Genomic DNA, 41,193 nt, shown 5'->3' on the forward strand with positions numbered 1-41,193 from the left:
CGGTCCTGAAATATCTTTTCGAGCGCGTGTTTGCGATCACCGACGAGGCGTGGCGGATCCTGTCGCTGCGCTGGGGCCTGCTGTTCGTGGCGCTCGCGGTGCTGAATGAAATTTTCCGGCTCGGCTATTCGGAAGATGTCTGGGCCTATTTCAAGCTGATCTCCACGATCTTCATCCTGCTTTTCGGCTGCTACCAGTTCACGCTGTCGGCGAAGATGCGCATTCCGGGCGAATCGAACCGGCTCGGCCTGCGGGTCTGAGCGGCCCCGTTCAAGCTCATTGCGGCCCTGTCCTGTCGGCTCGCGGTTCGGTCTTCGAAATCGCGGCAACGAAGTTCACATAGGCACGCCTTGAATGATCTGTGCCCGTGCTCGGCGGCCGGATCGGTCGCTTCGCGGCCCGTCAGGCCTCAAACCAGTCGGACCAGGCAGGCCAGTTGTCGATGAGACCGGCGGTGATGGCGTAGCCCGATCCGTCGCAATGCATCCGGTCGCCCTTTGTCAGGCTCTGCATATAATCTTCGTTCGCAAGGAGCGGTGTCTGGATGTCGAGATAGGGCACGCCGAGTTTCTCAGACAAAGCGATGTAGCGACGATTAAGGGCGATGGCCGTCTTCTGGGAAAAATCAATTTCCATCCCCTCGCTCGGATGCATGGGGGAACAGGCGACATTGGCCGGCGGGATGCCAACCCAAAGGGTGGGATAGAGGCCGGCGCAATCGCTGACGATGGCCTCAGCGTTGGCGAGCGAGGCCTCTTCCTCGACACGCCGTCCCGCACCGGTGATGACCGCGACATCGTTGATGCCGAACTGCAGGACGACCCGATTGTCGGCGCCGTCCGGAAAGCGCGCCTTGCACTCCTGCTTCCAGCGGCCGCGGATTTCATCGGTGGTCGCCCCACGGATGCCGAGGTCGTAGAAGGTCAGGCGGACCTCCCGCGTGAACCGGCGCTCGCACAATCGGCCGATCCAGCCAAGACAGCCTTCATCCCCGGATCCGTTGATATAGCTGTCGCCCATGAAGCAGATGCGCAGATCCCGCATGATGTCCCCCGAATCGGTGCTTTCCCATCCGGTTCACTCTGGCGGTCACCATCCGGGCTGTCCACAGTCCACAAGCGCGGAGGCGACCGTGACGGTCGTGCAGGCAACGGCGTAGGAGCCGTTCAACCGGTCAGGAGTTCCTTGAGATGGGATTTCCATTCGGTAACCATTTCGTCCAGTTCGGCGCGGTCCGGCTGCATGAAAAGCTGAAGGGACATGCCGCGGAAGAGACTGACCGTCAGTTTCAGCTGCAGTTCGATGTCCCGCTCACCCAGACCGCAATCGGCAAAAAAACGGCTCCATATCTCGGCAAGCGCTTCATCGTACTGTTTTCGTGCCTGTTTGACCCGCTTCATCAGACCGGGGTCGGTCCGCGCCGCGGTCAGATAATCGAGGGTGACGGAAAATGAGCGCAGCGAGAAGCGTGACCAGAGTTGATCGATAAATTCCTCGACCGTCAGCTGGCTCTTCGTATAGCCGCCGGCCGCCTCCCTCAACTTGCCCACCTCCTCCTCCAGGAGCACCTCATAGGCCGCACACAGCAGATCTTCCCTCGACGGGTAGTGATGCAGCATCGCTCCGCGGGAAATGCCGGCCCGCTCCGTGATGTCCACGGTCGAGGTATTCTGAAGCCCCCTCTCATAGATGCAGTCGATCGCCGCCCGCAAAACACGTTCGCGCGTCCGCGCGGAACGGATCGCGTTTTTGTTTCGTCTCACCAATGTGTCGCTCATGGGGATCCTTTTGTGATGATCTCGAGCCGGGCGAAGGGCTGGTCAACGCGCATGGACTATTTATGATTCTCTCTGCTTTCTGACCAGCAGGAGGTCGGTTATCCACACCGGTGGACACACGCACAGGATCGATTTATTTCCAAAACAGTCATGACTGCTTATTTTTATCACAGAAGACATTTATGACAAAAAACGTAAACCACCTGACGCCCGCGACCGGACGCAACAGAGTGGGAAAAACTGGGAGCATATCTATGAAGAACCTGACCAAAATGGCGCTGGCGTCTGTCGTGGCACTGTCCCTCATGGGTGTCGCCAAGGCGCAGGATGCAGCCGAAATCGGCGTTTTACTGCCATTGAGCGGCCCTAACGCATCAAACGGGGCAAAGACACTGGCAGGCGCCAATGCCGCACTTGCAGAAATCAATGATCTTGGCGGCGTACTCGGCGGCAAGGAACTCAAGCTCATTATCGAGGATACGGAATCGAAGCCGCAGCCTGCTGTCGAAGCCGTCAGGAAACTGATCGACGTCAACAAGGTGCCGCTGGTCCTGGGCGACATCTCGTCATCGGTCACGATCCCGACGGGCAAATACACCGTCAGCAAGGGCATGAACCAGATCACCATCGCCGCAACCGCGCAGGCGCAGCGCGAGATCGGTGACGGCCTCTTCACCATGCTGGCGACAAATGATGTGCTCGGCGTCAAAATGGCTGAATTCGTCGTGGAAGACGTGGAACCCAAATCGGTCGCCCTGGTCTATATGAACGACCCATTCGGCGTCGGCATGGCGCGCGCTATCGAGGGCGGGCTGAAGGATCTCGGCGTTGAGATCGCCGCGGATCTTGCGCTCGAGCCGGCAAAAACCGACTATCGCGCGGAGCTGCAGCGTCTGGTCAGGGCCAAGCCCGATGCCGTCATCGCGGTTGCGTTCGGCGACACAGCCCGGGTGATCCTCAAGCAGAGTTTTGAACTGGGTGTCCTGGAGCGCGTGAAGGGCTCCTGGTACCAGACCTATGTCAGCGCCGGAACGTCGAAGTGCATTCCTGAAATCTGCGAAGGCATAAAGGGGCTGGACATCGCCGCCGAACCCGGTACCCGTTATGACAGCATCATCGAGCAGATCGCCGCAACAACCGGCAAGGATATCGAACTCGACTGGTTCACGTCCGTCGGCTACGATTCGGTCTGGGTGGCCGCGCTCGCGCTCAATTTTGCCAACTCCATGGAACCGCAAGCCATTCAGAAGGCCATTCCCAAGGCCATGGAAGTCTACCGCGGCGTCACCAAGTCCGACTTTTCGGTCGACGATGACGGTATTCAGGTGAGCCAGCGTTACGGGCGCCGGATTTACAAGGACGGTTCCCTTACCGACTACGTTCCCGAGTAGAGCAACGGCTCTTCTCGAACCTGGAATAACTCCTCCCGTCTCGCCCGGCCGCAGTGGCCGGGCGATCAGACGGGGCTGCTGCGGGCACCTGCGATGCTGGAACAAATCCTTATCAACACGCTGATTCGTGGTTCCGAGATCGCCTCGCTGGCGATCGGCGTGACAATGCTGTTCTCACTGCTGCGTTTTGCCAATTTCATGCATGGGGAACTGGCGGCACTGGGGGCCTATTTCACCTATGTCTTTGTCGCCGTGTTCGGTTTCAATATCTGGGTGGCGGCCGCCCTCGGTGCGGGGCTCGGCGGACTTGTCGCCCTTGGCGGCGATGTCGCGGTGTTCAGCCGCATCCGAATGTCGCCGGGCGTGGTGCTGCTCATTGCGTCGCTTGGCCTGTCGATCCTCTACCGCGCGGTTATCTCGGGCGTGTGGGGCGTTGAGGGCCTCACCTATTCCGACGAGGTAGAGCGCCTCTATTTCATCGGCGAGGCGGTGATCACCCAAACCCAGATCATCATCGTGTGCGTCTCGTTCACCGCGATGGCTTTCTTCTATTTCCTCCTGAACCATACGCAACTCGGCCGCGCCATGCGTGCCATGTCGGATAATATGGACCTGGCCAAGGCGCGCGGGATCTCGGTCGAAAGAACGATCAGATGGATCTGGTTCATTGTCGGCAGCTATGCGGCGCTCGGCGGCACGCTGATCGCGATGGATACCCAGCTGACGCCCGAAATGGGCCTGCACATCATCTTGATCGTGTTCGCCGCAACGATCCTCGGCGGTATCGGCAATGTTTACGGCGCGGTGATCGGCTCATTCATCATCGCATTTCTGGAAAATGCGTCCCTGACCATCGATTGGGGGTTCGTGCTCAGACCGTTCGGTCTTGACGGTTCCCTCTATCTGCCGAGCGGCTACAAATTCGCCGTCTCGTTCGTGGCTCTCATCATCATTTTGATCATCATGCCGAAGGGCATCATGAAGGGCTCGGAAGGGGACTGACGCCATGCTCGAACTTTCGCTGTTTCTCGGCACGATTATCGGCATCTACGCCATCATGGCGCTGGCGCTGAACCTGCAATACGGTTTTTCCGGCCTGCTCAATTTCGGCCTTGTCGCCTTTTTCGCCATCGGCGCCTACGCATCGGCGCTTCTATCCCTCGCTGGCGTCCCGGTCTTCGTTTCCATTCTCCTGGCGGTCATTGTCTCAACGATTGCCGGCGCCCTGATCGCCCTGCCGACAATGAACCTTTCGGTCCATTACTGGGCGATCGTGACCATCTCCATCGCCGAGCTCGTCCGGGTCGTCATCCAGAACGAGGAATGGGCCACCGGCGGTACGTTCGGGCTGGGCGACATTCCGCAGCCGCTGGGAGGTCTTGTTCCCGCGGACTGGTATTCGACATTCTTCTTCGCCCTGACGATGGTGACCCTTGTCCTTTGCTACCTTATTTGCCGGGCGTTGATCACGTCCCCTTACGGTCGGGTCATCAAGGTCATCCGCGAGGACGAGGATTATGCGGAATCGCTCGGCAAGGACGTGCCGTCCCTGAAACTTCGCACCATGGCCGTCGGCGCGGCGCTGACGGGCCTTGCCGGCGCTCTCTACGCCCACTTCACCACCTATCTCAATCCGGCGGCCTTTGAACCGATCGTCACATTCATCATCTGGGCGGCGGTCATCATGGGCGGAAAGGGAAATCTGAAGGGCGGCATACTCGGGGCGCTGGTCATCGTGCTGCTTTACAACAGCACCCGTTTCGTCGGCGACTATGTCGAGCTGTCCGCCCAGACCATTGCCAGCATCAGACTGGGTCTCATAGGCATCCTGATCACGGCTATTGTCGTTGTCCGGCCGAACGGGATCATGCCCGAACAGAAGAAAGTGTTCTGAGAATGGTCGACCGGCATGTCCTCGAAGTTTCCGACCTGTCCAAATCCTTCAGCGGCGTGAAGGCGCTGCAGGATGTGAACCTGACCGTGAACGAAGGCCAGATCGTCGGACTTATCGGGCCGAACGGCTCCGGCAAGTCCACCGCCCTCAACTGCATCGCCGGGTCGATCAAACCCGACCGGGGAACGGTCAGGTTCAAAGACCGGGACATTACCGGCCACTCCCCTTCCAGCATTGCCAATCTCGGCATGATGCGCACATTCCAGATCACCAAGATCGCCCGCCGCATGACGTTGCTGGAAAACATGTTCCTGGGCGCGCAGACGGCGCGCGAGGAAAGCCTGACCTCGGCATTGTTCAGAAGCGGGGCCTTTGCGCAACGCGAACCCGCACTTTTGGAACGGGCGCGCGATTTGCTGGCAACCGTGAATCTGTCCCATCTTGAAAACGACTATGCACAGGTCCTGTCCGGCGGGCAGCAGCGCCTGCTGACGATCGCACTGGTCCTGATCCGCAATCCCGATGTCATCCTGCTCGACGAGCCGGCGGCAGGCGTCCACCCCGAACTGGTGGAGCAGTTCGTCGGCATGATCGGGACCATCCGCAAGGAAAGAGGAAAGTCCTTTCTCATCATCGAACACAATATGCATTTCATCAGCAGTGTCTGCGACGAGGTGGTGGTGCTTGATGCCGGCATGAATCTGGTGACCGGCACGCCGGACATGATTCACAACGATCCGAAGGTTCTGGAGGTCTATCTTGGCAAACGTCAGCAAAGTGCTTGATGTCCTGGACCTTGAATCCGGGTACGGTTCGCTTGAGATCCTGCATGGCGTCAATCTTCATGTCGGCGAGCAGGAGATCGTCTCGGTTATCGGACCCAACGGCTGCGGCAAATCAACGGTCCTTCGCTCGATTATGGGACTGACGGACTGGTCGCGGGGCAAGATAATCCTTGCCTCGCAGGATATGACCGGCATGGAGACCAGCCAGATCGTGTCGGCCGGGATCGGATATGTGCCCCAGCTCGCCAATGTTTTTTCGGCCATGACGGTGACCGAAAACCTGCAGTTGGGCGGCTATCTGCTCAGTGCAAAAGAGCGCGATGAGCAGATTGAAAGCATGATCGACCTGTTCCCCAAGTTCAAGGAGCGCAAGAACCAGGCCGCGGGCACCATGAGCGGTGGCGAGCGCCAGACCCTGGCACTTGCGATGGCTCTGATGACCTCTCCAAAACTCGTTCTTCTGGATGAGCCTTCGGCCGGGCTTTCACCGATCGCCACCAGCGAAATGTATGAGAACATCGTCGGTCTGCCGGAACGCATCGATACGTCAGTGCTGATCGTCGAACAGGATGTGCACGGGGTTCTGGAGATATCCGCCAGAACCTATGTCATGAGCATGGGGAGCAATGATTTCGACGCGCCTTCCGACACGATCTGGGAGGATGAGCGCGTTCGGCTCGCCTATCTCGGCAACATCGAAGATGACTGAACCGGGCTATCCGGAGCCGGATGGAAAGCGACGGCGTGCAAAATGGAGGAGAACGTGACGGACATTCCCTATCTGTCGGAACGGGAGGTTGCCGAGTATCTCGATTATCCCTCGCTCATCGCCCTGATGGCGAAGGCCATGGTCGAGGCGTCCGGGGGCCGGGTGATACAGCCGCTTCGTCAGATGCTTCCGGTGGAGGAAAATCAGCGCTACCTCGCCATCATGCCGGTTGCCGCTTCCGACGGCATGGGCGCCAAGCTGGTGGCGTTCTATCCCAAGAATGCAGGCACGCAATTTCACACCCATATGGGTGTGATCGCACTCTTCGATACCGACACCGGACAGCCGCTGGCGTTCATGGATGGCCGACTGATAACCGAAATGCGGACGGCGGCCAATTCTGCGGCCCTAACGAAACTCGTTGCTCCGGAAGACAGCAAATCGCTCGCCATCATCGGCGCCGGCGTTCAGGGGCGGGCCCATGTGGCGGCGCTCTCCACGGTGTATGATTTTGAGGAAATCACCGTGTGGAGCCGGACCGAGGACAACGCACGCGCCTTCGCCGGGGCTCATGGCGCGCGCCATGTTCCGACAATCGAGGCGGCTGTGCGGGATGCCGATATCATCGTGTGTTCCACCAATTCCCGGGAACCTCTGCTGGAAGGCAGATGGCTCAAGGAGGGATGCCACGTCAATTCCGTCGGCTCCCCAAGGCATGATTGGCGGGAACTGGACGATGCCGTGATGGCGAACACGGTCATTGTCGATTGCCGCAAGTCCGTCCTGGAGGAAGCCGGCGATGTTATTCATTCCGGCGCGACGATCCACGCCGAGGCCGGCGAAGTGATCAGCGGCAAAACCCACATCGACCGGAACAAAACCACGGTGTTCAAATCCGTGGGCATTGCCGTGCAGGACATAGCGGCCGCACGCATGGTCTATGAGCGTTACAGGGCGAATTGTCAGAATTGATGGGGCGGATCATGAACCGATCGACACACACCGGCGATCCGTCGGGCACAACGGAATTGCCGTCGCTCCTGGCGCCGATATGGCGCCACGCGGCGGAAAGGCCCGGCCAACGCGCCCTGGTCGATGACAGCAAGGCGCTCACCTATGCCGAGCTGAAGCGCGCCATCGAAATTCAGATCGGGCAATTCAAAGCCGACGGGATTTCAGCGGGCGATGCCGTGCTCGTCCTGTTCGACGTACGTGTTGAATCGGTTATTGCCTACTGGGCGCTACACGCAATCGGCGCGGTTATTGTCGTAGGGGATCCGACCGGAACAGCGGCGGACATCGAACACTATGTCAAGGTCAGCGGTGCCGTGCACCTCCTGGCCAGCCCGCGCGTATCGGATCCTGATCTTCCACCTGAGGGTGTCGCGCAATTCCGCCTCTCATCGCCGGCCGCCGATGCGGTTCATGTCTGGAAATCTGTTTCTGAAGACGCTTCGTCTCCGCCGAGCGCCACCGTCACTCACAGAGCTGAAACGGGCATGATCCTTTTCAGCTCCGGCACGACCAGCCGGCCAAAGGCCATTGTCCACAGCCGTGAGGCGATGCTGGCGCTGCACGAGACGCTTTTGAAAACCTGGAGGCTTTCAGACCAGGACGTGGTGCTGGGCTCCCTGCCCTTTTTCACGATCTACGGCCTTATCTTCAGCGCGGGTTCCGCAGTCTATGCAGGCTCCACTCTGGTCCTGATCGAACGATTCACTCCCGAACGCGCACTTCAGGCGATCGACCGACACAAGATCACGACGGCGGCGTTCGTTCCAGCCATGATCGTCATGATGTTGAACTTTGCGGAAAAGGACCGGTACGATTGCTCGTCATTGCGGATGGTGTACTCCGCCTCGGCGCCGATTTCCGAGGCGGTCATAGACCGGTTTAACGACTTTGCGGGCACCACCGTCATCTGCAATTACGGCATGACGGAAATACCCGGAGCAGCGGTCGAGCGCGCCGGGGAGCCGCACCGAAGCGGCTCGGCCGGCAGGGTCAGTCCCGACTTCGAGATCACCATCCGCGGAGCGGATGGCGAAGTGCTTCCAATCGGTGAAACCGGTGAGATCGCCATGCGCGGTCCGACCCAGATGCTGGAATATCTGGGAGACCCGTCAAAAACCGCCAAGCGGGTCCGCGATGGCTGGATCTACTCCGAGGACAAGGGCAAGATGGATGCGGACGGCTATGTCCATGTGTCCGGCCGCACCTCCGAATTGATCATTCGCGGCGGATTGAACATATCACCGCTGGAGGTCGAGAATGCCCTTTCGAGGCACGCCGACGTCGGCGATGTCGCTGTCGCCGGCCCTGAGGATTCCGTCCTGGGGCAAATCATCAGCGCCTTTATCGTGCCGCGGGAGACACTTCCGTCGGAGCGGTTCGAGGACATTCTGACACAGCATTGCCGTCAGCACCTCGCGCCGCCGAAGATTCCTGCCGAGTTTTTTCTGATCAGCGAGATACCGCGAAACGCCGCCGGCAAAATCAACAGAAAAGCCCTGCTGGCGCTGCGCGATACGATGCTCGCTGGAACCTAGGAAGGAGCAGTTATGGAAGGCAAGATCACCTGCAGCGAACCCGGTGACGGCATAGGCCTGATCACGATCGACCGGCCGCAAAAACGCAACGCCCTTTCCGCCGCCATGGTCGAACAGCTGATTGCCGGATTTATCGATTTCGAACGGGACGACGCTATCGCCGTCATCATTGTCACCGGGGCCGGAGACAAGGCCTTTTGCGCAGGTCATGACATAAGGGACATTCCGGACGGCGATCTCGGCCACCTCTATGAGGAGGAGCATATGAAGGCGTTCCTGTTGCCCCGGGAGTGCCCCAAACCGGTCATCGCGGCCGTCAACGGTTCAGCCTATGCCGGAGGCTTCTGTCTCGCACTTGCCAGCGATCTGCGGCTTGCCACGCCACAGGCAAGTTTCGCAGTCCCCGGCGGGCGGCTCGGCGTCGTGCCGATCGCCGGGCAGTCGTCCCGGCTGCCGCGCATCGTTCCACCGGCCATCGCCAACGAGATGATCATGACCGGCCGGCCGCTGACCGCCGACCGTGCGGAACATTTCGGATTTGTGAATGCGGTGGTTTCGCGGGAGCGGCTCGTCGATGTGTCCATCGCAATGGCACAGGACATCGCCGCCATGTCCCGGTTCTCGGTCAAATCCTACAAGCGCATCGCACAACAGTCGCTGTTCCAGGGCGTCGAAGCCTCGGATGCCATGGAATACTGGCTGGCAATGGCAGCCGGCCACGGCGAGGACATAAAAGAAGGCCTCGCCGCCTTCACGGAAAAGCGAAACCCGGTCTTTGGCTCGGCGAGGAAAGGCAAATGAGCCTGCTGACGCCGGAGATGCTGGAGTGGGTCGGCCGTTCGTTCGAATTCACGAGCGATCCGATTTCACTGAGCGATGCACGCAGCTTCATCGCGGCTTCAGGTGACGACAATCCGCTCTATAGCCTGCCGAACACGGGCGGGGAGGCAGATCCGGACATTCCAGTGCCTCCGATGCTCTATTATGCGGTCACCCGACCCTTCGCGCCCTCAAAGGACTTTGCAGAAGACGGCACCGTAGAGGAGCTGAGGCCGCTGATCGGCAAAGGCCAGACCATGGGCGGCGGCGTCGAGATGGAGTGGCTCGAACCGCTCACACTCGGTGACCGGCTGCACGGTACCCGAACACTTGCCTCCCTTACGGAAAAGAAGGGACGCAGGAGGGACTTTGTCGTTGCCGAGTGGGTCACGGAATATCGTGACGCAAAGGACAGCCTGAAGGTACGCGAACGCTATGAGCAAATATTATTCTGACGATCCGCTGTGCTTTGCGAGCGCCGAGCCCGGCGATCGGCTTGCCTTGCTTGTCAAGCAGCCGAACGAGGTCGATGTCGTACGGTTTTGCGCCGCCATCCGGAATTTCCACCGCTATCACTACGACCGTGAGTTCACCAAAGGTCAGGGTATCGAGGATATCATCGTACCCGGATTCCTCATGGGAAACTGGTGCCTGGAAGCCGTCACCCGTTCATTTGAGCCCGCGACGGAAATCACCGGGTTAAAATTCAGAAATACGGCAACGGCTCCGATCTGCGAGGACTACGAGATCCTCGGCGAGATCGCCGATGTGGACGAATCGGGACCACGGACCATCCGGTGCAGCCTTGCGGTCAAGCGGCGGACCACCGGGGACACGGTGACCACCGCAACCGTCTCGGTCCGGCAATCCACACAATCGAATTCCGCATCAGCCGAAGCGGTCTAAACAATTGCCTCAAAGAGCGCGCGGGTGTTTTCCTTCGTCATCTCGACGGGGTTGCCGCCGGTGCACGGGTCGCGGAGCGCCGCTTCGGTGAGGGCATCGAGATCGGGATTCTTGACGCCCAGGTCCGTCAGCCTTTCGGGAATGGCGAAGGACGCGTTGAAGCGATCGACAAAATCGCAAAAGCCGTCAAAGCCGCCATCGATGCCGAGATAGGCGGCTGCCCGATCAAAGGCGCCGCGAATGGCGCTGGCGTTGAATTTCAGGACCGCGGGCATGCATACGGCGTTGGTTGTGCCATGATGCGTGTGATACAGCGCGCCGATCGGATGGCTGAGCGCATGGATGGCGCCAAGACCCTTCTGGAAGGCCGTTGCCCCCATCGCCGCCGCGCTCATCATCTGGGCGCGCGCCTCGAGATCGCTGCCGTCTTCGTAAGCGCGCGGCAGATAGTCCTTCACAAGACGCATGCCTTCGAGCGCGATGCCCTGGCTCATCGGATGATAGTGCGGCGAGGAATAGGCCTCGACACAATGGGCAAAGGCATCAAGCCCGGTTCCCGCCGTGATGAATTTCGGCATGCCGACGGTCAGTTCAGGATCGGCAATGACGACGCCGGGCAGCATCTTCGGATGGAAGATGATCTTCTTTTCATGGCTCTGCGAATTGGTGATGATGCCGGCACGGCCGACTTCCGAACCGGTTCCCGCCGTGGTCGGGACGGCGACGATCGGCGCGATGGCATCGGCATCGGCCCGTGTCCACCAGTCGCCGATATCCTCGAAATCCCATATCGGACGGGTCTGCCCGGCCATGAAGGCGACGACCTTGGCAAGATCGAGCCCGGACCCGCCGCCGAAGGCAATCACGCCGTCGAAGCCGCCGTCGCGGAAGAACCGGACACCCTCCTCGACATTGCCGTCCGTCGGATTGGGATCGACATCGGCAAAGATGGCCGAGCCGAGCCCGGCCTCCCCCATCAGAGCCAGCGTGCGTTTTGTGATGTCCATATCCGCAAGCCCGCGATCGGTCACCAGCAGCGGTTTCTTCAGCCCGGCGGCCGCGCAGGCTTCGCCGATCTCGGCGATGCGCCCGGCACCGAAGCGGACAGAGGTCGGATAGGTCCAGTTTGCGGTGAGCGTCATGGGTCGATCTTCTTCAAATGGTAGGATTTGGGCCGCGTCAGATTGTGAAAGCCGATGACGGACAGACCGCCGCCGCGGCCGGTGTCCTTGCAGCCGGTCCAGCACAGGGCCGGGTCGAGATAATCGCACCGGTTCATAAACACCGTGCCGGTTTCGAGCCGGCGGCCGATGTCCAGCGCCTTTTGCGTATCGTTTGTCCACAGCGAACAGGTCAGGCCGAACGGACTGTCATTCATCAGCCGAACCGCCTCGTCATCATCCTTGACCGGCATGATGCCGACGGCGGGGCCGAAGGTCTCGTCGCGCATGATGCGCATGGAATGGTCGACATCGGTCAGGATCTGCGGGGTCAGATAGGTGCCGCCATCATCCTGCTCCATCTTTGCAATATGCGCGACCGCGCCTGCGGCAACGGCTTCGTCTATCTGCGCCCTGACCTCATCGGCAAAGCGCAGATTGGCCATCGGGCCGATGGTCGTGTCCTTCTCCAGCGGGTTGCCGAGCCGATAGGTTTGAACCAGCGCCACCGCCTTTTCAACGAAGGCCTCATAACGGCTTTCATGAACATAGATGCGCTCGATCCCGCAGCAGCACTGGCCGGAATTGAACATTGCGCCGTCGATCAGTGTGTCCACAGCGGCGTCCAGATCCGCATCGGCGCGCACATAGCCGGGATCCTTGCCGCCGAGCTCCGTGGAGACGATCGTGAACGTTCCCGCAGCCGCCCGCTCCATCGCCTTGCCGCCACCGACCGATCCGGTGAAATTGACGAAGCCGAAACTACCCTCGGCGATCAGCATCGACGTCGTGTCGTGATCAAGGGCGACATTGGTGAAGACGCCTTCCGGCGCGCCGGCGGCCTTGAAGGCGTCGGCAAGATGCTCCCCGACCAGAATGGTCTGCGAGGCATGTTTGAGAACCACCGTATTACCGGCGATCAGCGCCGGGGCGACGGTGTTGATCGCCGTCATATAGGGATAGTTCCAGGGGGCGACGACCAGCACCGTCCCGTGCGGCTCGCGTTCGATCTTGCGCAGGAAAGCGTCCGAATCCTCGACGATGATCGGGGCGAGCGCTTCTTCGGCGATGGACGCCATGTAATGGGCGCGTTCCTCGAAACCGCCGAATTCGCCGCCATAGCGTATCGGCCGCCCCATCTGATGGGCGAGCTCGTCAACCATGCGGTCGGTCGTCTCGCCGATAAAGGCGACGGCCTTCATCACGCAGCCAATGCGCTCGGCCATCGGGCGAGACACCCAGTCGGCCTGCGCCGCCTTCGCCTTCTCGACAACGGAACGCGCTTCGCCCGGCGTCAACGGCGTTCGCTCGGCATAAAGGGTGCCGTCAATCGGGGAGATGCATCGGATCGTTTTCGACATTTCGGTCAGGCCTTTTCAAAGCCGCGGGCGATTTCCCAATCAGTGACGATGCGGTCGAACTCCTCCTGCTCCCATTCGGCGCAGCGCGTGTAGTGGTCGACCACATAATCGCCCATGGCATCACGCAGCATTTTGGAATTGCGCAGGCTTTGCGTCGCGGTGCGCAGCGTATTCGGGATATCCGGCACGGTCTCGTTGTCATACATGTCGCCGGCGGCGGCCGGCGCGAGGTCGAGCTTTTCCTCCAGGCCCTTCAGACCCGCGGCGATCAGCGCCGCCTGTGCCAGATAGGGGTTCATGTCCGAGCCCGGAATCCGGCACTCGACGCGCACCGCCGACGTGTCGGCGCCGCACAGGCGAAAGCCTGCGGTGCGATTGTCGACGGACCAGGCGGTTTTGGTCGGCGCGAATGTGCCCTTGGCGAAGCGCTTGTAGGAGTTGACATAGGGCGCGAAGAAAAAGGTGCAGTCGGACGCATAGGCAATGAGACCGGCGAGGAAGTGTTTCATCGTCGCCGACATACCATGTTCGCCATCCGCATCATGAAATACGTTCCGGCCGTCGGCCCAGAGAGACATGTGCACGTGGCTGGCGCTGCCGACCCGGTCGTGATGCCATTTCGGCAGAAAGGTTGCCGAATGGCCCTGCTGCCAGGCGATCTCCTTTGTGGCGTGTTTGGCAATGGTGTGGTGATCGGCGCAGGCGAGCGCGTTTGAATAGCGGATATTCAGTTCTTCCTGCCCTGCCTCGGCCTCGCCTTTTGAGTTTTCAACTGGAATACCCGCCGCCGCCAGATGGTTGCGCAGCGGGCGCATCACATGTTCTTCCTTGGTCGTCTGGAGGATGTGGTAGTCCTCGTTATAGCCGCTGATCGGCGTCAGATCGCGGTAGCCCTCGCGGCGCAACTCATCGAGCGGCTTCTCGAACAGGAAGAATTCAAGTTCGGTCGCCATCATCGGCGTCAGGCCGGCCTCTTCGGCGCGCTTGACCTGTTCCTTCAGGATCTGCCTTGGTGCATGCGGCACCGGCTCATATGTGTGATGGTCGAGAATATCGCATAACACCATTGCGGTGCCTTCCAGCCACGGCATCAGCCGCAGGGTCGAAAGGTCCGGCTTCATTACATAGTCGCCATAGCCTTCGCGCCAGCTTGCGGCGGCGTAGCCGTCGGGCGTCGCCATTTCGAGGTCCGTCGCCAGCAGGTAGTTGCAGCAATGGGTTTCCTCAAATCCGCTTTCCAGGAAGCTGGAGATGTGGAAGCGCTTGCCCATCAGCCGGCCCTGCATGTCCACCAGGCACACCAGCACGGTGTCGATGGCGCCGCTTGCCGCCAGTTCTTTCAAGTCTTCAAAGCTCAATGGGCCTGACATGGGTCGGTCTTTCTCAATTCTTCAAACATGGCGACGGGGCACATGCGCGCCCCGCCTGTTTTTCAACCTTACCGCAGATCAGGTGTAACGATAGGGGCGCCCGGCCTTCTGCATGTCGGCATTATACTGGCGGAAGATCTCGACGATCCTGGCCTTGGTCGGCGATTCAGCCGCGATCTCATCCCAGAAGGTCACGGCGGCGGCCTCGACCTGCGCCCATTCAGCATCCGGAATGGATGTCAGCTTCATCTTCGTGCCGTTGACACGCAGATTGGCTTCGCCGCCCCAGTACCACCACTGACGGTAATAGTGGCTCTGTTCCATGCACACCATCAGCATTGCCTGCAGGTCGTCCGGCAGTTCGTTCCAGCGTTCCATATTGGCAAAGAAATGCCCGATCCACGCGCCGGAGATGTTGTTGGTCAGGAAGTAATCGGTCACATCGGCCCAGCCCACCGTGTAGTCCTCGGTGATGCCCGACCAGGCGATGCCGTCGAGCTCGCCGGTCTGAACCGCGACCTCGATGTCTTCCCAGGGCAGCGTCACCGGGATGACGCCGAACTGCGACAGGAAGCGGCCGGCGGTCGGGAAGGTGAAGACCCTCTTGCCCTTCAGGTCGGCCAGTGAATTGATCGGGTCCTTGGTGGCGAAGTGGCACGGATCCCAGGCGCCGGCGGAGATGTGCTTGACGCCGACCTTGGCATATTCGCCTTCCCAGATCTCCTTCAGGCCGTACTGGTTGAAGAGAACCGGCACATCGAGCGAATAGCGGCATCCGAACGGGAAGTAGCCGCCGAAAACGGTGACCTCGGTGGGCGACGCCATGGAATCGTCGTCCGACTGCACGGCGTCGATGGTGCCGCGCTGCATGGCCTGGAACAGCTCGCCGGTGGGGACCAGCTGGTCGGCGAAGAACAGCTCGATCTGCATTCTTTCGCCGGCAATCTTGTTGAATGTGTCGATGGCGGGCTTCACGACATGTTCGGCGAGCGCCGCGCCGGCGTAAGTCTGCATGCGCCACTTGATGGTGGACTGGGCGATCGCCGGCGTCGCCAGGGCGGCGGCCGGCGCGGCGATGGCAGCGCCCTTGATAAAGTTGCGTCTTGTGGTCATCGGTTGTGCTCCTTGCTACTTCACTTGGTTTACTTGCTGCGCTCTTGGCGGCGCCTAGTTTCCGTACACCGTTTGCGGCAGCCACAGCGCGATCTGCGGGAAGACCATGACGGTCACCAGCGCCAGCACCATGACGGCGACAAACGGAATGATGGATCGGTAGATATCGCGCAGGCTGATCTCCGGCGGAGACATGGCGCGCATGAGAAAGAGATTGTAGCCGAAAGGCGGCGTCATATAGGCGATCTGCGTGGTGATGGTGTAGAGCACGCCATACCAGATGAGATCGAATTCGAGCGCGCCGACCAGCGGAATATAAAGCGGGGCGACGATCACCAGCATCGCGGTATCGTCGAGAAACGTGCCCATCAGGATGAAGCTGAGCTGCATCAGGATGAGGATCATCCAGGGCGACAGGCCGAGCCTTTCGGTAAACAGGCTCTCGATGGCCTTGACCGCGCCGAGGCCGTCAAACACGGCGCCAAAGGCCAGCGCCGCCAGAATGATCCACATGAACATGCAGGTGATGCCGAGCGTCTTGCGCACGGATGTCTCGAAGACCTCCCAGGTCATCCGGCGCTTGAGGACAGCGGCGACAAAGGCCGTGATCGCGCCGATGGCCGAACTTTCGACCAGCGATGTCCAGCCGTTCACAAACGGGATCATCATCGCGAGGAAAACGCCGAGCGGGAGCAGGCCGGCGAGCAGCAGCGCATATTTCTCGCGCATCGGCAGGTCGCGCTCTTGTTTCGACAGCACCGGCCCGAGTTCCGGATTGATGCGGCAGCGGACGGCGATATAGACAATGAACATCGCCGCCATCATCAGGCCGGGGATCACACCGGCCAGCCACAGCTGGCCGACGGGCTGGCGCGCGATCATCGCATAAAGCACCAGAACCACGGAAGGCGGGACCAGAATGCCGAGCGAGCTGCCGGCCTGAACCACGCCGGTCACCATGCGCTTGTCGTAGCCGCGGCGCAGAAGCTCCGGCAGGGCGATCGTCGCGCCGATGGCCATCCCGGCGACGGAAAGCCCGTTCATGGCGGAGATCAGCACCATCAGGCCGATGGTTCCGATCGCCAGGCCGCCGCGCAACCCGCCCATCCAGACATGGAACATGCGGTAAAGATCGTCCGCGATCCGGCTCTCGGAGAGAATGTAGCCCATGAAAACGAACATCGGCACGGTGAGCAGCGGATACCAGCGCATCAGCTTGATGCTCTGCGAGAAGGCGATGTCGAAACCGCCGCGCTCTCCCCAAAGGGCAAGAGCCGCAATGACGGCGACAAATCCGATCGCACCGAATACGCGCTGGCCGCTGAACAAAAGCAGCATCATGGCGGCGAACATCACGAGGGCGATCGTCTCATAGGACATGATCAGATCTCCTCACCGCGAAGACGCAATATGTCCTTGCACAATTCCGACATCGCCTGCAGAAGCATGAGAGCGATGCCGAGGCACATCAGCGTCTTGATCGGCCAGAGATAGGGACGCCAGATGGTGCGGCTGCGCTCCAGCGTGCCGATCTCCCCGTCTCCGAGCATGAGATCGGCAAAAAAGCCGAGCGGCTCCGATCCGAAATATCCGAGCGAATAGGCGGTCGAACTGATGCCACCCCAAAGCAGCACCGCAAGATAGACCATGAGGCAGAAGACCGTCAGGGCATCGGTCATCGCTTTGCGCCTGACCGACCAGTTTTCGTAGAAAAGATCCATGCGCACATGGGAGCCCATCTGGATCGCATAGGGGCCGCCCAGGAAGAAATAGGCGATCATGCAGAACTGCGCGACTTCCAGGGTCCACAGCGAGGGCTGGCTTGAAGCCTTGCTGATCGTCGACCAGAGCAGCACCGCCATCATGACGAAGATGACGTACATCGCCACCCGCCCCAGGCGGCGGTTGACGGCATCGACCGCCGCTATGAAACCGCGCAGAGCCCTCACCTCGCAGCGCTCCCCGGTTCGGCTTTGTCGAGCTTTTCAAGTGCACGGTTCAGCCAGGACGACAATGTCTCGGCCATGGCCGCGCAGTCCTGCGGCGTCGCGATCAGATCGTTACGGATTTCGATCATTGCATTCGGCAGACGGTGAGGCAGAGCGTGGCGCCTCAATGTGTGCGTCACACCGTCCCCCGGCCCGTAGGGCTGATTGCGCTGAACGTTGTAACCGCCGGAGACGCTCAGCAGGACATCCGCAAAACGCGTGTCGACATCGTGCAGAATGCCGATCTCCACGGATCTGGGCTTGCCCTTGAAGACCGGCGTGAAGCTGTGGATGGTGACGAGGACCGGCATGCCGGGCCGAGCGTTCAGTGTCTCCTCAACCAGTCGCTCAAAAGGCCGGTAATAGGTTTCGATGCGCCGGGCGCGTTGCGCGCCGTCGAGGTCGCGATTGCCCGGGATATCGTAAATCTCGCTGCGCTGCGGCATGGCGCCGGGTGCGTCGGGCGGCCTGTTGCAATCATAGATGAGGCGCGAGACCCCGCTGTGGACGAGCGGCGCGTCAAGAAGCGCGGAAAGACGTTCTGCGGTCTCCAGGGCGCCCGGATCCCATGCGATATGACTTGAAAGAGCCTCAGAGGTCAGCCCCAGCCCGCCGAACTCGGCCGGGACGTACCGGCTGGCATGTTCGCACACGAGCACAACGGGATGATCGCCGGTGGCATTCATGACCCGGGCCACCGGCCGATCGGTCTCCTTGACGGCAAGCTGAACCAATACGCTCTCCTGTTCTGAAGAACTTTCTTCATTGGCTGAGCGTCTGTCAATCAGTTTTCGTTAAATTATCTTCAAAACAGATGAAACTGTACAAATTTTGACTTGCAGCAGAAAATCCTTTTACTCTTGAGAGGATGAGCAGGAGGAACACGGGCCGGTGGATACCATGACTATTGCGGAAAAGCTGCGGGACCGCACCGGGCAACTGACACGATCCGAGCGTCAGCTCAGCGATATCATCCTGCAGAACTATCCGGTATCGGGATTGGGAACCATCACATCGCTGGCGGAGGCGGCCGATGTCTCGACACCGACCGTGGCGCGGCTTGTTCAGAAACTCGGCTTTTCCGGCTTTCCCGATTTCCAGCGGTCCTTGCGCGCGGAACTCGATGAAACGATTTCAAGCCCGCTGACGAAGCGCGAGCGATGGGTGGACGATGCGCCGGATGCCCATATCCTCAACCGGTTCACCAAGGCGGTGATCGACAATATCGGCCAGTCGATGGCCAAGGTCGATCCGGCGGATTTCGACAGGGCCTGTTCGCTTCTGAGCGACGACGCGCGCAAGGTGTTCGTCGTCGGCGGGCGCATCACCCGGACCCTTGCGGACTATTTCTTCCTGCATCTGCAGGTCATCCGCGACAAGGTCGTCCACATCCCCTCCAACTCGAATGCCTGGCCGCACTATCTGCTCGACTTCGAAGCCGGCGACGTGGTGGTGATCTTCGACGTCAGGCGCTATGAGAACAGCACGCTGAAACTGGCGGAAATGGCGGCCGAGCGCGGTGTCGAGATCGTTCTGTTCTCCGACCAGTGGGGCTCGCCGATCGCCCGGCATGCGAGCGTGTGCTTCACCAACCACATCGCGGCACCGTCGGCCTGGGATTCCAACATCGCGACCATGCTGATCTCCGAGATCGTGATTGCCGAGGTGCAGGAGCGCAAATGGGACACGGCCCGGCCGCGCATGGAAGCGCTTGAGGAAATGTTCGACCGGACCCGTTTTTTCCGCAAGTTCTGAGGTAGCCTCAAACGGCAATCATCATTATGTCTGGCCAAAGGACAGGCGCCGGAAATCAACAGATGGTCGAACTGCTTATTGTCTATCACTCGAAGACCGGCGGCAGCCGCCAGATGGCCGAAGCTGCCGCGGAGGCCGCGCGTGAAGAGGCGCCGACGGTTCTGAAGACCGCGGATCAGGCGGGACCCGACGATCTTTTGCGGGCCGACGGCTACATCTTCTGCGCACCGGAAAACCTTGCCGCCATCGCCGGGATCATGAAGGATTTTTACGACCGCTCCTACTATCCGGTGCTCGGGCGCATCGAGGGCCGGCCCTACGCGCAAATGATCTGCGCGGGCTCCGACGGCGAGAACGCGGCGCGCCAGACCGCGCGCATCGCGACGGGCTGGCGGCTGAAGGAAACCCAGCCGCCGCTGATCGTGTGCACACATGCACAGACGCCGGAGGAAATCCTTGCGGAAAAGACGATCCCGGAAGATCAGCTCGCCCTTTGCCGCGATCTCGGCAAGGGTTTTGCCGCGGGCCTCAGCATGGGTATCTTCTAGTCATCTCCGTTTTGAAGGCAGCACATCACTCTTGGCAGGACAGAGACAATGCCGGATTATACGCTCTATTACTGGCCGATCGCCCCGGCGCGAAGGAAAACCGACCCGGAAGCCCTGATGCGAGGAGCTTGGATCAGGTCAGGTCCTCGACCTTGGCCGACGGCGCATTTTTCTTGACCGACGCGATCCCGTTGTCGCGCGACGACGAACTCTCATAGGACTCGCTTGTCCCGATCACCTGGCCGTTGGATGCCTTGAGGTTGAAGCGGTATTTGCCGCTCTTCGTCTCCGTGCGGTCAAACCGCGAATCTTCGGCTGAATTCCTGCGGACGGATTCGATGCCGTTATCGGCGCTCGCACGCTGCTTGTAACCCTCACTCGCCAGGATGATCTGGCCGTTCCCCGCTTTCAGACGAAACCGGAACTCGCCAGCCTTGTCCTTGTAGAGTTCGAATTTGCCCGCCATGGTCCACTGTCTCCTTTTCGGACGCCTCGGATTCGCAAATCTAGCCAAGCGTTGTGTATGGCGCAATTACAAACCGATATTATTCGGCAGGAAAACTCCCAGAAGAGCAGTTTTACCGCCTATAAGCCAGTTTCGCCGGCCCTCTTTCAAGTACAGCGTACTATAACGATAAATATCCGCCGTATTTATAGTGTGAGCGGCGCTGGATTTGCTCATTGTCAAGCGCGTCCCAACGGGCCTTTCGGCGGCGCAAACGGGAACCGCTGATGCGGTTCACTGCAGAACAATCCGGCACAACAGTTTCAGGCCATCATGTTTCGCCGTGCTGTCCGCGCCGAACAAACGATTGCATCGTGTATACGAGGATGGCCATGCCGGTTGCGCCCAGGGCGGCGATAAGCAGCATCAGGATCACGTCAACGGGCCCGCCGATGTCGCGAAACCCCGAATGAGTGATGTACTGCACAAAGAGCACGGCGAGGATCGCGCCGACGGGCATGGACAGCTGGGCAAGCAGAAACTTGCGCCAGCTGATCGCCCTGTCGCGGATCAGAACATAGATATAGGCAAGGGTGATCAGTACGGCGGCGGCGACAAGCACCCAGAAAAGACCGCGTCCGAACATCTCCTCAAAGACGGCGATCAGGGTTCCAAAAGTCATTTCCTTCATGATGTCGGTCTCCTCAGGCGCGGCCGCGCAACATGGCGTTGTAGGTCGCCTTGAGCGCGATCTCTTTCATCAGCCAGCTGATCCACAGCTCCTCAAGCGGAGCTATAACGCCGGGAAAGGACGGCACCAGATTGTTTCCGTAGTCAAACTCTATCAGCATGGCGCGACCAACGCGGGTTATCAGCGGGCAAGAGGTGTAGCCGTTGTAAACCGCCGTGCCCTCGCCGCCGCCAATGGCGGCCACCAGGTGGTCCTCAACCACGGGCACCTGCCACTTGACGCTTGCCGCGGTCTTTCCCTTGGGAACGCCGGCCACGTCGCCGACGGCGAAGATCTCGGGATAGCGGCGATGGCGCATGGTATCGGCATCGGTTTCGACCCATCCCTGGTCGGTCCATTTGTCGGCCCAGCTCAGCCCGGAGTTCCTGACGACATCGGGCGCCCGCTGCGGCGGGATGACATGAATGTAATCATAGTCCATTTCCGTATCGCCCTCGGGCGTCTGGAACACGGCACGCTTGGCGCCCGGATCGATTGCTTTCAGCACATGCGAATAGACCGGTGAAACACCGCGATCCTCAAAAAGCATGCGTATCTTCTCGGCGACAACGGGCACGCCGAAAAGGCTGTTGTTATTGGCCATGTAGCGGATATCGGTCTTGCCGGCATTGCCGGCGCTCCGCGCGATATCGTCAATCAGGAATGTGTGTTTCAGCGGCGCTCCGGCGCATTTCATCTTGGTCGCCGGCCGGGTAAAGAGGCCGATGCCACCGGTCTCGGCATAGGTCTGCGCAGCCTGCCATGTCTTTGCCGCGTATTCCGGGCCGGCATAAAGCGCGCCTATCCCCCCCGTGCCCACGAGATCGAGCGAGAAACCCTCAATGGCATCGTGATCGAGAACCAGGCCGGTGGCGACGACGAGATAGTCGTAATCCAGCCTTGTGCCGCCTTCGGTCGTCACGCTTTTGGCCTCGGGATCGATCTGCGCTGCCCGCTCCTCAATCCATGTCGCGTCGGAGGGCAGCCATTGCTTCGTTCGCGAAACCACATATCCGGGTGGTTTGAGACCAGCGGCGACAAGAGAAAGGCCCGGCTGATAGAGATGATCCTTGCGCGCATCGACCAGCGTGATGCGCGCGCCGTCCAGGCGTTCGGACAACCGGTTGGCAAGCGCCGTCCCGGCCGCACCCGCGCCAAGAATGACAATATTGGCCGACGTCTTGACGGCCTGCGCCCTTGCGGCGGAACCACCCGCCTGCGAGGCGATAAGGCCGCCGCCGGTCAACGCCAGAAAATGCCTGCGGTCCAGGTTCATTGTCTCCTCCATGCATATGGCCGAGCCGCAGTCGGCCCGACCGATCCTCCCCGACCTCAGCCGGATAATCAATCAATGAGCCATTTTGCCCCCTTTGCGGCATGATTGAATTGATCCGGATCAATGGAATGTACGAGTGCGCGCCCGCCAGCACCGGCCGCTGCGTTGCCCTATGCCGTGTCCTTGTCGCCGTGACGCTTGCGGATGCTGCGCACGAGCCGCCAGATGACGAATATGATGACCGGGACCGAGAGCCCGGTGGCAAGTGTGGGGCTGATCGGCAGGCCTGCTTCGCTGGCCGCCTTGGCGAGATAGCCGAACAGGCCGACGACATAGTAGGAGACCGCCGCGACGGACAGGCCCTCAACCGTTTGCTGCAATCGCAGTTGCAGCTTGGCGCGGCGGTTCATCGACTGCAGCAGCTCGGAGTTCTGGCGTTCGAGCTGCAGATCGACCCAGCTCCTGAGCAGCGCCGTGGCGCGGGCCAGCTTGCGCGACAGGTTTGCCTGGCGCTCCTCGATCGAGCGGCAGGTGCGCATCGCCGGTGCCAGGCGGCGCTGCAGGAAGGCGCCCCATGTCTCATAGCCGGCAATCGGCTGTTCATTGAGCGAGGCGATACGCTCGGCGACGATGCCGTCATAGGCGCGGCTCGCACCGAAACGGTAAAGGCTCGAGGCGGCGCCGGCCTCGAGTTCGGCGGCAAGCGCGGTGATCTCGCCGAGCATGGCGTCGCTCGCCGTCTCGACCTCCTTGCGCATGCGCTGGGTGACCATCGTCAGACCGTCCTCGATCCGGCGCATCTGCGGCGACAGGCTGTTGGCGAGCGGCAGCGCGAGCATGGCGAGCGTGCGGTAGGTCTCGATCTCGATGAGCCGCTGGGCAAGCGCGCCGACGCGCGCCGGCGCAAGATCGCGGTCAAGCAGCAGGATGCGGGTCAGCCCGTCCTTGTCCTGGCGGAAATCGGTCACGGCGGCGGCGGCGCCATTTTCCACTTCGGAGAAACAAAGGCTCGCCGGATCGAAACTCTTCAGGGCCTTTTCAGCGTCGTCGGTCCATTTGCGCACCTCCAGCCGCACGCCGGAGATAAGGCTGCCCGGCGGGCTGAAACCATCGCCGAAGGGGTGATCCGTGACCTCACCGCCAAATTGCTTCGGCACCGGCCCCTCGTAGAAATATGTGGAAAATTCCGTATGACGCTCCCAGCGCAGGGATCCGGTTCCCCAGCTCAGGACATAATGGCGCGCATCGGCCTGCGGCGCTGCAACGCCCCTTGCCCGGGCAAGGGCGGCAAGCACCGCACTGTCCACCGAGGCCCCGCCGTCGGTCATGAAGGCAAGCTGCAGTATGAGACGCGGCGACCCGATGAGCGGATAGGGCCTGGCATGGACTTCCCCCAGCGCCAGCGGCCGATCCCTCGCTATCGGAAACCCGAAGCTTCCGTTGGCCATAACCGTCCCTCCAGAACAAAAGCCGGAATTTAGTATCGATCGGGTCTCGCAGACAAGGCCACCTCGGCCATTTCAATGCATCCAGGGCCGTGGCGCATCGGCGCGGGCGTGTTTTGCGGAAAGTGGACATGTTTGTTGACCAGTTTCGCGCCGTCTTGCTAGCATCGGCCCGTCCGGCCGGAGGCCACAAGAGATGCGATAATGGATGAGATTTTTGCCCCTGTCGCGCACGGGCGTACTGCCGACGAGGTTGCACAGCAGGTCGAATCGCTGATTCTCGACGGCGTCCTGCGCGTCGGCGACCGCTTGCCGGGCGAGCGCGAGCTGTCGCGCCAGCTTGATGTATCGCGCCCGATCCTGCGCGAGGCGCTCAAGACGCTGGAGCAGCGCGGCCTGCTGAACAGCCGGCATGGCGGCGGAACCTTCATCGCGGATGTCATTGGCGAGATATTCAGCCAGCCGGTGATGCAGCTCATCGCCCGTCACCGCCGCGCGACCTTCGACTATCTGGAGTACCGCAGGGGGGTGGAAGGCATCGCCGCGGCCTTTGCCGCGCAGCGGGCCACAAAGGCCGACAAGGACCTTCTTGCCGGGATCGTCAAGGCGATGAAGGACGCGCACCGCGAGGCGGATCTCGACCGCGAGGCCGAACTGGACGTTGAGTTTCACAGCGCCATCGGCGAGGCGGCGCACAATATCATCCTGCTGCACACGCTGCGGTCCTGTTACCGGCTCTTGAGCAACGGCGTCTTCTTCAACCGCGCCGCGATCTATCAATATTCCGGCTCAAGCGACCGGCTGCTTGAACAACACATTGCCATTTTCGACGCTATTGTGGCCGGCGATGCGGACGGTGCGAAAGCGGCGGCCGAACGGCATATGGAGTTTGTCGCACAGACGCTGCAGGAGGCCGAACGCGCCAATGACTGGGCGCGGGTCGCCAGTCTGCGGCTGCAGCAACGGGCAAGGGGCGGCCAGAAGGATGACAGCAAACGCAAAGCCGGCAAAAGGCGCTCATAACGGACGTCATGTTCTCGTCGTTGAGCACGAGGCGGCGGGCACGGCCGATAACGGCCTGAGGCACCTGGCCCTGCGCGATGTGGCGGTGCGGCTCGTGCGCCCGTATCTCGGCGAAAAGCTGCCGATGCTGGACGAACGCATTGCCGGCGTCATCCTCAAGGGCGGGCCGCAATTCGTCACGGATCTCGACCGGTTTCCCTATCTGCGCGACGAAATGGCGTTTGCCGACACCGTCATGAAGCGCGGCATGCCGCTATTGGGCATCTGCCTCGGCGCGCAAATGATCGCCCATCATCTGGGCGCTGCCGTGGGCTTCCATCCGCAGGGCCATGTCGCCTTCGGCTACTATCCGCTGGAAGCCACACAAGCCGGAAAGGACGTCTTTCCGGACGGGTTGATGACGCTTGCAGGCAACGCGCAGGGTTTTGCCTGCCCGCGCGATGCGACACTGCTCGCCAAGGGACCCCTTTTTGCCAACCAGGCGTTTCGCCATGGCGACACGACCGTCGCATTCCAGTTCCATCCGGAGGTCAATCGCCCAATCCTCGATCAGTGGCAGCGCGAGTTGGCGGACAATGTCGGCAAGCCCGGAACCCACAGCTTCGAGGAACAGGACGCCGGCTTTAAGGCACATAACGGCACGCTCGCCAAATGGTACGGTCAATTTCTGGATCGCTTTTTCAAACTGGATGTGGCTTAGTGGCGTCCCGATTTTGCAAAGACCTGGAGACCTGCCTTGCCCGTTTCCACCGAAACACTGCTGACATTTTCCATCGCGACAATGATCCTCCTGGTGATCCCGGGACCGACGATCATCATGGTGATATCGCAGGCGCTGGCCCATGGCCGACGCGTCGCGCTCGCCAGCGTCCTGGGCGTGGGGCTCGGCGATCTCGCCGCCGCGTCGCTGTCGATCATCGGCGTCGGCACCATCCTCGCCGCTTCCGCGACCGTCTTCACGGTGATCAAATGGGCGGGCGCCGTTTATCTTATCTATATCGGCATCAAGATGTGGATCACGCCGGTCTCGGCGCCGGAGATCGACATGTCGCCGGGCAAGGGCGGGCGCCGCTCGGCGTTCCGCGACGCGTTTCTGGTCACGCTGCTCAACCCCAAGGGCATTGTGTTCTTCATGGCCTTCGTGCCGCAATTCATAACCCACAAGGCGCCCTTCGCCCCGCAGGCCGCGCTTTTTGTCGCCGTCTTCGTCGCGCTCGGCATCTTCAATGCCTGGGCCTATGCGATGCTTGCCAGCGGCGCGCGCCAGTTTATCAGGCGTCCGGCCGTCTTGCGCGCGGCAACGCGCACGGGCGCCGGCTTCCTGATCGGCGCCGGCCTGTTTTCCGCCCTGGCGCGGCGCGGAGCCTGACCGGCACCATGCCGCTGCAGAACCGCGTGACGCCCCTTGGCCGGATTGTCGCCGACGCGGCGCGCGGAACGGTGATGGGCAATCGCGGCGGACGCCTTCACGACGCCGGGACCAAAACGCTGACCGGACGCCGCTGGGCCAGCAGGCGGTGGATCGTCTGCGTGACCGATTTTCGCGGACGGCAACGCACCGTGATGTCGGCGACAAGCTATACGGAACTGTTCTTTCTCGACGAGGTGACGGCGCTGGCCGCCGGGCACCGGCCCTGTTTCGAATGCCGCAACCGCGATGCCAAATCCTTTGCCGCCGCCTTTGCGGCCGGCCGCAACACCGCATCAATAGCGGCCGACGACATGGACAGGCACCTGCACCGCGAGCGCTGCGTCAGCGGCGCCGGGCGGGTAGCGATGGAGCCGGGCGATGCCGAATTGCTGCCGGTCGGCGCGATGATCGAGGCGGGCAACACGCTGATGGCGGTAACGCCTGCCGGCTGGCAGGTCTGGAGCATGGGCGGCTACCGCAAACCGGCATCGCAGGAGAGCACACACGCTTTGAAGGCCGGCCCCGTCAGGCTTTTGACGCCCGCCTCGACGGTGGCGGCGCTGCGTGAGGGCTACAGGCCGCAATTTCATCCTTCCGCCGCCGCTTGAGTTTCCATCCGGGTTGAGGCACAGAGCAGCCATGCGCGCGAACTACAAGATGCAACGGCTCTTCGTTGAAGCGGACCTTTCATCCGGAACGGCCGTCGCAGTGGACAAGGATCAGTTCAACTATCTGGCAAACGTCCTGCGCATGGCTGAGGGAGGCCGGATCCTCGTCTTCAACGGGCGCGACGGGGAATGGTCGGCGCGCCTGCGGTTTGACGGCAGGAAGAAGATCGCGCTCGAAATCGAAGACGCCGTGCGGCCTCAGCCGGAGCCACCCGATCTGGTCTATCTGTTCGCCCCGCTCAAACAGGCGCGGCTCGACTATCTGGTGCAAAAGGCCGTGGAGATGGGCGCCGGCGTGCTGCAGCCGGTGTTGACCCACCACACGCAATCGGGACGCATCAACCTTCGCCGGCTGGAACGCAATGTCATCGAGGCGTCGGAACAGTGCGGCGTTCTTTCGCTGGCGCAATGCCGCGAGCCGGCGCGGCTCGAGCGGCTGCTTGAAGGCTGGCCCGACGAGCGGCGGCTGATTTACTGTGACGAGGCGGCGGACACCCACAACCCGATCGAGGCGCTTCGCGCGCTCCCCAAGAGTTCTCTCGCGGTGCTGATCGGGCCGGAGGGCGGATTTTCCGAGGATGAACGGACGCTGCTTCGCTCCTGCGATTTCGTGACGGCAATCCCCCTCGGCCCGCGCATCCTTCGCGCCGACACCGCAGCGGTCGCCGCACTCGCGTTGATCCAGGCAACCATCGGCGACTGGTAAACAATATGCATACATCAACTATTTCTGAACGCAGCGATCAACGATTTTTGCTTGCAAGCGGCGGCAAACCAGTCCAAGCAGCCCCGAGTGCCGGCCAAAACGGCGCAGCGCAGTCCATCAAGCCGCAGCCGGGCCCATGCCCGCGCGGCCGAATTAAAGAGAAAAGTGCGATATGGCTCGCGATACGACCGACCAGACGCCCGTCACGACAACGGATGAGTTGGTCTCCTATCTGGCGGAGGGCTGCAAGCCGAAAGACAAATTCCGCATCGGCACCGAGCACGAGAAATTCGCGTTTTTCCTGAATGACAATTCGCCGGTTCCCTACGAGGGCACGCGATCCATCTCGGCTTTGCTGACCGGCATGCGCGACGTGCTCGGCTGGGAGCCGATCCTCGACGAGGGCAAGATCATCGGCCTTGTCGAGCCGACCGGCAACGGGGCGATTTCGCTGGAGCCGGGCGGCCAGTTCGAGCTTTCCGGCGCACCGCTTGAAAACATCCACCAGACCTGCCGGGAATCCAACGCGCATCTGGCGCAACTGCGCGAGATCGCCGAACCGCTGGGCATCGGCTTCCTGGGGCTCGGCGGCAGCCCGCTGTGGACACGCGAACAGACGCCGCGCATGCCGAAATCGCGCTACGACATCATGACGCGCTATATGCCGAAGGTCGGCAGTCAGGGCATCGACATGATGTACCGGACCTGCACGATCCAGGTTAATCTCGATTTTTCCAGCGAAACCGATATGCGCCGCAAAATGCAGGTCTCCATGCGCCTGCAGCCGCTGGCGACGGCGCTTTTTGCCCTCTCACCCTTCACCGAGGGCAAACCGAACGGACTGCTTTCCTGGCGCTCCAACATCTGGCGCGATACGGACAAGGACCGCACCGGTATTCTTCCCTTCGTGTTCGCCGAGGACTTCGGCTTCGCCGACTATGTCGAATGGGCGCTCGACGTGCCGATGTACTTCATATTGCGCGAGGGGCGTTATCACGACTGCACCCATGTCACGTTCCGGCAGTTCATGAATGGCGCGCTACAGGGCGAAGTGCCGGACGGCCATCCCACAATGGGCGATTGGACCAACCACCTGTCGACCCTTTTTCCGGAAGTGCGGCTAAAACGTTTCCTGGAGATGCGCGGCGCCGATGGCGGCCCGTGGCGCAAGATCTGCGCGCTGCCGGCCTTCTGGGTCGGCCTGCTTTATGACGACCGGGCGCTCGATGCAGCGGAAGACCTGACAAAAGGCTGGGGCGCGGATGATGTCCAGGCGCTGCGCGACAGTGTTCCGCGATCAGGGTTCGACGCGGACATCGCCGGCACAAGCCTTCATGAGGTCTTGCGCGAGGTGCTGGCGATCGCCCGAGCCGGCCTGCAGTCGCGCGGCAGGCTGAGCGAGGACGACAATGACGAGGCCCACTTCCTGGCGCCGCTCGAAGAGGCGGTTGCCCGCGGAAAAACCGGCGCCGGGGAATTGCTGGAGCTCTATCACGAGCGCTGGGGCGGCTCCGTCGAACCGGTTTTCAAGGATTTTGCCTATTAGAGCAGATCTCATCGAAATCTGAATTGGCGAGCGCGATCTCCTTGAACCGCGCGACCAGCTTGAGATTGTGCTTCTCCGCGGGCAGGACAAGACAATCCTCATAGGTCTCGTCCATCTCGTCGATGGGAATGCCGACAAAGCGCGGCGACGGGAACAGGCTGTTTTCCAGCAGGATGCCGATACCGATCCCGTGCAGGACGGCCTCCTTGGCGATGGCGAATGTCGCCATGCGGATGGTACGCGAAAAGCGCAAGCCAAGGGTATCGAGCTTCCTGTCGACAACCCGTTTGGTCAACGATCCGTCCTCAGGCAGAATGACCGCTTCCCCGCACAGATCGACAAGGGATACGGATCGACGCGACGCCAGCCTGTGGTCGCGGTGCATGAACGCCAGATACCGCGTTGTCTGAAGGCGTTCGACAAACAGGCTCTCATCGCGCGGCGGATCGGTGTAAATGGCGAGATCCACATCGCGGCTGCGCACCGCATTGGTGTTCACCGTCCAACTCGTCAGGTTGAAATCGACAATGACCTGTGGATAAAGATCGGAAAACGCGGCGATGATCGGCATGGCCGGGCGTGGCGCCGTGGCGGTGATCTTCAGATAGCCCGAAGCCAGCTTCTGGTAGCTTTGCACCTTTTCCTGGATGACCTGCTCAAGCGTCGTCCAGCGGTCGGCGACGTCGTAAAGCTCGCGCCCGATCGGTGTGAGTTCCAACCGGTCGCGCCGCCTTACAAAGAGCTGTGACTGCATCATTTTTTCGAGTTTGGCGACGTGCTGCGTGACGGAGGACTGGGTCACGCCAAGCTGCGATGCGGCGCGCGAAAAACTCCGGCAGCGCGCCACATGGGCAAAGGCCGCGATCTGGTAGGGGCTTGGTTTCAAGATGGTGCACCGGTGGCTGAGAGCGCGCTCGGACGATTGTGACACTATGGTGCAGGCTACCCTTAACATTAGTGTGACTAATATGACGTCATATGTACTTTAATCGCGCTGTCTAAGTGTGGCTCGACCTGCAACCGGGACCAGAGCGACAGTGGCGACAATCACACTTTCAAAGATCAACAAATCCTTCGGCGAAACCCGGGTCCTCGACGCGGTCAATCTCGATATCCACGCCGGCGAATTCCTGACCCTCGTGGGGCCGTCCGGATGCGGGAAATCCACGCTGCTGCGCATCTTGGCGGGCCTTGAAGCACCCGATCGGGGCGAGGTGAAGATTGACGGAAGGACCGTCAATGCCGTCAGGGCCGCGGACCGGAACCTTGCCATGGTGTTTCAGTCCTACGCGCTCTATCCGCATCTGACCGTCGCCGAGAACATGCTGACACCGCTGCGCATGCGCGATCTGTCCCCGCGCGAACGGTTGCCCCTGGTCGGGCCGCTGCTGGCGCGGGCGAAGCACCGGTCCATGCGGGCAATGGTCCGGGAAACCGCCGAGATCCTGAAGATCGAGGGCCTTTTGAATCGCAAGCCGGGCCAGCTTTCCGGCGGGCAGCGCCAGCGGGTCGCGCTGGGGCGGGCGATGGTGCGCAAACCGGCGGCCTTCCTCATGGACGAGCCGCTGTCCAATCTCGACGCCGCCCTGCGCGTCCATATGCGCGCCGAACTTGCGGAACTGCATCGCGACCTCGGCACCACCTTCATCTACGTGACCCATGACCAAGCGGAGGCACTGACAATGTCCTCGAGGATGGCGGTGATGATGGACGGACACATCCTACAGCTCGACCGACCCGACAAGATTTACGACGATCCGGCGGATATAAGGGTCGCGCGCTTCATCGGCTCGCCGAAAATCAACGTCCTTGCGGGCAAGGTCGACGCGCAAGGGCGCGTCAGCGTCCGCGGCACCCCGCTTTCGGCCGCCGTTTCCCCCAGTTACCGCGGACCGATCAGGATCGGCCTGAGGCCGGAAAGCCTGCGCATCGTCCAGGGGTCCCAGGCAGCGGCCATCGAGGGAACCGTCGTCCACCGCGAAAATCTCGGATCGGATATCTTTCTTCACCTTGCCGCCGGAGACGACAGCGAACGGCTTATCGTCCGCGCCACGCCGCAGGAGGCGGCGGGCGTTACGATCGGCGATCAGGTCCTCGTCGAACACCAGCGCGGCGAAGCGCTTCTTTTTGGTGCCGACGGGAAGCGCATCAAGAGGACCCGTGCGCCCGAAGAGACCACCGGTCAGGCCAGGGCTGTGGCATAATGGTGCGATCGCGATCCCATATCTGGTTTGTAGCACCGGCGGTGACGCTGATGGTCGTCATCCTGCTGCTGCCGATCGGCATTGCAGCGGTCCTCAGCTTTACCGACTACAGCCTCGGCAATGACGGCGCGGAATTCGTCGGATGGAAGAATTACGAGCGCATCTTCACCCGCTCGACCTACGAGAAGATGTTCATCGCGACATTCACCTATGTCGGTGTGGTGGTGCCGCTCTCCGTCGGCCTCGGTTTGGGCGCAGCGCTGCTGATCAATTCGCTGAAACGGTTCGGCGACCTTTACAAGACGATTTACTTCCTGCCCGTCATGGCCGCGCTTCTCGCCATGGCGATCGTCTGGGAATTCGCGCTGCATCCGACCATCGGCATCGTCAACAAGTCGCTGACGCTTGGCTGCGGGACGTTCCTGGAAAACTGGGCCTGGTACGCGCAGGGCTGCGAGAGGACATTTCCGCTCTGGCTGACCGACCGCGACTACGCCATCTGGGCCGTCGCCTTTATCGGCGTGTGGCAGGGCTTCGGTTTCAACATGGTGCTTTATCTGGCGGGTCTGACCTCGGTGCCGCGTGAACTCTATCACGCGGCCGAGATGGACGGCGCGCGCTCCGCCTGGGACCGTTTCCGGCTCGTCACATGGCCGATGCTCGGTCCGACGACGGTGTTCGTGGTGACGATCACCTGCATCCGCTCCTTCCAGGTTTTCGACACCGTCGAGGCCTTCTATCCGCAGGGCGGCGGGCCGTCGAAATCGGTCTATGTGATGATGTTCGCGATCTACGAAAAGGCCATCCAGCAGAACCTGATGGGCATTGGCGCGGCGATCACCGTGATCTTCCTCGGATTTGTCATGCTGCTCACGATGGCGCAGCGCTGGCTGGTTGAAAGAAGGGTGCATTACACATGAGCGAGGCAGCTCTTGACGCAACCGAACGCCCGGCCCTGAGCGGCGGCACGACGACGTTGCAATGGTCCGGCACCGAGGCGCTGAAACATGCGGTGCTGATCGTCGGCGCCATCATCGTGCTTTTGCCGTTCTATGTGATGCTCAGCTATTCGTTCAAATCGCCGTCGGAAATCATGACCAACAGCGGCGGCCTCATCGGCCAGCAGGAGCCGTTCCGCGACGATTACTGCGTCAAGCTCGGCAATGCCGAGGAAGACTGCATGGTCACGCCCATCGTCTACAATTACACAACGGCCTTCGCCAAGGCGCCGCTGCTGCGCTATCTCTTCAACGGCGCCATCGTGACGGCATCGATCTTCTTCATCCAGGTGCTGATCGCCCTTCCCTGCGCCTATGCCCTTGCCAAGCTGAAGTGGTGGGGCCGGGAATTCGTCTTCAGCCTGGTGCTCTTCTGCCTGCTGATCCCCGTCCACGCCATCGCGCTGCCGCTCTACATCATGCTGTCGAAGCTCGGCCTGACAAACAGCTATGCGGCCCTGATCATCCCCTGGACCATATCCGTCTTCGGCATATTCCTGATGCGCCAGTTCTTCATGACCGTGCCGGACGACCTGATCGATGCGGCACGCATGGACGGCATGAGCGAGTTCGCGATTATCTGGAAGGTCATGCTGCCGACCGCCGTTCCCGCGCTGCTCGCCTTTGCGATCTTCTCGGTCGTCGCCCACTGGAACGACTATTTCTGGCCGCGCATCGTGATCACCGGCAATCGCGACCTGTTCACGCCGCCGCTCGGCCTGCGGGAATTCAAGGGCGATGCGGACGGAGACAATTTCGGGCCGATGATGGCCACGGCGACAGTCATCGTCATGCCGCTCATCGTCGCCTTTCTCATCGCACAGCGCCGCTTCATTGAAGGGATCACCCTCTCGGGCATGAAATAGCGCAGCGAAAAACGATGGGGCCGCCCGAGCGAGCGGGCGGCCCTGTCACCGATATCCCGTCAGGGATGAACCCGCTGCCCGGACGGTTTGGGAACACGCACCGGGACGCAAGTGAAGGTAACGACAGGAAGATATCCATGAAAACGACACTGACCGCAATGGGGGCCGCCTTGCTGTTGTCCACAGCAGCGCTGGCCGACGACAAGGTGACCATCGAGTTCGCCTACCCCTACAGTCACCTGTTCGACGTGACCTATGAGAAGATCCTGCCGAAGTTCTACGCGCAACATCCCGACATCGAAGTGAAGATGCGGGCGACCTATGAATCCTATGAGGACGGCACCAACACGATCCTGCGCGAGGCCGTCGCCGGGAACCTGCCTGATGTCACCATGCAGGGCCTCAACCGCCAGGCGATCCTTGTCGAAAAGGGCATCGCGAAATCGCTTGAGCCCTTCATCGCCAAGGAAGCCGATTTTGCCAAGGACGGTTATCACAAGGCCATGCTCGATCTCGGCACGTTCGACAGCTCCGTCTACGGCCTGCCGTTTTCCGTGTCGCTGCCGGTCGGTTATTACAATATGGAAGTGATGGGCAAGGCCGGGATCACGGATGTCGGCCAACTGCCCAAAACCTGGGATGAGGTCGTCGAGGTCTGCGGCAAGCTCAGGCAAGCCGGCGTCAAGAACCCGATGTTCTGGGGCTGGAACATCACCGGCAACTGGTTCCTCCAGGCCCTGATGTGGTCGCAGGACAAGCCCACCATCGAGGGCACGGATTTCACGCTGGACGAGCCGGAAGGCCTGACCGCGCTCAACGCGATGAACGACCTGTTCGACGGCTGCGAGATGCAGAACCTTGAATGGAAGGCGGCTCTCGCATCCTTCTCGTCGGGCGAAATCGGCATGATGTTCTGGTCGACGTCGGCGGTCGGCGCGGTCGAGCGGTCGATGGGCGATTTCACGCTGATGACCAACGAGTATCCGGGCCTTGTCGACGGCGGACCCAAGGGGCTTCCCGCCGGCGGCAATGCGGCCATGCTGGTCTCCGCATCGGACGATCCGAAGGTGCTGGACGCGGCCTGGAAATGGCTGAAGTTCATCACCTCCGGGGAAGGCGCGGCGGACGTCGCCCGCACCACGGGTTACATGCCGCCGAACCAGGCCGCCAATGAAATCATCCTGAAGGATTTCTACGACCAGAATCCGGCCAAGGCGACGGCGGTCCGGCAGCTGCCGCTGCTGCGCGAATGGCAGGCCTATCCGGGCGACAATGGCCTTGCGGCGACGCAGGTGATCTACGACGCCCTCGAAGGCATCGTGACCGGCGAGCATGACGATATGGAAGAATTGCAGCAGGAGCTGACGGAAGAGGTCCAGGATCTCCTGCCCTCAAGTTCCTGAACAGGCTTCCCGGGGCGCGGAGACCCCTCCGCGCCCTTTTTGCATCCTGAATGTGCCGGCGGAGACATTTCATGAAATTCATCCACATGACCGATATCCACCTGACCGTACCGGGAAACACGATCGCCGGACGCGATCCGAACGCCAATTTCGAACGGGCAATCGAAGATGTCTGCTCGGTTCACGGCGACGCCGAGGCGCTGATCATAACCGGCGACCTTTCGGACTGGGGCGACCAGGATGACTACCGGCGTCTGAAATCGCGCATCGATGCGCTGCCGTTCCCGGTCCAGCTGTGCATCGGAAATCACGACGACCGCGAACAGTTCCTGTCGGTCTTTCCCGAGCGCGCGGATGATGACGGCTTTGTTCAGGGCGTATTCGATCTCGGCAACCACACCGGCATATGCCTCGATACCAAGGTGCCGGCTACCCATGCGGGCGAATTGTGCAATACGCGGCTTGCCTGGCTTTCCGGACAGCTGGAACTGGCAAACCGCCCGGTGTTCCTTTTCATGCACCACAATCCGGTTGCGACCGGTCAGGGACCGATCGATTCGATCATGCTGCGCAATCCCGATCTCCTCGGCAATCTGATCGCCGGGCACAGGGACAAGATCCGACACATATTTTTCGGCCATTGCCATCTGCCGCTGAGCGGTTCGTTCGAGGGCGTGCCGTTCAGCGCGCCACGCGGAACCAATCACGCCGGCATTTTCAACTTCGCCGAACCGGACCTGCTGTCCGGGTCCGATCTGCCACAGGCCTACGCCGTCGTTTTCGTGCGCGAAAACTCGGTCATGGTCGATATGATCGAATATGGTTATGACGGTCCGGTACACGTCGAAAACTCACCGGAATACGGTTCCTGGGACCGCGCAACCATGGTGCGCTAGCCGATCGATGGACAAGCCCTGTTAGCGGCCCGCATTGCCTGACCAGAGCAAATCTGATTCTATGCGCAAAGCGCCCTACCGCGCTGACCACGGAGGATCAGAGCATGCTGCCGCTCTATGACATGATGATGCGGGCCCAGAACGGCGAAGCCATGCGCGCTTTTGCCGGACAATTCGGGATGAGCGAGGAGCAGGTCAACCGGGCCATGGAAGCGCTGATGCCGGCCTTTGCGACGGGTCTGAAGCGAAGCACGGCAAGCCCGCAAGGCATCGGGGAGTTCATGCAGGCCCTAACGATGGGTCACTACGCCGACTATTTCAACAACCTCGCCGCCGCCTTCACGCCGCAGGGTATCGAGGAGGGCAACGCCATGCTCGGCCGGATCTTCGGGTCGAAGGATGTCAGCCGGGCCATCGCGAACCAGGCGGCCATGGCGACGGGCATTGCCCAGGAAGTCTATAAACAGATGATGCCGGCCGTCGCCTCCATACTCATGGGCGGTCTCTTCAACCAGGCGGCGACGGCTTCAAAATCCGGCAGTGGCAATCCGGCTGCCGACATGTTCGGTCAGATGATGGCGCAGGCGGCCGAACAGCAAAAACAGGCGGCCGAATTCACCGGTCAACTGGGCAAGATGATGGAGGAGACGTTCGGCGGCGGCGGAAAATCGCGCAGCAAGTCACAGGCGATCAATCCGTTCACCGACATGATGGAAACCATGATGAAGGCCGGCTTTCCGGGTCTGACGGAACAGGCAGAGCCCGAGAAGACCGAGACACCCTATGCCAGGATGATCAGCGACATGTTCGACGCCGGCATCAAGGTACAGAAAGAGTACCAGAAGAATGTCGATGCGGTCTTCGACAGCTACATGAAAAACCTGAACGGGAAAAGCTGATCGGCAGCGGCTGGAGCGGGCCGGATTCAAAAGCCCGACGACTGCCGAAGCAGCCGTCGGGAAAGGAGCGGGCACAGGGCATATGGCCCGCTGGGGAAGCAGTGTCGATAACGCGCCTGGGAGAAGCGCGCCTGGATCATCCTGCCCGGCCTGGGGGGAGACCTGCCGGGTAAATCAGAACCGGATGGGACACCGACACTGCAAGCTGTCAAAGCAGGGTAAGCCGCGATCGGCGGCGCAGCGCCGCGCGCGTGAGGTCCGTCGAATGGTCGCCGAACGGACCGCCCCTGAGGGCAAAGCGCACATCGTCCCGCGAAAGTCCGATGTCATCGAGCATATGATCGTTGAAATCGTTCAGGCCCATCACCTGCCGGCGATTGCGGTAGCGCACGAAAAGAGAGACGATCGCTTCACGTAGGGCTGTCCAAGCGGAACCGCGCTTGCCGGGTGCCTGGATATCGAGGCTTTTATGGATACTGGTCATTACATCTCTCCTTTCCGAATCCACTCCCTCCATGGGAATTGCGGACTCCATTGATTGCGGCATGAATCGTCGTCAGCGGGTTGGAATTGAAATTTCGGAAACATGCCGCCGCCGCGACTCGTCAGTGCGGCGAGGTGGATAATTTCAAAGCTTGACTAATTAATCCAGTGAATGTTTCTAATGGTAATAATCATTTTTTTTGATGGGAAATTTCATGGCCGCACCACTTGATATCGACCAGCTCAAAACCTTCATCGCGATTGTCGATATGGGCAGTTTCACCCGTGCCGCGCAGGAGGTGAACAAGACCCAGTCGGCGGTTTCCATGCAGATGCGGCGGCTGGAGGAACGGGTCGGCAAAACGCTGTTCGAGAAGGACGGACGTATCAACCGGCTGACCGGCGAGGGCGAACGTCTGCTTGCCTATGCGCGGCGGCTGGTGCGCCTCAACAATGAAACGCTGGCCGCATTCGACGAGGAGGCGCTGGCGGGGACGATCCGGCTGGGAACGCCGGACGACTACGCTGACCGCTACATGCCCGACATCATCGCGCGCTTTGCCAAGACCAATCCGAATGTCGAGCTGACGATCACCTGCGAACCGTCGAAGGACCTTGTCGAGAAAGTGCACCGCAACGAGCTGGACATTGCGCTCGTCACCCACAATCCGAAGGTGCGCAATTCGGTGATCGTGCGGTCCGAACCGCTCTTGTGGGTGACGTCCATGGCGCATTCGGTGCATGCCGAGACGCCGGTCCCGCTGGCGGTCGGACGGCGCCGCTGCGACTGGCGGCAACTCGGCTGCGCGGCGCTCGATTCCGTCGGGCGCGAATACAGCGTCCTTTTTACCAGCTGGTCATCGACCGTCGTGGCCTCGGCCGTGCTCGCCGGTCTCGCCGTGTCGCTGCTGCCGGAATCGGCATTGCGGCCGGGCATGCGTATCCTGACACCGTCGGACGGCTTTCCGGCGCTGCCGCCGGCGGAGATCGGCATGATCCGGCGGCCGGGCGTCGCAACGGTGCTGATGGACGCGATCACCGACCACATCGCCGCAAGTCTCGACAACATGACGCCCGCCGAAGACGGCGCAAACGGCCGCGTTTCGCAGCGCAAGGCCAATGGCCGGCAAAAGAACGCACTCGCATCATTCAGCTGGTAGGCAGCCTTGACCGGACGGCCGGAAACGGGCGCTATAGAACCCATGGCTCAACATTCTTCCGGCGATTCGCAAAGCAACCTCGCCGAATATACCGTCAGCGAGATATCCGGCTCGATCAAGCGGACCGTCGAGGACGCATTCGGCCATGTCCGCATTCGCGGCGAGGTGTCCGGCTATCGCGGCCCGCATTCCTCCGGGCACGCCTATTTTTCCCTGAAGGACGACCGCGCGCGGATCGAGGCGGTCATCTGGCGCGGGGTCTTCTCGAAGCTGAAATTCAAGCCCGAGGAAGGCATGGAGATGATCGCCACCGGCAAGGTGACGACCTATCCGGGCTCCTCCAAATACCAGATCGTCATCGAATCGATGGAGCCGGCCGGCGCCGGCGCGCTGATGGCCCTTCTGGAAGAGCGGCGCAAGAAGCTGGCGGCGGAAGGCCTTTTCGACGAGGCGCGCAAGCAATCGCTGCCGCACATGCCGCGCGTCATCGGTGTCGTCACCTCACCGACGGGAGCAGTGATCCGCGACATCCTGCACCGCATCACCGACCGGTTTCCGGTTCATGTGATTGTCTGGCCGGTACGGGTACAGGGCGAGACCAGCGGCGGCGAGGTGGCCGCCGCCATCAGCGGCTTCAACGGATTTGAACCGGACGGGGCGATCCCCAGACCCGACGTGCTGATTGTCGCGCGCGGCGGCGGAAGCCTTGAGGATCTGTGGGGTTTCAACGACGAGGCCGTTGTGCGGGCAGTGGCGCAAAGCGATATACCGCTCATCTCGGCCGTCGGCCACGAGACCGACTGGACGCTGATCGATCATGCGGCCGATGTCCGGGCGCCGACGCCGACCGGGGCGGCGGAGATGGCCGTGCCGGTCAGGGCCGAGCTGGAAGCCGGGCTCGCGACGCTCGCGGCACGCCTGTCCGGGGCCGTATCGCGCTCGCTCGACGGCAACCGGCAGTCCGTCAGGGCGCTGGCACGCGCCCTGCCCTCGATCGACATGCTGCTGGCGCTGCCGAGGCGCCGGTTTGATGAAGCGGCAAGCAGGCTGGGGCGCGCCCTGGAACTGAATACGGCGGGCAAGCGGCAGGCTTTCGAGCGCCGTGCCGCGCAATTGACGCCCGCGACCCTGCAGCGCCAGGTTCTGGAGAAGAAGCAGCGGCTCATCGAGCTTGGAACACGCAACGAGCGGCAGCTGGAACGCCGGATCGAGCGGTCCGCTTCGAGGCTGTCGAATGCCGCCGCGCGGCTGACGCTGCGCCCGGCCGCCGACAGGGCCGCGCGGGGCCGCGAACGGGTTGAGGCGCTCGGCCGACGGGCGGGCGAAATTGTCTCGCTGCTCTATGAAAGACAGGAGCGGAAGCTGCAGGAAGCAGCCCGCCTTTTGAACTCCCTGTCCTATCGCAATGTCCTGAAGCGCGGTTACGCCGTCATTCGCGATTCCAGGGACCTTGCGGTGGAAAGCGCCGCGGCGCTCTCGCCGGGAGACCCCATATCGCTTGAATTCGCGGATGGCCGGCTGAGCGCCGTGACCGGCGAGCCCGACGCCGAGACGGCGCGAGCAAAGCCGAAGCCCAAAAAGAGCGTCAAAGCCGCCAAGGGCAGTAAGGATCAGGGCAGTCTTTTTTAACCGGATGCCGGCATCCGCCCCGCAAAGAGCAACGCAGGAATGGAAGCGTCATGTCCATAAAACAAACCTATGTTGTCCGCACGTCACAGATCGCGCCGGAGACGGCCACCTGACGATCAATGGCGATGTGACCGTTGTCGGACCCGGAGACTTTGCCGGCTTTCCGACCGACGGCGCCATGCATTTCGTCGACGATGCGGATGTTACGGCGGTCAGGCCCGAAGGCTTCGCGGCCAGAAAGGGCGACGGGCAGCCGTAGCGCAAATCGGGGGAGCAAATCCGGGCTACTCGGCCAGGCGCTGTGTGACTTCCGCGTCGATGATATCGGCAATCAGCGTCCAGTTCCGGTTGTAATTGTGTCCGCCGGGCACGGTTGCCACGGCGTAGCCGCCGGAAAGAGCGCAGGCCATGTCCGTTTCCCTTTCGCCGGTCAGGCACAGGACCTTTTGCGACGGCAGGGTTTCAATGGCCGCCGCCACATCGTAGCTGCCGCGTATTATGCCGACCATGCCAAGCAGCGAGCTCTCAAACTCGGTCTTCAGAAAAGGGCTCAGAAGCGCGATCAGGACGGTCCGGTCGCGCGCCTCAGCGCTCATGACCGGCCAGGCGAAAGGCACGGTGTCCGCGCCAAAGGAATAGCCGGCGATGATGACGTTTTCGGTCTGCCAGCGGGTCGAGAAATGCCGCAGCAGCCGCTCGGTGTCCATGGCCATCGTTTCCGGTGCCTGCTCGTACCAGAAGTAGCGCAGCGAACTGACGCCCACCACGCCGTAATCACGCTGCGCCAGAGCATCCGCCATGCCTTGCATGGTCGCGCTCCAGCCGCCGTCGCCGGACCACAGAACCACCGTCGCCCTCGCCTTGCCCGAGGCGGGCTCGGTAATATGGGCCGGCAAATCATCGATACCGGTTTGCGCCAGGCAAACGGAAACCGGGACAAACGCCAAAAGGACGGTCGCCAGCGCCCTCACCGCTTGATGGCCTTGAGGCGGCCGCCGGAAATCAGCGCCGTCACATCGAAGAGGACGCGGGGCACGGCCAGCCCGCCCGGGCAGGCAAGGTAATTCGGACCCCAGACCGGACCGAACTTTTCCTTGAAGGAGCGCAGGCCCTCGAAATGGTAAAATTCCTCGCCGTGCTGGTAGATCATGGTTCCGATCCGGTTCCAGGAGGTGGCGAGCGGGTGGTCGGCGAGACCGGCGAGCGGCGCAGCGCCCAGATCGAACCAGTGGAAGCCCTCCTCCTTGGCATTGACCAGCAGTTCGGCAAAGAGGAAATC

44 protein-coding genes and 2 pseudogenes are annotated in these 41,193 nt (G+C 61.4%); 28 read left to right on the top strand and 18 right to left on the bottom strand.

What is annotated here, in order from left to right:
* A partial coding sequence (locus AC5E6N_RS03295) for a septation protein IspZ (RefSeq protein WP_491746479.1) occupies positions 1 to 260 on the top strand: 260 nt, incomplete at its 5' end.
* A 142-nt stretch (positions 261 to 402) separates the two neighbouring features.
* Here AC5E6N_RS03295 and AC5E6N_RS03300 read toward each other — a convergent pair.
* Both AC5E6N_RS03300 and AC5E6N_RS03305 read right to left on the bottom strand, forming a co-directional pair.
* Positions 403 to 1,044: a GDSL-type esterase/lipase family protein gene (locus tag AC5E6N_RS03300; RefSeq protein WP_491746480.1), complete on the bottom strand. Its 642-nt coding sequence runs from the start codon at positions 1,042 to 1,044 to the stop codon at positions 403 to 405.
* A 122-nt stretch (positions 1,045 to 1,166) separates the two neighbouring features.
* Positions 1,167 to 1,778, bottom strand: a complete 612-nt coding sequence (locus tag AC5E6N_RS03305; protein ID WP_491746481.1) for a TetR/AcrR family transcriptional regulator — start codon at positions 1,776 to 1,778, stop codon at positions 1,167 to 1,169.
* 254 nt (positions 1,779 to 2,032) lie between these two features.
* On the opposite strand from AC5E6N_RS03305, the gene AC5E6N_RS03310 reads away from it, so the two are divergent.
* The 10 genes from AC5E6N_RS03310 (at position 2,033) to AC5E6N_RS03355 (ending at position 10,831) form a co-directional block, all read left to right on the top strand.
* Positions 2,033 to 3,169 carry an ABC transporter substrate-binding protein gene (locus AC5E6N_RS03310; protein ID WP_491746482.1) on the top strand — a complete coding sequence of 379 codons (1,137 nt, stop codon included), beginning with the start codon at positions 2,033 to 2,035 and terminating at the stop codon, positions 3,167 to 3,169.
* A 93-nt stretch (positions 3,170 to 3,262) separates the two neighbouring features.
* Positions 3,263 to 4,171, top strand: a complete 909-nt coding sequence (locus AC5E6N_RS03315) for a branched-chain amino acid ABC transporter permease (RefSeq protein ID WP_491746483.1) — start codon at positions 3,263 to 3,265, stop codon at positions 4,169 to 4,171.
* 4 nt (positions 4,172 to 4,175) lie between these two features.
* Positions 4,176 to 5,063 carry a branched-chain amino acid ABC transporter permease gene (locus AC5E6N_RS03320; protein WP_491746484.1) on the top strand — a complete coding sequence of 296 codons (888 nt, stop codon included), beginning with the start codon at positions 4,176 to 4,178 and terminating at the stop codon, positions 5,061 to 5,063.
* A gap of 2 nt (positions 5,064 to 5,065) precedes the next feature.
* Positions 5,066 to 5,848, top strand: a complete 783-nt coding sequence (locus AC5E6N_RS03325; protein ID WP_491746485.1) for an ABC transporter ATP-binding protein — start codon at positions 5,066 to 5,068, stop codon at positions 5,846 to 5,848.
* Complete coding sequence (locus AC5E6N_RS03330; RefSeq protein ID WP_491746486.1) at positions 5,823 to 6,557, top strand: ABC transporter ATP-binding protein; 735 nt, start codon at positions 5,823 to 5,825, stop codon at positions 6,555 to 6,557. Before AC5E6N_RS03325 ends, AC5E6N_RS03330 begins: the two co-directional genes overlap by 26 nt.
* A 42-nt stretch (positions 6,558 to 6,599) precedes the next feature.
* Positions 6,600 to 7,529, top strand: a complete 930-nt coding sequence (locus AC5E6N_RS03335; protein ID WP_491746487.1) for an ornithine cyclodeaminase family protein — start codon at positions 6,600 to 6,602, stop codon at positions 7,527 to 7,529.
* A gap of 11 nt (positions 7,530 to 7,540) precedes the next feature.
* A complete protein-coding gene (locus AC5E6N_RS03340; protein ID WP_491746488.1) occupies positions 7,541 to 9,106 on the top strand; it encodes a class I adenylate-forming enzyme family protein in 1,566 nt (521 codons plus the stop codon).
* 12 nt (positions 9,107 to 9,118) lie between these two features.
* Positions 9,119 to 9,907 carry an enoyl-CoA hydratase/isomerase family protein gene (locus AC5E6N_RS03345; RefSeq protein WP_491746489.1) on the top strand — a complete coding sequence of 263 codons (789 nt, stop codon included), beginning with the start codon at positions 9,119 to 9,121 and terminating at the stop codon, positions 9,905 to 9,907.
* Positions 9,904 to 10,380, top strand: coding sequence for an FAS1-like dehydratase domain-containing protein (locus AC5E6N_RS03350; protein ID WP_491746490.1), 477 nt, complete (start codon positions 9,904 to 9,906; stop codon positions 10,378 to 10,380). The genes AC5E6N_RS03345 and AC5E6N_RS03350 overlap by 4 nt, the downstream gene beginning before the upstream one ends.
* Positions 10,361 to 10,831: a hotdog family protein gene (locus AC5E6N_RS03355; protein WP_491746491.1), complete on the top strand. Its 471-nt coding sequence runs from the start codon at positions 10,361 to 10,363 to the stop codon at positions 10,829 to 10,831. The genes AC5E6N_RS03350 and AC5E6N_RS03355 overlap by 20 nt, the downstream gene beginning before the upstream one ends.
* Here AC5E6N_RS03355 and AC5E6N_RS03360 read toward each other — a convergent pair.
* The 7 genes from AC5E6N_RS03360 to AC5E6N_RS03390 all read right to left on the bottom strand — a co-directional run bounded on the left by AC5E6N_RS03360 (position 10,828) and on the right by AC5E6N_RS03390 (position 18,509).
* Entirely contained in the window at positions 10,828 to 11,973 is a 1,146-nt protein-coding gene (locus AC5E6N_RS03360) for an iron-containing alcohol dehydrogenase (RefSeq protein WP_491746492.1), read from the bottom strand. The two genes, AC5E6N_RS03355 and AC5E6N_RS03360, sit on opposite strands and share 4 nt — an antisense overlap.
* Positions 11,970 to 13,352: an aldehyde dehydrogenase family protein gene (locus AC5E6N_RS03365; RefSeq protein ID WP_491746493.1), complete on the bottom strand. Its 1,383-nt coding sequence runs from the start codon at positions 13,350 to 13,352 to the stop codon at positions 11,970 to 11,972. The genes AC5E6N_RS03360 and AC5E6N_RS03365 overlap by 4 nt, the downstream gene beginning before the upstream one ends.
* Positions 13,353 to 13,357: 5 nt before the next feature.
* Entirely contained in the window at positions 13,358 to 14,722 is a 1,365-nt protein-coding gene (locus AC5E6N_RS03370) for a glutamine synthetase family protein (RefSeq protein ID WP_491746494.1), read from the bottom strand.
* A 78-nt stretch (positions 14,723 to 14,800) separates the two neighbouring features.
* Positions 14,801 to 15,835 (bottom strand): TRAP transporter substrate-binding protein, encoded by a 1,035-nt coding sequence (locus tag AC5E6N_RS03375; protein WP_491691486.1) that lies wholly within the window; start codon positions 15,833 to 15,835, stop codon positions 14,801 to 14,803.
* Between the two features lie 54 nt (positions 15,836 to 15,889).
* Positions 15,890 to 17,215 (bottom strand): TRAP transporter large permease, encoded by a 1,326-nt coding sequence (locus AC5E6N_RS03380; RefSeq protein WP_491746495.1) that lies wholly within the window; start codon positions 17,213 to 17,215, stop codon positions 15,890 to 15,892.
* Positions 17,216 to 17,217: 2 nt separating this feature from the next.
* Positions 17,218 to 17,784 (bottom strand): TRAP transporter small permease subunit, encoded by a 567-nt coding sequence (locus AC5E6N_RS03385; protein ID WP_491746496.1) that lies wholly within the window; start codon positions 17,782 to 17,784, stop codon positions 17,218 to 17,220.
* Positions 17,781 to 18,509 carry an N-formylglutamate amidohydrolase gene (locus AC5E6N_RS03390; RefSeq protein WP_491746522.1) on the bottom strand — a complete coding sequence of 243 codons (729 nt, stop codon included), beginning with the start codon at positions 18,507 to 18,509 and terminating at the stop codon, positions 17,781 to 17,783. Before AC5E6N_RS03390 ends, AC5E6N_RS03385 begins: the two co-directional genes overlap by 4 nt.
* A gap of 214 nt (positions 18,510 to 18,723) precedes the next feature.
* On the opposite strand from AC5E6N_RS03390, the gene AC5E6N_RS03395 reads away from it, so the two are divergent.
* Together AC5E6N_RS03395 and AC5E6N_RS03400 are read left to right on the top strand one after the other, a co-directional pair.
* Positions 18,724 to 19,578, top strand: coding sequence for a MurR/RpiR family transcriptional regulator (locus AC5E6N_RS03395; RefSeq protein WP_491746497.1), 855 nt, complete (start codon positions 18,724 to 18,726; stop codon positions 19,576 to 19,578).
* 62 nt (positions 19,579 to 19,640) lie between these two features.
* The gene (locus AC5E6N_RS03400) at positions 19,641 to 20,126 is read left to right on the top strand and encodes a flavodoxin family protein (RefSeq protein ID WP_491746498.1); all 486 of its coding nucleotides are present in this window, start codon (positions 19,641 to 19,643) and stop codon (positions 20,124 to 20,126) included.
* A gap of 133 nt (positions 20,127 to 20,259) precedes the next feature.
* Here AC5E6N_RS03400 and AC5E6N_RS03405 read toward each other — a convergent pair.
* The 5 genes and pseudogenes from AC5E6N_RS03405 to AC5E6N_RS03425 form a co-directional block, all read right to left on the bottom strand.
* Positions 20,260 to 20,397, bottom strand: a pseudogene (locus tag AC5E6N_RS03405) (YegP family protein); the annotation flags it as partial.
* 6 nt (positions 20,398 to 20,403) lie between these two features.
* Positions 20,404 to 20,592: pseudogene (locus tag AC5E6N_RS03410) on the bottom strand (YegP family protein); the annotation flags it as partial.
* A 310-nt stretch (positions 20,593 to 20,902) separates the two neighbouring features.
* Positions 20,903 to 21,262: a DUF5368 domain-containing protein gene (locus tag AC5E6N_RS03415; protein ID WP_491746499.1), complete on the bottom strand. Its 360-nt coding sequence runs from the start codon at positions 21,260 to 21,262 to the stop codon at positions 20,903 to 20,905.
* 13 nt (positions 21,263 to 21,275) lie between these two features.
* Positions 21,276 to 22,577: an NAD(P)/FAD-dependent oxidoreductase gene (locus AC5E6N_RS03420; RefSeq protein WP_491746500.1), complete on the bottom strand. Its 1,302-nt coding sequence runs from the start codon at positions 22,575 to 22,577 to the stop codon at positions 21,276 to 21,278.
* Positions 22,578 to 22,747: 170 nt separating this feature from the next.
* Positions 22,748 to 24,025, bottom strand: coding sequence for a DUF3422 family protein (locus AC5E6N_RS03425; RefSeq protein WP_491746501.1), 1,278 nt, complete (start codon positions 24,023 to 24,025; stop codon positions 22,748 to 22,750).
* 201 nt (positions 24,026 to 24,226) lie between these two features.
* On the opposite strand from AC5E6N_RS03425, the gene AC5E6N_RS03430 reads away from it, so the two are divergent.
* The 6 genes from AC5E6N_RS03430 to AC5E6N_RS03455 all read left to right on the top strand — a co-directional run bounded on the left by AC5E6N_RS03430 (position 24,227) and on the right by AC5E6N_RS03455 (position 29,376).
* Positions 24,227 to 25,045 (top strand): FCD domain-containing protein, encoded by an 819-nt coding sequence (locus tag AC5E6N_RS03430; RefSeq protein WP_491746502.1) that lies wholly within the window; start codon positions 24,227 to 24,229, stop codon positions 25,043 to 25,045.
* A complete protein-coding gene (locus AC5E6N_RS03435) occupies positions 25,008 to 25,745 on the top strand; it encodes a glutamine amidotransferase-related protein (RefSeq protein WP_491746503.1) in 738 nt (245 codons plus the stop codon). The genes AC5E6N_RS03430 and AC5E6N_RS03435 overlap by 38 nt, the downstream gene beginning before the upstream one ends.
* Before the next feature lie 36 nt (positions 25,746 to 25,781).
* Positions 25,782 to 26,414, top strand: a complete 633-nt coding sequence (locus tag AC5E6N_RS03440; RefSeq protein WP_491746504.1) for a LysE family translocator — start codon at positions 25,782 to 25,784, stop codon at positions 26,412 to 26,414.
* Between the two features lie 8 nt (positions 26,415 to 26,422).
* Positions 26,423 to 27,064: a hypothetical protein gene (locus AC5E6N_RS03445; RefSeq protein WP_491746505.1), complete on the top strand. Its 642-nt coding sequence runs from the start codon at positions 26,423 to 26,425 to the stop codon at positions 27,062 to 27,064.
* Positions 27,065 to 27,095: 31 nt separating this feature from the next.
* Entirely contained in the window at positions 27,096 to 27,830 is a 735-nt protein-coding gene (locus tag AC5E6N_RS03450) for a 16S rRNA (uracil(1498)-N(3))-methyltransferase (protein WP_491746506.1), read from the top strand.
* A gap of 172 nt (positions 27,831 to 28,002) precedes the next feature.
* Entirely contained in the window at positions 28,003 to 29,376 is a 1,374-nt protein-coding gene (locus AC5E6N_RS03455) for a glutamate--cysteine ligase (protein WP_491746507.1), read from the top strand.
* Here the strand turns inward: AC5E6N_RS03455 and AC5E6N_RS03460 are convergent.
* On the bottom strand, positions 29,357 to 30,262 hold the full coding sequence (locus tag AC5E6N_RS03460; protein ID WP_491746508.1) for a LysR family transcriptional regulator: 906 nt from the start codon (positions 30,260 to 30,262) through the stop codon (positions 29,357 to 29,359). The genes AC5E6N_RS03455 and AC5E6N_RS03460 overlap by 20 nt on opposite strands.
* A gap of 151 nt (positions 30,263 to 30,413) precedes the next feature.
* Here AC5E6N_RS03460 and AC5E6N_RS03465 point away from each other — a divergent pair, with 151 nt between their 5' ends.
* From AC5E6N_RS03465 to AC5E6N_RS03490, 6 genes are all read left to right on the top strand, one after another.
* Positions 30,414 to 31,580, top strand: a complete 1,167-nt coding sequence (locus tag AC5E6N_RS03465; RefSeq protein WP_491746509.1) for an ABC transporter ATP-binding protein — start codon at positions 30,414 to 30,416, stop codon at positions 31,578 to 31,580.
* Positions 31,580 to 32,500, top strand: a complete 921-nt coding sequence (locus tag AC5E6N_RS03470) for a carbohydrate ABC transporter permease (RefSeq protein ID WP_491746510.1) — start codon at positions 31,580 to 31,582, stop codon at positions 32,498 to 32,500. The genes AC5E6N_RS03465 and AC5E6N_RS03470 overlap by 1 nt, the downstream gene beginning before the upstream one ends.
* Positions 32,497 to 33,444, top strand: a complete 948-nt coding sequence (locus AC5E6N_RS03475) for a carbohydrate ABC transporter permease (RefSeq protein ID WP_491746511.1) — start codon at positions 32,497 to 32,499, stop codon at positions 33,442 to 33,444. Before AC5E6N_RS03470 ends, AC5E6N_RS03475 begins: the two co-directional genes overlap by 4 nt.
* 137 nt (positions 33,445 to 33,581) lie before the next feature.
* The gene (locus AC5E6N_RS03480) at positions 33,582 to 34,847 is read left to right on the top strand and encodes an extracellular solute-binding protein (RefSeq protein WP_491746512.1); all 1,266 of its coding nucleotides are present in this window, start codon (positions 33,582 to 33,584) and stop codon (positions 34,845 to 34,847) included.
* A 71-nt stretch (positions 34,848 to 34,918) separates the two neighbouring features.
* Positions 34,919 to 35,743: a phosphodiesterase gene (locus tag AC5E6N_RS03485; RefSeq protein WP_491746513.1), complete on the top strand. Its 825-nt coding sequence runs from the start codon at positions 34,919 to 34,921 to the stop codon at positions 35,741 to 35,743.
* A gap of 104 nt (positions 35,744 to 35,847) precedes the next feature.
* Positions 35,848 to 36,642 (top strand): DUF937 domain-containing protein, encoded by a 795-nt coding sequence (locus AC5E6N_RS03490; protein WP_491746514.1) that lies wholly within the window; start codon positions 35,848 to 35,850, stop codon positions 36,640 to 36,642.
* 208 nt (positions 36,643 to 36,850) lie between these two features.
* On the opposite strand, the gene AC5E6N_RS03495 is transcribed toward AC5E6N_RS03490, so the two are convergent.
* Positions 36,851 to 37,126 (bottom strand): DUF1127 domain-containing protein, encoded by a 276-nt coding sequence (locus AC5E6N_RS03495; RefSeq protein WP_491746515.1) that lies wholly within the window; start codon positions 37,124 to 37,126, stop codon positions 36,851 to 36,853.
* A gap of 214 nt (positions 37,127 to 37,340) precedes the next feature.
* Here AC5E6N_RS03495 and AC5E6N_RS03500 point away from each other — a divergent pair, with 214 nt between their 5' ends.
* The 3 genes from AC5E6N_RS03500 to AC5E6N_RS03510 all read left to right on the top strand — a co-directional run bounded on the left by AC5E6N_RS03500 (position 37,341) and on the right by AC5E6N_RS03510 (position 40,173).
* Entirely contained in the window at positions 37,341 to 38,285 is a 945-nt protein-coding gene (locus tag AC5E6N_RS03500) for a LysR substrate-binding domain-containing protein (protein ID WP_491746516.1), read from the top strand.
* 42 nt (positions 38,286 to 38,327) lie between these two features.
* Entirely contained in the window at positions 38,328 to 39,914 is a 1,587-nt protein-coding gene (gene xseA, locus AC5E6N_RS03505) for an exodeoxyribonuclease VII large subunit (RefSeq protein ID WP_491746517.1), read from the top strand.
* 127 nt (positions 39,915 to 40,041) lie between these two features.
* A complete protein-coding gene (locus tag AC5E6N_RS03510) occupies positions 40,042 to 40,173 on the top strand; it encodes a hypothetical protein (RefSeq protein ID WP_491746518.1) in 132 nt (43 codons plus the stop codon).
* A gap of 25 nt (positions 40,174 to 40,198) precedes the next feature.
* On the opposite strand, the gene AC5E6N_RS03515 is transcribed toward AC5E6N_RS03510, so the two are convergent.
* Positions 40,199 to 40,885, bottom strand: a complete 687-nt coding sequence (locus tag AC5E6N_RS03515; RefSeq protein WP_491746519.1) for an AcvB/VirJ family lysyl-phosphatidylglycerol hydrolase — start codon at positions 40,883 to 40,885, stop codon at positions 40,199 to 40,201.
* A partial coding sequence (locus AC5E6N_RS03520) for a phosphatidylglycerol lysyltransferase domain-containing protein (protein ID WP_491746520.1) occupies positions 40,882 to 41,193 on the bottom strand: 312 nt, incomplete at its 5' end. The genes AC5E6N_RS03520 and AC5E6N_RS03515, both read right to left, overlap by 4 nt.

This window comes from Hoeflea sp. (genome assembly GCF_984452065.1).

Excerpts from the sequence above, each read along its gene's own strand:
- AC5E6N_RS03325 (WP_491746485.1), top strand. The coding sequence starts at position 5,066 with ATGGTCGACCGGCATGTCCTCGAAGTTTCCGACCTGTCCAAATCCTTC.
- xseA (WP_491746517.1), top strand. The coding sequence starts at position 38,328 with ATGGCTCAACATTCTTCCGGCGATTCGCAAAGCAACCTCGCCGAATAT.
- AC5E6N_RS03335 (WP_491746487.1), top strand. The coding sequence starts at position 6,600 with ATGGAGGAGAACGTGACGGACATTCCCTATCTGTCGGAACGGGAGGTT.
- AC5E6N_RS03480 (WP_491746512.1), top strand. The coding sequence starts at position 33,582 with ATGAAAACGACACTGACCGCAATGGGGGCCGCCTTGCTGTTGTCCACA.
- AC5E6N_RS03360 (WP_491746492.1), bottom strand. The coding sequence starts at position 11,973 with ATGACGCTCACCGCAAACTGGACCTATCCGACCTCTGTCCGCTTCGGT.
- AC5E6N_RS03475 (WP_491746511.1), top strand. The coding sequence starts at position 32,497 with ATGAGCGAGGCAGCTCTTGACGCAACCGAACGCCCGGCCCTGAGCGGC.
- AC5E6N_RS03495 (WP_491746515.1), bottom strand. The coding sequence starts at position 37,126 with ATGACCAGTATCCATAAAAGCCTCGATATCCAGGCACCCGGCAAGCGC.
- AC5E6N_RS03380 (WP_491746495.1), bottom strand. The coding sequence starts at position 17,215 with ATGTCCTATGAGACGATCGCCCTCGTGATGTTCGCCGCCATGATGCTG.
- AC5E6N_RS03470 (WP_491746510.1), top strand. The coding sequence starts at position 31,580 with ATGGTGCGATCGCGATCCCATATCTGGTTTGTAGCACCGGCGGTGACG.
- AC5E6N_RS03450 (WP_491746506.1), top strand. The coding sequence starts at position 27,096 with ATGCGCGCGAACTACAAGATGCAACGGCTCTTCGTTGAAGCGGACCTT.
- AC5E6N_RS03315 (WP_491746483.1), top strand. The coding sequence starts at position 3,263 with ATGCTGGAACAAATCCTTATCAACACGCTGATTCGTGGTTCCGAGATC.
- AC5E6N_RS03300 (WP_491746480.1), bottom strand. The coding sequence starts at position 1,044 with ATGCGGGATCTGCGCATCTGCTTCATGGGCGACAGCTATATCAACGGA.
- AC5E6N_RS03485 (WP_491746513.1), top strand. The coding sequence starts at position 34,919 with ATGAAATTCATCCACATGACCGATATCCACCTGACCGTACCGGGAAAC.
- AC5E6N_RS03420 (WP_491746500.1), bottom strand. The coding sequence starts at position 22,577 with ATGAACCTGGACCGCAGGCATTTTCTGGCGTTGACCGGCGGCGGCCTT.
- AC5E6N_RS03305 (WP_491746481.1), bottom strand. The coding sequence starts at position 1,778 with ATGAGCGACACATTGGTGAGACGAAACAAAAACGCGATCCGTTCCGCG.
- AC5E6N_RS03500 (WP_491746516.1), top strand. The coding sequence starts at position 37,341 with ATGGCCGCACCACTTGATATCGACCAGCTCAAAACCTTCATCGCGATT.
- AC5E6N_RS03370 (WP_491746494.1), bottom strand. The coding sequence starts at position 14,722 with ATGTCAGGCCCATTGAGCTTTGAAGACTTGAAAGAACTGGCGGCAAGC.
- AC5E6N_RS03445 (WP_491746505.1), top strand. The coding sequence starts at position 26,423 with ATGCCGCTGCAGAACCGCGTGACGCCCCTTGGCCGGATTGTCGCCGAC.
- AC5E6N_RS03430 (WP_491746502.1), top strand. The coding sequence starts at position 24,227 with ATGGATGAGATTTTTGCCCCTGTCGCGCACGGGCGTACTGCCGACGAG.
- AC5E6N_RS03415 (WP_491746499.1), bottom strand. The coding sequence starts at position 21,262 with ATGAAGGAAATGACTTTTGGAACCCTGATCGCCGTCTTTGAGGAGATG.
- AC5E6N_RS03375 (WP_491691486.1), bottom strand. The coding sequence starts at position 15,835 with ATGACCACAAGACGCAACTTTATCAAGGGCGCTGCCATCGCCGCGCCG.
- AC5E6N_RS03425 (WP_491746501.1), bottom strand. The coding sequence starts at position 24,025 with ATGGCCAACGGAAGCTTCGGGTTTCCGATAGCGAGGGATCGGCCGCTG.
- AC5E6N_RS03400 (WP_491746498.1), top strand. The coding sequence starts at position 19,641 with ATGGTCGAACTGCTTATTGTCTATCACTCGAAGACCGGCGGCAGCCGC.
- AC5E6N_RS03390 (WP_491746522.1), bottom strand. The coding sequence starts at position 18,509 with ATGAATGCCACCGGCGATCATCCCGTTGTGCTCGTGTGCGAACATGCC.
- AC5E6N_RS03340 (WP_491746488.1), top strand. The coding sequence starts at position 7,541 with ATGAACCGATCGACACACACCGGCGATCCGTCGGGCACAACGGAATTG.
- AC5E6N_RS03350 (WP_491746490.1), top strand. The coding sequence starts at position 9,904 with ATGAGCCTGCTGACGCCGGAGATGCTGGAGTGGGTCGGCCGTTCGTTC.
- AC5E6N_RS03435 (WP_491746503.1), top strand. The coding sequence starts at position 25,008 with ATGACAGCAAACGCAAAGCCGGCAAAAGGCGCTCATAACGGACGTCAT.
- AC5E6N_RS03490 (WP_491746514.1), top strand. The coding sequence starts at position 35,848 with ATGCTGCCGCTCTATGACATGATGATGCGGGCCCAGAACGGCGAAGCC.
- AC5E6N_RS03355 (WP_491746491.1), top strand. The coding sequence starts at position 10,361 with ATGAGCAAATATTATTCTGACGATCCGCTGTGCTTTGCGAGCGCCGAG.
- AC5E6N_RS03455 (WP_491746507.1), top strand. The coding sequence starts at position 28,003 with ATGGCTCGCGATACGACCGACCAGACGCCCGTCACGACAACGGATGAG.
- AC5E6N_RS03320 (WP_491746484.1), top strand. The coding sequence starts at position 4,176 with ATGCTCGAACTTTCGCTGTTTCTCGGCACGATTATCGGCATCTACGCC.
- AC5E6N_RS03395 (WP_491746497.1), top strand. The coding sequence starts at position 18,724 with ATGACTATTGCGGAAAAGCTGCGGGACCGCACCGGGCAACTGACACGA.
- AC5E6N_RS03310 (WP_491746482.1), top strand. The coding sequence starts at position 2,033 with ATGAAGAACCTGACCAAAATGGCGCTGGCGTCTGTCGTGGCACTGTCC.
- AC5E6N_RS03365 (WP_491746493.1), bottom strand. The coding sequence starts at position 13,352 with ATGTCGAAAACGATCCGATGCATCTCCCCGATTGACGGCACCCTTTAT.
- AC5E6N_RS03345 (WP_491746489.1), top strand. The coding sequence starts at position 9,119 with ATGGAAGGCAAGATCACCTGCAGCGAACCCGGTGACGGCATAGGCCTG.